Source organism: Chloroflexota bacterium (assembly GCA_034717495.1).
Taxonomy (GTDB): Bacteria; Chloroflexota; Anaerolineae; order JAAEKA01; family JAAEKA01; genus JAYELL01.
In genome coordinates this window covers 1-43,454 of sequence record JAYELL010000026.1, presented here as the reverse complement: position 1 = coordinate 43,454, position 43,454 = coordinate 1, and the positions used below count along the sequence as shown (strand labels likewise).

At 57.8% G+C, this 43,454-nt stretch carries 35 protein-coding genes and 1 pseudogene; 26 read left to right on the top strand and 10 right to left on the bottom strand.

Annotated features, from left to right (window positions below):
- The 12 genes from U9R25_05435 to U9R25_05380 all read left to right on the top strand — a co-directional run.
- Window positions 1-542 (top strand): LysM peptidoglycan-binding domain-containing protein (locus U9R25_05435; GenBank protein MEA3335331.1); only part of this gene is annotated, 542 nt, incomplete at its 5' end.
- A 139-nt stretch (window positions 543-681) separates the two neighbouring features.
- A complete protein-coding gene (locus tag U9R25_05430) occupies window positions 682-1,146 on the top strand; it encodes a dTDP-4-dehydrorhamnose 3,5-epimerase family protein (protein ID MEA3335330.1) in 465 nt (154 codons plus the stop codon).
- 383 nt (window positions 1,147-1,529) lie between these two features.
- Window positions 1,530-2,144: a 4Fe-4S dicluster domain-containing protein gene (locus U9R25_05425; protein ID MEA3335329.1), complete on the top strand. Its 615-nt coding sequence runs from the start codon at window positions 1,530-1,532 to the stop codon at window positions 2,142-2,144.
- Entirely contained in the window at window positions 2,141-3,115 is a 975-nt protein-coding gene (locus U9R25_05420; protein ID MEA3335328.1) for a CoB--CoM heterodisulfide reductase iron-sulfur subunit B family protein, read from the top strand. Before U9R25_05425 ends, U9R25_05420 begins: the two co-directional genes overlap by 4 nt.
- A gap of 3 nt (window positions 3,116-3,118) precedes the next feature.
- Entirely contained in the window at window positions 3,119-5,155 is a 2,037-nt protein-coding gene (locus tag U9R25_05415) for a CoB--CoM heterodisulfide reductase iron-sulfur subunit A family protein (GenBank protein MEA3335327.1), read from the top strand.
- 14 nt (window positions 5,156-5,169) lie between these two features.
- Window positions 5,170-5,652 carry a hydrogenase iron-sulfur subunit gene (locus U9R25_05410; protein MEA3335326.1) on the top strand — a complete coding sequence of 161 codons (483 nt, stop codon included), beginning with the start codon at window positions 5,170-5,172 and terminating at the stop codon, window positions 5,650-5,652.
- On the top strand, window positions 5,649-6,674 hold the full coding sequence (locus tag U9R25_05405; GenBank protein MEA3335325.1) for an oxidoreductase: 1,026 nt from the start codon (window positions 5,649-5,651) through the stop codon (window positions 6,672-6,674). Before U9R25_05410 ends, U9R25_05405 begins: the two co-directional genes overlap by 4 nt.
- The gene (locus U9R25_05400) at window positions 6,671-8,164 is read left to right on the top strand and encodes a Ni/Fe hydrogenase subunit alpha (protein ID MEA3335324.1); all 1,494 of its coding nucleotides are present in this window, start codon (window positions 6,671-6,673) and stop codon (window positions 8,162-8,164) included. Before U9R25_05405 ends, U9R25_05400 begins: the two co-directional genes overlap by 4 nt.
- Window positions 8,165-8,173: 9 nt before the next feature.
- Window positions 8,174-8,677 (top strand): hydrogenase maturation protease, encoded by a 504-nt coding sequence (locus U9R25_05395; protein MEA3335323.1) that lies wholly within the window; start codon window positions 8,174-8,176, stop codon window positions 8,675-8,677.
- 68 nt (window positions 8,678-8,745) lie between these two features.
- Complete coding sequence (locus U9R25_05390) at window positions 8,746-9,246, top strand: Crp/Fnr family transcriptional regulator (GenBank protein MEA3335322.1); 501 nt, start codon at window positions 8,746-8,748, stop codon at window positions 9,244-9,246.
- A 662-nt stretch (window positions 9,247-9,908) separates the two neighbouring features.
- The gene (locus U9R25_05385) at window positions 9,909-11,672 is read left to right on the top strand and encodes an SdrD B-like domain-containing protein (protein MEA3335321.1); all 1,764 of its coding nucleotides are present in this window, start codon (window positions 9,909-9,911) and stop codon (window positions 11,670-11,672) included.
- Between the two features lie 358 nt (window positions 11,673-12,030).
- Complete coding sequence (locus U9R25_05380) at window positions 12,031-13,200, top strand: DUF5050 domain-containing protein (GenBank protein MEA3335320.1); 1,170 nt, start codon at window positions 12,031-12,033, stop codon at window positions 13,198-13,200.
- A gap of 22 nt (window positions 13,201-13,222) precedes the next feature.
- On the opposite strand, the gene U9R25_05375 is transcribed toward U9R25_05380, so the two are convergent.
- The 3 genes and pseudogenes from U9R25_05375 to U9R25_05365 all read right to left on the bottom strand — a co-directional run bounded on the left by U9R25_05375 (window position 13,223) and on the right by U9R25_05365 (window position 15,435).
- Complete coding sequence (locus U9R25_05375; GenBank protein MEA3335319.1) at window positions 13,223-14,221, bottom strand: lysylphosphatidylglycerol synthase transmembrane domain-containing protein; 999 nt, start codon at window positions 14,219-14,221, stop codon at window positions 13,223-13,225.
- Window positions 14,222-14,237: 16 nt separating this feature from the next.
- The gene (locus U9R25_05370; protein ID MEA3335318.1) at window positions 14,238-15,287 is read right to left on the bottom strand and encodes a glycosyltransferase; all 1,050 of its coding nucleotides are present in this window, start codon (window positions 15,285-15,287) and stop codon (window positions 14,238-14,240) included.
- A pseudogene (locus tag U9R25_05365) lies at window positions 15,241-15,435 on the bottom strand (Rdx family protein). The gene U9R25_05370 and the pseudogene U9R25_05365 overlap by 47 nt, the downstream one beginning before the upstream one ends.
- A gap of 316 nt (window positions 15,436-15,751) precedes the next feature.
- On the opposite strand from U9R25_05365, the gene U9R25_05360 reads away from it, so the two are divergent.
- The 5 genes from U9R25_05360 to U9R25_05340 all read left to right on the top strand — a co-directional run bounded on the left by U9R25_05360 (window position 15,752) and on the right by U9R25_05340 (window position 20,587).
- Window positions 15,752-17,719, top strand: a complete 1,968-nt coding sequence (locus U9R25_05360) for a DUF2207 domain-containing protein (protein MEA3335317.1) — start codon at window positions 15,752-15,754, stop codon at window positions 17,717-17,719.
- Window positions 17,720-17,905: 186 nt separating this feature from the next.
- The gene (locus tag U9R25_05355; protein MEA3335316.1) at window positions 17,906-18,433 is read left to right on the top strand and encodes a hypothetical protein; all 528 of its coding nucleotides are present in this window, start codon (window positions 17,906-17,908) and stop codon (window positions 18,431-18,433) included.
- Window positions 18,434-18,464: 31 nt separating this feature from the next.
- Window positions 18,465-18,998: a hypothetical protein gene (locus tag U9R25_05350; GenBank protein ID MEA3335315.1), complete on the top strand. Its 534-nt coding sequence runs from the start codon at window positions 18,465-18,467 to the stop codon at window positions 18,996-18,998.
- Window positions 18,999-19,099: 101 nt separating this feature from the next.
- Window positions 19,100-20,140, top strand: a complete 1,041-nt coding sequence (locus tag U9R25_05345) for an SPFH domain-containing protein (protein MEA3335314.1) — start codon at window positions 19,100-19,102, stop codon at window positions 20,138-20,140.
- A gap of 168 nt (window positions 20,141-20,308) precedes the next feature.
- Window positions 20,309-20,587, top strand: a complete 279-nt coding sequence (locus tag U9R25_05340; GenBank protein MEA3335313.1) for a bacterial transcriptional activator domain-containing protein — start codon at window positions 20,309-20,311, stop codon at window positions 20,585-20,587.
- On the opposite strand, the gene U9R25_05335 is transcribed toward U9R25_05340, so the two are convergent.
- From U9R25_05335 to U9R25_05315, 5 genes are all read right to left on the bottom strand, one after another.
- The gene (locus U9R25_05335; GenBank protein MEA3335312.1) at window positions 20,561-22,507 is read right to left on the bottom strand and encodes a sugar phosphate nucleotidyltransferase; all 1,947 of its coding nucleotides are present in this window, start codon (window positions 22,505-22,507) and stop codon (window positions 20,561-20,563) included. The genes U9R25_05340 and U9R25_05335 overlap by 27 nt on opposite strands.
- 38 nt (window positions 22,508-22,545) lie before the next feature.
- Entirely contained in the window at window positions 22,546-23,451 is a 906-nt protein-coding gene (locus tag U9R25_05330; GenBank protein ID MEA3335311.1) for an SPASM domain-containing protein, read from the bottom strand.
- A 103-nt stretch (window positions 23,452-23,554) separates the two neighbouring features.
- On the bottom strand, window positions 23,555-24,265 hold the full coding sequence (locus U9R25_05325; GenBank protein ID MEA3335310.1) for a hypothetical protein: 711 nt from the start codon (window positions 24,263-24,265) through the stop codon (window positions 23,555-23,557).
- A gap of 797 nt (window positions 24,266-25,062) precedes the next feature.
- The gene (gene thrS, locus U9R25_05320; protein MEA3335309.1) at window positions 25,063-26,877 is read right to left on the bottom strand and encodes a threonine--tRNA ligase; all 1,815 of its coding nucleotides are present in this window, start codon (window positions 26,875-26,877) and stop codon (window positions 25,063-25,065) included.
- Between the two features lie 81 nt (window positions 26,878-26,958).
- The gene (locus U9R25_05315) at window positions 26,959-27,168 is read right to left on the bottom strand and encodes a His/Gly/Thr/Pro-type tRNA ligase C-terminal domain-containing protein (GenBank protein MEA3335308.1); all 210 of its coding nucleotides are present in this window, start codon (window positions 27,166-27,168) and stop codon (window positions 26,959-26,961) included.
- Window positions 27,169-27,635: 467 nt separating this feature from the next.
- Here U9R25_05315 and U9R25_05310 point away from each other — a divergent pair, with 467 nt between their 5' ends.
- The 7 genes from U9R25_05310 (at window position 27,636) to U9R25_05280 (ending at window position 39,305) form a co-directional block, all read left to right on the top strand.
- On the top strand, window positions 27,636-28,484 hold the full coding sequence (locus U9R25_05310) for a dihydrofolate reductase family protein (protein MEA3335307.1): 849 nt from the start codon (window positions 27,636-27,638) through the stop codon (window positions 28,482-28,484).
- Between the two features lie 122 nt (window positions 28,485-28,606).
- On the top strand, window positions 28,607-30,016 hold the full coding sequence (locus tag U9R25_05305; protein ID MEA3335306.1) for a LysM peptidoglycan-binding domain-containing protein: 1,410 nt from the start codon (window positions 28,607-28,609) through the stop codon (window positions 30,014-30,016).
- A 55-nt stretch (window positions 30,017-30,071) separates the two neighbouring features.
- Window positions 30,072-31,427, top strand: a complete 1,356-nt coding sequence (mgtE, locus tag U9R25_05300; protein ID MEA3335305.1) for a magnesium transporter — start codon at window positions 30,072-30,074, stop codon at window positions 31,425-31,427.
- 310 nt (window positions 31,428-31,737) lie between these two features.
- A complete protein-coding gene (locus U9R25_05295; GenBank protein MEA3335304.1) occupies window positions 31,738-34,164 on the top strand; it encodes a PA14 domain-containing protein in 2,427 nt (808 codons plus the stop codon).
- A gap of 263 nt (window positions 34,165-34,427) precedes the next feature.
- Window positions 34,428-35,243 (top strand): YbaY family lipoprotein, encoded by an 816-nt coding sequence (locus U9R25_05290; protein ID MEA3335303.1) that lies wholly within the window; start codon window positions 34,428-34,430, stop codon window positions 35,241-35,243.
- Between the two features lie 4 nt (window positions 35,244-35,247).
- Window positions 35,248-35,769 carry a DUF6141 family protein gene (locus U9R25_05285; protein MEA3335302.1) on the top strand — a complete coding sequence of 174 codons (522 nt, stop codon included), beginning with the start codon at window positions 35,248-35,250 and terminating at the stop codon, window positions 35,767-35,769.
- A 488-nt stretch (window positions 35,770-36,257) separates the two neighbouring features.
- Window positions 36,258-39,305 (top strand): META domain-containing protein, encoded by a 3,048-nt coding sequence (locus U9R25_05280; GenBank protein MEA3335301.1) that lies wholly within the window; start codon window positions 36,258-36,260, stop codon window positions 39,303-39,305.
- A 167-nt stretch (window positions 39,306-39,472) separates the two neighbouring features.
- Here U9R25_05280 and U9R25_05275 read toward each other — a convergent pair whose 3' ends face one another.
- Window positions 39,473-39,724 (bottom strand): hypothetical protein, encoded by a 252-nt coding sequence (locus U9R25_05275; protein MEA3335300.1) that lies wholly within the window; start codon window positions 39,722-39,724, stop codon window positions 39,473-39,475.
- Between U9R25_05275 and U9R25_05270 the strand changes: the two genes are divergently transcribed.
- Together U9R25_05270 and rplI are read left to right on the top strand one after the other, a co-directional pair.
- Window positions 39,708-40,394: a hypothetical protein gene (locus tag U9R25_05270; protein ID MEA3335299.1), complete on the top strand. Its 687-nt coding sequence runs from the start codon at window positions 39,708-39,710 to the stop codon at window positions 40,392-40,394. The genes U9R25_05275 and U9R25_05270 overlap by 17 nt on opposite strands.
- A gap of 355 nt (window positions 40,395-40,749) precedes the next feature.
- Complete coding sequence (rplI, locus tag U9R25_05265; GenBank protein ID MEA3335298.1) at window positions 40,750-41,325, top strand: 50S ribosomal protein L9; 576 nt, start codon at window positions 40,750-40,752, stop codon at window positions 41,323-41,325.
- A gap of 59 nt (window positions 41,326-41,384) precedes the next feature.
- On the opposite strand, the gene U9R25_05260 is transcribed toward rplI, so the two are convergent.
- Complete coding sequence (locus U9R25_05260) at window positions 41,385-43,322, bottom strand: DUF2723 domain-containing protein (GenBank protein ID MEA3335297.1); 1,938 nt, start codon at window positions 43,320-43,322, stop codon at window positions 41,385-41,387.
- Window positions 43,323-43,454: the final 132 nt, after the last annotated feature.

Genomic DNA, 43,454 nt, shown 5'->3' with positions numbered 1-43,454 from the left:
CCAATCCGTCCCATATCCATCCCTACAACTGGTTGTATATTGGCCATACGCTGTGGATTCCATGTGGCCAGCCATATCCGCCCCATCCGCCGCCGCCGCCCCATCCGCCGCAGCCACCCCATCCGCCCCATCCGCCATCAGGCTGTGGATACTGGTACACGGTGCAGTACGGTGATTCGTGGAGCAAGCTCGCTGCCAGGACTGGTATATCCATGTACACCCTGAAGGGCGCCAATCCGGCTCATATCCATCCCTACAACTGGCTGTATGCGGGTCACAGGTTGTGGATTCCGTGCGCTCAGCCTTATCCGCCGCATCCGCAGCCGCCTCATCCACCGCATCCGCAGCCGCCCCATCCACCTCAGCCGCCGATGTGCCAGTACTATTACACCGTGCTGCCTGGCGACTCCTGGTACTCGGTCTGCAACAAGACCGGCGTCTCGGTCTCTGCTTTGCAGAACGCCAATCCGAGCAAGGTGCGCCCACCCAACTACTGGCTCTATGCGGGCGAGACACTCTGTATCCCCGGATACGCCTACTAGGTCTGGCCTGTCGGTAGTCAGCGGTCAATTCAGGAAGCCCTGTCGAGTGCAGGGCTTCTTCTTTTTGCCCAGCGGCCTTTCGGTGTTATGATTGCCAGGAACGACAACCTGGAGGCCTGGAGAAAGGGATCGAGGACAAATGACACAACTTCACGGTGTTGAGATCAAAAAGCTGACGACCCACCCCGACGAGCGGGGCTTCTTCCGCGAGGTGATTCGTGCAAGCGATGATTTTTTCGGCGAAGGCTTTGGGCAGTGGAGTCATACGGCGTCCTATCAAGGCGTGGTCAAAGCATGGCACGTCCATCGGAAGCAGGTGGATTGGTGGTATGTAGCGAGTGGGCGGGTAAAGGTTGCCTTGTACGATACACGGGACCGTTCGCCGACATCGGGACAGCTTCAGGAAATCCTGCTTGGCGATGGCCTGGAGCCCTGTGTGTTGAAAGTTCCTCCTGGCGTGGCCCACGGCTATCGGGTGCTCAGTCCCGAGGCCCATCTCTTCTACATCACCAGTCGCACCTATGATCCCGATGACGAGGGCCGCATTTCCCACGACGATCCGCAGATTGGCTATGATTGGACCGCTGGCCCTGCCATCACGTAATTAACGGCCTTCGCAAGCCAGATTTTCGCTGTTCCAGCGCATATTCAATAGGTACGCCCATCGGGTATCGTCTCGATGGGTGTTTTTGTTTGATGATTTTCGAAAATTGCTGTCCAAGTATGACCTAGATCATACAACGGCCTGCAAAATGATGGTAAGCTAGTACCGGTGCCAAGGATTGTGCGTTGGTAAGGATGCTTTTCACAACACTATTTTTAAGTATTGGGTTTTTCGCCTTGATGTCTTTTTTGAATCAAACGCGATGTTCTCGCTTCTGTCTTTACCGGCACGATGCCGGTGGCGGGCGTCAGATACTTTTATATTGTTCCATCGGCGAAGCCTCTGGCCATCGCCCCATAAACCCATCCACAAGGAGTGACGATATGTCAGCAACGACCGCGACCCGGGCATCACCTCCCACGTTCATGCAGGAGGTGATCGCGGCCACCCCGGGAGGTGACCCTAATCTGGCGCTGTGCATCCAGTGTGGCACCTGTGGGGGCTCGTGCCCTTCCGGGCCAGACATGGACCACACGCCTCGCAAGCTCTTCGCCATGATCGAAGCGGGAATGAGGGAAGATGTCCTGCGAAGCAACGCGCCGTGGTACTGCGTGTCCTGCTACTTCTGCACGACCCGGTGCCCCCAGGAGATCCACATCACCGATATCATGTATACGCTGAAGCGCATGGCTATTCAGGAGGGCTATTATCGGGAATCTTCGGCGTCGCTTGCGCCAGATTTCTCGGAGACCTTCATTGACTTTGTGGAGGACTACGGCCGCAGCTTCGAACTGGGCCTTGCCACCCGCTACCACCTTCGCCATCGCCCACTGAATGCTGTAAAATTGGCGACAGGGATGGGACTGAGTATGTTCCTCAAAGGGCGCATGGACTTGACTCCCAACCGCATCGAGAATCTTGATCAGCTCAAGGCAATCCTGGCCAAGGCAAAGGAATTGGGTGCCGCCGAGAAGAATGGTCAGGGAGGTGTATCGTGAAATATGGCTACTATCCCGGTTGCTCTCTGGAAAAGAATGCTGCTGCCTACCACGTCTCTGCCATGGCGGTTGCTGACGCAGTCGGCGTCGACTTTGTCGAGGTGAATGACTGGAACTGCTGCGGCGCTACCGAGTATATGTCGATCGATCTGATACCAGCCTTCGCGTTGATCAGCCGCAATCTGGCCCTGGCTGCTCAATTGGACCTGGAAACCAATGGCGATGGCAAACAGCTGGTAGCTCCCTGCAGCGCCTGTTTTCTGAATCTGAGCAAGGCGGACGAATATCTGGGCAACGATCCACCCCTGGCTGATAAGACCAATCAGGCCCTGGCTGCCGGTGGGCTCTCGTACGAGCCGGGCAGCGTGCTGGTGCGGCATCTGTTGGAGATCTTTGTCAACGACGTCGGCTATGAGGCCATTGCCGAAAAAGTAACCAAGCCACTGTACGACCTGCGAATCGCACCTTACTACGGTTGTCTGATCGTGCGTCCTGGTTTCCACGGCGGTTTCGACGATCCCGAGTATCCGACCACGTTAGATGACTTGATGGTGGCGCTGGGCGCAACGGTGGTCGACTTTCCGGTCAAAGCGCATTGCTGCGGCGGGCATATGACCCAGATCAGCGAGCCTATCGCGCTGGACATCATCAGGCGCCTTCTTAAAAACGCGGCCGACTATGGCGCAGATGCTATTGTCACCCTGTGTCCCATGTGTCAGCTCAATCTGGACGGCTATCAAGACGCTGTCAACAAGGCATTCGGAACCGACTACAAGATTCCCATCCTCTACTTCACGCAGTTGATGGGACTGGCCTTTGGCTTGCCCACGGCCAATCTGGGTTTCGGCAAGGAGATCGTGGATGCGGGTCCCGCGTTGGCGAAAATCGGTGCCGAACCGCCGCCCAAACCGAAGAAAAAGCGCCGGTCGAAGGATGCTCTCCCGCTGCCAAATTCGTTGGAGGAGGGATAAGTCATGAGTGAGGAACGTATCGGTGTATATGTGTGTCACTGTGGCTCGAACATTTCTGACATGGTGGACGTGGAACACGTTTCCGCCTGGGCCGGAGAGGATCTGGCGGAAGATGGCGTGGTCGTTTCACGGGACTACCAGTTCATGTGTTCCAGCCTGGGGCAGGAACTGATCGAGGATGATATCAAGGAGAAGGGATTGAATCGGGTGGTGGTTGCGGCCTGCTCCCCTCACCTTCACGAGGAAACTTTCCGGGGTGCCTGCGACCGAGCCGGTCTCAACCCTTTCCTCTGCGAAATGGTTTCGATCCGGGAGCAGGTCTCCTGGGTTCACACCGACAGAGATATCGCCACAGCCAAGGCTAAGGCCATGATCGCCGGCGGCGTCGAGCGTGTTATCCTGCACGAGCCCCTGGAGCCTCTGATCGTACCAATCCATCCTGCGACGTTGGTCGTTGGTGCTGGTATCGCTGGGATCCAGGCCGCCCTGGAGATTGCCGATAGTGGGCACCATGTCTATCTGGTGGAGCGAGACTCCTCCATCGGCGGACACATGGCCCAGTTCGACAAGACCTTTCCCACCCTGGACTGTTCGGCCTGTATTCTGACCCCAAAGATGGTATCGGCCGGCAACCATGCAAACATCACACTCATGACATGGAGCGAGGTGGAGCAGGTGGACGGTTACGTGGGCAACTTCACAGTAACGGTGAGAAAGCGGGCCCGCTACATCAACGAGGATGTCTGTACAGGCTGCGGCATCTGCATCGAAAAGTGTCCCAAAAGCATTGTGGACGATGAATTCGAGGCAGGTCTTGGCTTCCGTAAGGCAATCTACCGCTCCTTCCCACAGGCGGTACCCAAATATCCGGTCATCGACACGGAAAACTGCATCTACTTCCAGCGAGGTAAGTGCAAGGCGTGTCAGATATTCTGTCCTACCCAGCCCAACTCTATCGATTTCGAACAGCAGGACGAGGTTGTCCAGTTCGAGGTAGGAAATATCATTCTGGCCACCGGCTTCGATCTTTTCGATTGTCGCCGTATTCCCCAGTATGGCTATGGCCGGCTGGCCAATGTCTTCACCAGTATGGAGTTCGAGCGACTGTGCAACGCCGCTGGACCGACAGAAGGCAAAGTGGTTATGCGAGATGGGGTGACGCCGCCCAAATCGGTTGGCATCATCCACTGTGTGGGCAGCCGCGACAAACACTACAACGAACACTGCTCTGTTATCTGTTGCATGCAAAGCCTCAAGTTCGCTCATCTGGTGAAGGAACGTACCGGGGCTGAGGTGTACAACTTCTACATCGACATGCGCACCGCGTTCAAGGATTACGACGAGTTCTACCAAAAGATTCTGGGGGAAGGTGTTCATTTCGTGCGCGGCAAGGTTGCCGAAGTTACCGATGCTGCCCGTCTTCCTGGTGAAGATGACAAGCTGATCGTGCAGGTGGAGGATACTTTCATTGGCAATCAACGCCGTATTCTCCTGGACATGGTTGTGCTATCGGCGGGCCTGGAACCACGCCACGATTCTGCCGAGACCGGCCATACGTTCGGTATCTCTTGCAGTTCCAATGGCTGGTTCATCGAAAAGCACCCCAAGCTCGATCCGGTGTCCACAATGACGGAAGGTGTCTTCATTGCCGGCGCCTGCCAGGGGCCGAAGGACATTCCTGCCAGTGTAGTCCAGGGTGCTGCGGCTTCTGCCCGTGTGTTGGCGCGCATCAACCAGGGGCAGCTGGCACTGGAACCGGTGCGGGCCAGCGTAATCGAGGAACTGTGTTCGGGGTGCCGCATCTGCAACACCATGTGCCCGTACAACGCCATCCTGTTCCTTGAGGACCGAATGGTAACCGAGATCAATCCGGCGCTCTGTCAGGGCTGCGGCACCTGTGTGGCCGCTTGCCCGTCTGGCGCCATCACAGGTACCCAGTTTAGCAACGAGCAGGTCATGGCCCAAATCGAAGGCCTATTGATGCTGGACTTTGAGGGTACTCCAGTGGTCAGGCTTGAGCCTGAGCTGGTACCGGCGTAGGGAGGATATGAACCATGGCTGAACAAAACGGCTTCGAGCCGGTCATCGTTGGCTTCACCTGTAACTGGTGCAGCTACCGGGCGGCTGATCTGGCGGGCATGTCGCGCACCAAATATCCGCCCAATATCCGCCTTATGCGGTTGATGTGCTCCGGAAGATTGGACCCAATCTTTGTTCTGAAGGCATTCACCAGTGGCGCCGATGGCGTACTGATCACGGGGTGCCATCCTGGCGAGTGTCATTACCTGGAACAGAACTACAAAGCCCTTCGACGCTATCACCTGATGGTTAACATGTTGGCACAATTCGGCATCGAGCCTGAGCGGGTGAAGCTGGTGTGGGCAAGCGCGGCCGAAGGTATTCAATTTGCTGAGGAGGTCTCAAAAATGGTTGAGCAAGTGCGGGCCCTTGGGCCGCTCAACTGGCCCGAGGTGATGGCCGACGAGACCAACGGCAGGGTGTCCGCCACGGCAGCAGTCGAGGAGGTGGCAGCATGACCGGGAATGGAAAAAAACCCCAGCTGGCGATGTACTGGGGCGCTGGCTGTGGTGGCTGCGAAATCTCAGTGCTTAACATCGGCGAGCATATCCTGACCGTGGATGCGGTCTTTGACATCGCCTTCTTCCCCTGCATTGCCGACTTCAAGATCGCTGATGTAGAGGGCTATCCCGATGGGTTTATCGATGTTTGCCTCTTCAACGGCGCCATTCGCAACTCGGAAAACGAGGAGATGGCAAGGTTGCTACGCAAAAAGAGCAAGGTGATGGTTGCCTTCGGGTCCTGCGCCTATGAGGGCTGCATCCCGGCGCTCTCCAACCTGACGTCGCGCCGGGCAACGATGGAGACTGTGTATCTGGATAACCCATCCATCGACAATCCCGATGGCATCATCCCTCAACTGCTCACTGAGGTGGGGGAGGGTGAGCTGGAGATTCCCAGTTTCTACAACACGGTGAAATCCCTGGACCAGGTGGTAGATGTGGACTACTTCCTTCCTGGTTGTCCCCCTGAGCCCCATCAGATATGGGCCGTCCTGCAGGTGGTGGTCGCTGCTCTGACTGAAGGCGCACCATTGCCGCCGGCCGGATCGGTGGTGGGAGCCGGCACCCTTGCTGTCTGCGAGGAATGCCCGCTGGAAAAGGATGTGAAGACCATTGCTCGTTTCTACCGGCCCTATGAAATCACACCAGAGCCAAGCCTGTGTCTGCTGGAACAGGGTCTGATGTGCATGGGACCTGCTACCCGCAGCGGCTGTGGTGCCCTGTGCCCCCAGGTGGGCATGGGCTGTCGGGGTTGCTACGGACCGATCGAGGGTGTCGAGGATCAGGGCGCTCGCATGCTGACCGCCATTGCCTCGGTACTCGAAGTGAGCGGCAAACCTGGCGATGACGAGGCCGAGCTGGACCGCAGGGTACAGGAGGCAGTGAACACCATCGTCGATCCGGCCGGTACCTTCTACCGCTTCAGCATGGCCAAATCGATGCTGCGCCGCGTACGAATCAACGGAGGTGGGTCATGACCAAGCGTATCACAATTGACCCCATTACACGACTTGAAGGCCATGGCAAGATCGAGATCTTCCTTGATGAGGCAGGTGACGTCGAGAATGCCTATCTTCAGATCCCCGAGCTGCGCGGTTTCGAGCAGTTCTGTGTCGGTCGCCCGGCGGAGGAGATGCCGCGCATCACCAACCGCATCTGTGGCGTTTGCCCTGAAGCGCACCATATGGCTGCGACCAAGGCCCTGGATGCCTTGTTTGACGTGGAACCCAGCTCCGCAGTGAAAAAGCTGCGGGAGATGTTCTATATGGCCTTCTACGTCACCGACCATACGACCCATTTCTATGCCCTGGGTGGCCCTGACTTCATTCTCGGGCCCGACGCACCGCCTGCGGAGCGCAATATCCTGGGCGTGATCCACAAAGTGGGCGTGGATGTGGGCATGCAGGTCATCAACTGTCGCATGAGAAACCATCATGTCATCAAGATGCTTGGTGGCCGCGGCATACATCCGGTGGCAGGCATGCCGGGTGGTTGGTCGAAATCTATCAACGAGGAGGAACGTGCGGAGATCGAGGAGATCGCTCGCCAGAACGTCGAATTCGCCCTCTTCAGTCTCAAGGCGTTCGACGATCTGGTTTTGGCTAACCAGGATTACGTGGATCTGATCGTTTCCGACGCGTTCACCCATGAGACCTATTACATGGGTACCGTTGACGAGAAGAACCTGGTCAATTTCTACGATGGCTTGATCCGCGTGACCGGTCCTGACGGCAAGGAATTCATCAAGTATCCGGCCAAGGACTACGTTCAGCATATCGCCGAGCGGGTTGAACCCTGGACCTATCTTAAGTTCCCCTATCTCAAGGATGTGGGCTGGAAGGGATTCGTCGATGGCACCGACAGTGGTGTCTACTGCGCAACACCTCTTTCCCGCCTCAATGCATCCAACGGCATGGCAACTTCCCAGGCCCAGGAAGCCTTCGAGCGCTTCTATGAGACACTGGGAAGCAAAAAGACGAAGGGGCGTTATCAGCCCGTTCATTTTCGCCTGGCAACCCATTGGGCTCGCCTGGTGGAACTGCTGTATGCCGCCGAACGCATGTTGGAACTGAGTCAGGATCCGGAGATCACCGATCCGAATATGCGTGTCAACGTCAGCAGCACGCCGACCGAGGGTATTGGTTCTGTTGAGGCGCCGCGCGGTACGTTGACCCATCACTATCAGACCGACGAAAAGGGCATTCTAACCAAGGTGAACCTGATCGTGGGCACCACAAACAACTACGCCCCGATCGCCATGTCGGTCAAGAAGGCGGCGCAGTCGCTGATTACCAGGGGCACAGTGGTGACGGAGGGCATGTTGAACCGGGTGGAGATGGCGTTCCGCAACTACGACCCGTGCATGTCGTGCGCGACCCATTCGCTGCCCGGCCAGATGCCACTGGAGATAACTATTCGGCAGGCCGATGGTGAGGTAGTCGAGCGGGTGAGCCAGTATACGGACTGAAACCCGCCTATGAAAACGTTGATAGTCGGCCTTGGCAATCCCATTCTCACCGACGATGGTGTCGGTGTGAAGGTTGCCTACCGTTTGCAGGAGTGCCTGGCAGGCAGGGTTCCTAACGGCCTTTCCATCGTGGAGGCCTGTGTGGGCGGCCTTCGTCTCATGGAGTTGATGATCGGCTACGATCGGGTCATCCTGATCGACGCCATGACCCATGGCGACGTTGCGCCAGGCACCGTGCAAAGGCTCACACTGGACGACTTGCGCGCCATCAGTCCGACGCAACATAGCGCGTCGGCGCACGATACTACACTCATCACGGCCCTTGCTGCTGGCAGGCAAATGGGGCTTTCACTGCCAGATGAGGTGGTCATCTACGGCGTTGCCGTCGAAAACGTGATCGACTTCGGCGATCAACCTACGCCGGCGGTGGACAAAGTCATTCCGGAGGTGACTCAGGCTGTGCTCGCCGAGATAGCCGTAATGGAAACAGAAGGACTATCGATCAAGGGATGATCGATAGTCCTGACCGGGACTCGGTGTAAACGCCGCGTGGTCCTGGTAAGTCAAGCAAGGAGACCCTTATGATCTCACCTGAAATTATCCGGCGATATCCCATTTTCGCAGGGTTCAGCCATGAACAGATCGTCATTCTGGCCGATTCCGGAGCCATACAGTCTGTCGAAGAAGGCTATCGCTTTTTCGAGGAGGGGGACAAGCTGGATACCGTCTATCTTGTCCAGGAAGGGGAGGTTGCCATCGTGATGGCGTTGCCGGATGCCAGTGCTTCTCAACCGGTTGCGGGCCAACTCACCGGTGAGATAGTCACCCGGGACGCCGTGATGAGCACCGATGGACCGGGAACGATGTTTGGCTGGTCGGGCTTCGTTCCGCCTTTCGACGCCTCAGCCGGCGCCGTAGCGATGAGCCCGTCAACCGTGATTGTCTTCGACGCTGCCCGGCTGCGCCAGGCTTTCGAGGAGGATTGCGCGTTTGGTTTTGCGATGATGGAAAAGCTGGTCCAGATCGCCAAAAATCGGCTCATGGACATTCACATGGAGACCCTGGCCTTCATCTCCGATTGAAACTTTGGTTGCGGAGTCGCCAGTTCTTCTCGTGAGCGTTGTCGGTTTTTCAGAAGCCAAATCTGGCGCGAATTGCACGAATCTGCAGCAATTTCTGGCCTGAATTCGTGGTAATACGTGTCGTTCGTGGCTGAAAAACCGGGCAATGCTTTGCTACTCAGGCGCGACGCAACTGGTCCCCAAAATCAAGCCGCTTTGAATAAGAGTCTGGTCCAACGACTACCTGGAGCCGGATAAGCAAGTGCATTGCACCTTGTGCCTGAGCAGTTACGAAACGGGTAGGATTCTCTGCAACGTGCTTGCTGGATGACCTTCCGGCAGGCACGTTTTTCGTGGGGAATGTCAGAGCATGATGGAGGCTTTTCTTAGAAAACCTTACAATATGGGTGGTCCCGTCCAGAATTTCGCCACAATGTCGTATAATATAGCAAGGAAGTATTGCGCTACTCCCTTGTTTTGTGACGTCCCAATCACATCCGGTTGAAGGCTTGACGAGGAGGAAAAGCGAAATCCCGACCTCTGCCCGTTTCCCCGGCAGAAAGTGAGAAGTTTATTTTGCCCTTACCACCTTTTTTCATGGTTCTGGGCGTCGATTTTCTTTGGTCCCCTGAAAGGAGCCCATGATGTTAGACAGGTCTCGTTCGAAAAGAATCGGCACAAAAATGTCGCGCGGGCCGCGCCTTGTTGTGGCGACCCTGTTGGCCTTGACTTTGATCGTTGCTGCCTTGCCTTCGCTGGCGGCCACTCCGCCGGAGCCAACCTACTGGATTGCTGTTGTAGACGGTGACCCTGGGGAGTGGGACCTTGATGATGATTTTTTCGCAGACATGCATAAAGCCGGCAATCCCGACAAGCCAGTACTCTCAAAGCTCTATGTGCGCTACGATTGTGCCACGGAGACGGGCTACGTGCTGGTACTGCCCGAGCCTGGTATCGCTATCGAGGCCTATCACACTGGCGGCGAACACTACGTGAAGGTGGATGGCAACCAGCTGGTGAGCAACCTGGACGGCAACGATGGCACCCCGCCCGATTTCGCCTATATCGGTTATTTTGATCCTACACCCACTAACCCCCCGTATGAACCACCTGATGCGACCGCAGATGGCTGGGAAGCATCATTCGTTCTGGCACCTGGCAACTACAACACTCTCAATGTCCATACCCAGGTAGACGATGGGTCGCCCAATCAGACCTCCGCAGTGGAGGGCCGGTCCATCAATTTGGTGATGGGTTGTGAGCTGGGTTCCATCGGTGACTATGTCTGGCACGACGACAATCGCGACATGGAGGAGGATATCGGTACCGAGGATCCCATTCCCGGCGTCGAGGTCCGTCTCCTTATGGATCTGGGCAGCAACAACTACCAGGTGATCAAAACCGATGTCACCGATGTCAACGGATACTACCTCTTCAGTTACCTGGAAGCAGGCGACTACATTGTGGATGTCAACGAGCAGGATCTGTATCCCTACTTCGGCGGGCCGTTTGTGCTGACGACTGCCAACGAGCCATACCCCTATTCGTTGGCTGCAGGCGAGCATCATCGGGAGGCTGATTTCGGCTACGACGATGACGAGGGTGTCGTGGAGGTGGGGGACTGGGTCTGGTATGACATCAATTCCAACGGTGCACAAGACGACGGTGATCCGGACGAGGTGGGAATCCGCTGTGTCTCCGTGTGGCTGTACGATGAAGGTGGGTCCTTCATGGAAGCGACCAATACGGACAGCTTTGGCAACTACTACTTCAAGAGCCTGGATCCCAATTCGGCTGATAAGCATTACACAACACTTGTCTACGCTGACGATCCTGACATCGAAGGATTCATCAGTGCCTACAACGGTAGTGGGTTCCCGACCTGCTCAATCGATGATGGCACGCCGCCGGCCTCCTTAACGAGAGTCTACTCGACAGGCCCCACCCGTCAGGACGCTGTCGAACTTGCTGCGGGTGGGCTTGACTACACCCTGGACTTTCCGTTCTCAGATGCGCCGCTGGCGGTAGCGATGGCTCAGTTCGAAGCTGTGGCTGAGGGCAATGTAGTGTCGGTGAGCTGGGAAACGGTGAGCGAGGTGGACAACGTCGGTTTCAACCTTTACCGCAGCGACGCGGCCGGCGCACCGTCTGAGCTGTTGGCGTTCGTGCCTTCGGCCGCTCCGGGTGGACAGGGCGCCTTCTACCGGTGGCAGGACGCCGGGGTAAGCGCCGGCAATAGCTACTACTACTGGCTGGAGGATGTGGATGTTACCGGGGCTACAGGTTTGCACGGGCCGGTGAGCGTGGATCTGATGGCGCCGACGGCGGTGGCATTGAGCGGGCTCGATGCCAGTCCGGCCGCGGTGCCTGCGGCCGCGGTGCCTGCGACGGCGGCAGGTCTTGTACTACTGGCCGGCGCCCTTGCCGCCTGGCGCCGGCGCAGGTAGACAAACTTTGGCCCCGGGCATTGGATTGATACATTGCCCGGCAAATCAAGCATGGTGTGGCTGCTCCCGGTTGGCATTGGCTGGCCGGGAGCGGGGACGCGGGGACGCGGGGACGCGGGGACGCGGCGACACGGGGACGCGGGGACGCGGGGACGCGGGGACGCGGGGACACGGGGACGCGGCGACACGGGGACGCGGGGACATGGGGACACGGGGACACGGGGACGCGGGGGCCATTCGTGAAATCGCGACCCTATTGGTAGATGCCCTCTGCAACCATTGACAGGAGCCTGGGCGGGGAGTATAATCGGCCTGAGCAAACCGGGGAACCGATTTTCTGGTTGGCAAGGAGACTGTTGTGCAAGCATTCACTCTGTATACCACTGCCGCCGTGCTGTTCGTGCTCGGCCTGATGGCCATTGGCGGGGCAACGTTCGGGCGGGATAAAAACCGTCGTATCCTCTTGGCCGTGTTGGGTTTGATCTGTTGGGGGCTTACCCTGCTGTTGTACGGCATGGCCGCAGCCCAACCTGTCGTAACCGAAACCCCGACACCGGCTGTGGCCGAGGTGGCTGCGACACCTACGCCTCTGCCGGCGGCCTCACCCGAGGCCGTCGTCGAGCCGAGCGAAGAGGTCGGGCAGGAAAAAGCAACGCCTGAGCCACTGCCTGACTTTCCGGGGCGGATCGTCTTTCATTCGGACCGCACCGGGCGGCTGGAGATCTGGGCGATGAACGCCGATGGCAGCGATCTGCAGCAGCTGACCGATTCCCCGGGACGAGATTTGGAACCTGATTGGTCGCCCGACGGCCAGACTATCCTGTTTTCGTCGGGCCGCGATGATGCGGACAACGTCCAGCTCTATGTGATGGACGCCGACGGCAGCAACCAGCGTCGTCTGATGAGCTTGATGCCATCCGACCAGCTGGGTGCCCGCTGGTCACCGAACGGAGAATGGCTGCTCTTTTACAGCAATATGCTGGTGGAAGGCTCTCCCCGTTTCGAAGTGTACAAGGTCCGCAAGGATGGCAGCGAGCTCGAAAATATCAGCAATCATCCCGGCAACAATCTGCGGCCAGATTGGTCACCCGACGGCGAACGAATCCTCTTTTTTTCGGAGCGCGATGGCAATCCGGAGCTCTACGTCATGAACGCGGATGGTAGCAATCAGGTCCGCCTGACCGACAATCCTGCCGATGACAAACGTCCCCGTTGGTCTCCTGATGGAGAGACAATTCTCTTTGAGAGTAACCGGGATGGCAACAAGAATCTCTATGTGATGGATGCACCCAGCGTGGCCGTCGCTGGTCCCATGGAGGAGAGCGTTCGCCTGCTCACTTTCCCCGCCGTCAACGACGAAGCGGCAAACTGGGCCATGGATGGCGACATGATTGTGATGAGTTCTGATCGGGATAGCGATGTAATGGTCAACTGGGATATCTATCTGTTGAGCGCCGACGGCTCCGAGGTTTACCGGTTAACCAACGACGGGGAGTCGGATCGTTACCCGGACTGGACCGCGGATTAATTGTCAATTGCCAATGGGGAAATCAACCTGACGGCTGGCTGGCTGTGACCGTGGGACTGTCGGAACTGTCGCTGCTGGCGCCACGATTGCGCCACCAAAGCACGCCCCCGGGCAGGCTGCCCATGATGATGATAAAGGACATGAGCACGCTGACCGCCACGGCCTGTATTTCGGGGACACCTACCAGCCCATAGAAGAAGGGGTAAGCTCCCTGGATGACGCCGTGACCGCCCACGCTGATCGGCACCAGAAGCACCAGGGCAATCAGGGGATTGAACAATAGCACGTAGAGGAAGGGTACCCCGCCGCCGGTCGCCTGGAAGAGCAGCCAGTTGACGATATTGGCCGACATCAGGCCAGTCAGGGCGATACCGAAGGCCAGCACCAGCGATCCGGAGTGGGTGCGGTAGGCGTCGAACGCGTCCGAGACACCCTGGTAGAGCGGGGCAAAAGGTGCCAGCAAAGGGAACTGGAAGAGACGACCAACCTGTGTTCGAAGGCGACGACTCAGCAAGACTGCCAGAGCGGCAGCGATTGCTATCAGGGCGACGATTGCCAGGTAAAACAGCCAGCGGAGATTGGAATAGCCCATCACAGTGACGATTATCACCGCCATAACGGCAGCGGTACTCATATAGGCAATCAAGCCGATAATTCGATCAACCACCACCGACACGGCAGCTTCGGCAGTGCGATCGGTGTAGCGGGCCATGCCATAGCCTCGCATTACGTCACCACCGATATTGGCGGGAAAGACGTTGTTGAAGAAGACCCCTACCCACATATATTGAAGGACCGCTCTGAATGGGACCATCACTTCCTGGGCCCGGAGCAGTACATACCACTTGACGCCGTTGATTGCGATTGCGATCAGATAAAAGAGCAGCGCCAGCAAAACCAGCCAGGGGTTGGCGTGCAGCAGGCTGGTCGCAACGGCCTGTAGATCAACCTTTGAGAAAACATACGCGATCAACCCGAAGGTGATCGCGATCTTAGCGATGGTGAAGACTCGGTCTCTCAAAGCGCTTCAGCTCCAATCAACCGTTTGTCTGTTGCTGCTGTTGTGTTGTCGTAAGCACTATGGGACGTTCTTCCCCATTGCCATTGCCATTCCCGTCAGCGTCCTTACGCAACTCCTGAACGTTCTGTTTTTGTGAATAGGCCATATCCCAGACCACGTGACGTTCGCGTTTAATCGCGAAGTCGTACCAGCCAAGAAAGCGGCTAAACCCCTCCAGGATCCCCAACAATCCGATGCTATAAACGAGCTGAACAGCTCCCCAGACTTCCCGGAAAGCAATCCTGGCGACCCGTTTATTCTGCAGGCTGGACACCTGGTGTCCATACTTGTCCTGGAGAAAGAGATGCCCGGCATGGTTTCGCCGGCGTTGACGGACAAAATCGCTGATCGTGTCGGGGCCTGTGTTGTAGACCACTGCATCGGGCGAATAAATGACACGCAATCCATTCTTGACGACGATCGCTTCCACAAAGGCTTCGTCCATCGCAACGTCGGGAGGAATGTGGTCCAGGACGCGACGGAAAGCGATCATCTCTCCGAGGCGGGGAATATCCATGCACAGTTCGTGCTCCATTCGCAGTCTCAGGTGCGTGAACAGTCCCACCAGGTGATCGGGTGTGTTGACGGGAATCTTATGTGCGCCGGTCATTCCCACGGTCGGATCCTCGAAGACGCGTACCAGGTTTTCGACAGCATATTCCTGCGGAAGGGTATCGCCGCTTTCCAGCACCAGAATGTCCTGGCTGGCGGCTTCCAGGAAAAGGTTGATCGCCGAAGTCTTTCCCCGCCGTTCAGGTTGTTCGATCAGCCTGATACGCGGATCTTTTTTCTGGTAGGACTTGATGATCGGGACCGTGTTATCGGTGCAACCACTTGCAACGATGATGATCTCCGAAATCGTCACCTGATGCAAATGCTGATCAATCATGGCCTCCAGAAGGGGGCCAATATTATCCTGTTCGTTGTATGCCGTAATTCCTACGCTGCAGCACAAGTTCGGCGGTTGACTGCTCAAATGGTTACCTCGATACAAGGTTTTTTCGCACTTCCGCTGCCACTTCAGCATATTCGGCGTGGCGGCCTGTACGTTTTTTCGAGTAAATCAGCTTGTCGTCCAGCATGACCTCGAACTTCCCTCCATCACTGGGAACGATGGCAAGCTCGGTGATCTGGAATTCGAAGTCCCTCAACAGTTCTTCCGCCATCCTGGCGACTTTTGAGGTATAGTGTCAGACTGCGCAGTATTCTATTTCAATTCGCAAGGTCACAGCCTCCTCGAAAATGCCTTCTCTGTAATTGTCAGATTATGCCACAGTTGACGCGGAAAGACCAAAATAGAGCAAATCGGCAATGGTGACCCCCTTGTTGTCGGAGGAATGTCGGACAATCGTCGGATAGCGCCGTGCAACGTATGCTAGAATCAGAGCAAGAGAAAGAAGCGGTTTTCCTTTTCGCTGAAATGTGATAAGATGGGGTGGCCGGAACTCCTTCATCCGCCTCCACTCCGTCCCCTACGCAGGAGGACCAACAATGCGCATCGTTCGCGTGATAAGCCTATTCATAGCCATTTTGTTGTTTCTGGGCGTATTCGTGGCGCCAACCGGGGCCCAGGACAAGCGCCTTTATTGGGATGCCTACGACGTCGATATCACCATTTCGCCCGATGGTACGTTTCGGGTTGTCGAGACACAGGATCTGAGGTTCACCGAAGGCACCTTCCAGTTCGGTGTACGTACTATTCCCACCGACTATGTGACCAGCATCACCGACGTGTCTGTAAGTGAGCTTGACGGCCCGGTTTATAGCGAGTCGAACAGTGGCGATCCCTATACCTACAGCGTTGAGCAGAACAGCGACGAGATCAATATCCGTTATAACTTCCCCCCAAACGATGTTGGCAAGGTAATGGTGGTCGAATACACCGTCGACGGCGGACTGCTCTACTACGAGGGCGGCGACCAACTGGTCTGGAAGGGGGTGCCATCAAACGCTACAATCCCAATTGAGAACGCATCGGTGACCGTCCACCTGCCGCCAGGCGCGACGTTGGACAATTGGGATGCCACCGGTCCTCCAGGTATTGCCGAGGTCTCCGATGATGGGCGCAGCGTTTATTTTGAGACAACCTCCAGTATGAGAGGTGGTCCTGACTTCGCGGTCCGGTTGCAGTGGCCTCATGGGGTTGTCGAGGGGGCGCCGCCGCCATGGCAGGAAGCCATAGACCGGCAGGAAGCGTACCTGGACCAGCAGGAGAAGATTGCGGATATCGTGGGGATCGGTGTTCTCGCACTAAGTGCCATGATTTTGATCGGCGGCCTGCTGGGGTTATATCTGCTCTGGTACACGGCTGGCCGCGATGCACCTGTCAAACTGCCGGCGGAGTGGATCCCCGAACCTCCCGGCGACCTGCCGGCCGGCATGGTTGGTACCCTGGTCGACGAGCAGGCCGAAACGAAAGACATAATCGCAACCCTGGTCGACCTGGCACGGCGGGGGGTGCTGGCAATCGAAGAGGTCAAGGAACCGGGCACCCTGGGAATAGGCGAGAAAAGAGATTTCATCTACCACCTGGAAGACCGCTCGTTGCCCATGCGTGAATACGAGTTCAGGCTCGTCAGCAAACTCTTCGGCAAGGAGACGGAAAAGAAGCTATCCGATCTCAAAAACAAGTTCTACACGAGCATGCCGGGACTTCAAAAGGACCTCTACGAAGCTACCGTCGAAGAAGGGCACTTCGCCTCAAGTCCGGAAAAGGTCCGCAGTAGCTATGCAGGCCTGGGAATAGCCGCGCTGGTTCTGGCAGGGATTGCCGGATGCGTCTCGATGACTCTCTTGAGTCAATTTACAGGGTTCACCTTTTGTCTGCCTCTGGCCCTGGGTATTCCGGCCATTGGCCTGATCATTCTTGCCCGTTATATGCCGCGGAAAACCGAAGAGGGTTCTGAAGAGGCTGCCAAATGGCTGGCCTTCAGACGTTACATGGAGGATATCGAGAAGTACACTGATCTTGCGGAAGCCAAAGAGATCTTCGATCGCTACCTGCCCTATGCCATTGTTTTCGATCTCGAGGATAGCTGGATGCGCAAGTTCGCCAAAGTTGAGACAGCGCCTCCTCCCTGGTACTATCCGGGACCCTATGTGGGCCCGAGGCCACGCGATTATGACTGGTGGATGCCCACTACTACCTCGTCCGGTGGCGGAAAGCCCCCTGGCAGCGGTGCTCCGGTGCCCACTGGCGGCGCCATGAGTCCTCCCAGCATGGGAGACCTCTCTCGCGGGATGGGCAGCTCGCTGTCCGGCTTGAGTGCCGGGCTCGGCTCCATGCTTTCCACAGCTTCAAGCACCCTTACCAGCCGTCCGGCGCCCAAATCGTCGGGACGGGGTAGCTGGAGCAGCAGTGGTGGTGGCTGGAGTGGCGGCGGCGGCTTCGGCGGCGGCGGCTTCAGCGGCGGTGGCGGCTTCAGCGGCGGTGGTGGTGGCGGAAGCTCCTTCGGTTAGGTGATCGGTATTCGGTATTCGGTTATCAGTTGCGATTGGGCGCTCTTCCGATATCGGATTACTGATTACTGGTCAAGGATAACTGCTTCGGCGGTCTGGATAACGGCAGAAGATCGGCCTTCTGCGCAATATCGGTTAATTAACTTGATGGCAGGATCGTTTGCCTGCAATAGTCAGGAGGTGTGTATGGGCGGATCAGGCCGCATTGTCGGCATTGTTCTGATGGTCATCGGTCTGGCGGTGATCCTGATTGCGGGCGTTCTTATGATTGCTCAGGTCGGTGGCGAAGAGAACACGGTGAGCGGCGCTGTCCTGGGGATGGCGATTGCAATCCTGTGTATCGCAGCGCCCCTGATCGGCGTTGGCATCTATCTTTTCATGAAGGGCACTCAGGAGCAAACTGAGCTGGCCGAAGTTGAAAAGGAACGAGAGCTGCTCAACATTGTGCTTGCGCGAGGAGAGGTGACTATCGCCGACCTGGTGTTCGAGCTGAAAAGCAGTCGCTCTGAGGTCAAGGCCATGATCCACGATCTGGTGGGCAAGGGCTTGTTCAGCGGTTATATCAACTGGGAGGAAGGTGTTCTTTATTCCAAGCAGGCGGGGGACATGCGGGAAACGCAGAAGTGTCCCAACTGTGGCGGCGAACAGGCATATGCCGGCAAAGGGGTCATCGTCTGCCCATACTGTGGAAGTGAACTCTTCCTGGCAACTTGAGAAGTTTGAACTGAAAGGAGAAAACTAGGAGATGGACGAACTGGTAGACAAAGCCAAGAGCCAGATGGATCTGGTGGAGGATGTGGTAAGCGGTGTTCCCGGTATCAAGGGCTACAAGGAGAAGGAATTGCGCCGCGAGAGCGACTATGAGGTGCGCAAGCTCCTGGCCAGGCGGCTGGATGAACAGAAGGGTCGCCTTGATGGTATCATGGTTGAGCTGACCAATAGCGGCCAGCTCCTGGTGCTTGGCGATCTGGATCGGGCGGGGAAAAAGCTTCAGCTTCTGACAGACCGCATCCGAACCGCCAGCTATGGCTACGCTCCCCTCTTCGACTCGGTGAGAGTCAAGGAGGCCCAACTCGATGCCCTGGCCGAATTTGATGACAATCTCTTCCAGGATGTGGATCGCGTTGCCAAGATCATCGACAATCTGACAACCCTGTCGGGCCGACCCGACCCGGAGTGGAAGGAAGCCAGTTGGGCGCTCAGTTCTGTGCTCGATAACATGAACATTGCCTACAACCGTCGCGACGAGGTGATCTTGCAGTCTATCGATAGCGAATGACCCACCCCAACCGCGACTACGATATCCGCCGGGAAAAGAGATCGTCGGGCCGAAACCCCGATGCCAGAGGTGTAGGTGTAGAGGTATAAGGAGAAAACCCAATGCCAAGGATAATTGACGTAATCGAAGCCCCCGATCAGGGGCCGAACGAGATGGTCGTGCGCATTCCCGAGTATGGTTCGGGGGACTTTCGCATGGGCTCGCAGGTAATCGTGCGTGAGAGCCAGACGGCCGTCTTCTATCGTGATGGCAAGGCACTGGACATGTTTGATCCAGGCAGACACACGATCACTACCGCAAATCTACCGCTCGTGTCCTCGCTGCTTGGGCTGGCCACCAGCGGTGCTACGATTTTCACAGCCGAAGTCTATTTTGTCAACCGGCGCGACTTTCTTGATCTAAAATGGGGTACTCCGGAACCGATAGCGCTACGGGACCCTGATCTTGGTCTCGCGCGGCTGCGGGCATTCGGCACCTACTCCATCGCGATCAAAGATCCTCAACTCTTTGTCAACAAGATTGTGGGCACCCAGGGGATATATCAGACAAACCAGATTCAGAATTTCCTTCGCAGCATCATCATAGCGGCCCTGACAGATGTCCTGGGTGAGCTGGGAAAGGGCCTGTTCGATCTGCCCGCGCTGTTCGATGAGATCTCGGCCGCTGTGCGGGTGAAGGTTGAAGATGATTTCAATCTGCTGGGCATCCAGATGAAGCAGTTCTTCATCCAGTCCATCAGTCCCACCAAGGAGACCCAGGAGGCCATCGATAAGCGCGCTGCCATGGGTGCGGTTGGCGCTCAGAGTTTCATCGAGTATCAGACCGGTTTGGCTATCGAGGCGTTGGGAATGGCCGAGGGCGGTGGCGAAGGTGGCGGTGCTGCCAGCGCCGGCCTTGGCCTGGGTGCCGGCGTCGGCGTGGGTGCCGGCATGGCAGGGGCTATCGCCGAGGCCATGAGGGCTTCATCACAGCCACAGCAGGCGGCCCCCGCAGCTGCGCCTGCCAGTCCGCAGACAGTGGAGGAAGTTCAGGCCCTGCTGGATAGCCTGGACTTGCGCCTGGCCAATGGTGAAATCAGCGAGGGTCTATATGACAAGCTGACTGCCAAATGGCAGCAGCGGCTCGACGACACGAACGGGTAAAGTACCGCCCGACGACCCACTATCAGATTAAGAAGCGGGCAGCCCCATGGCTGCCCGCTTTTTTGGAGAACAATCGCAGGCAGACTATTGGAGAAGTCTGAAAGATTTTGAAGGTTCCGAAAAGTTCGGAATCCAGGCAATTCCACCAAGAGAATTACTAAGGAGCAGTTGCGTTTCCGCTATATAGAAATCCTGGACGATCTGATCGATGCCCTACTGGATCTGCGCCAGATCGACAGTGCGCTGGGCCGGGCTAAACAACTGCTGGACCACGATCCGCTGCACGAAGCGGCCTATCGTCGACTCATGAAGGTGTACGCCGTGCAGGGCAATCGCCCGGCAGCGGTGCGGGTCTACCATGCCTGCGCCTCGATCCTGCAGAAGGAGTTGGGCGTTGAACCCTCGCCAAACACAGGTGGTTCAAACAGCACCCCTCCCCGTTGGTGACGGCGCAGCATAGGTCGCCAGGGTTTCCAGATAATGGTATGGCAATCCTATGTCAAAACGTCGCCCATCCATGATCAAGCCAAGGAAACCATCTTCCTGGCGCAGCCTGTCCAGCGTCGACGTCAGCTGAAACTCTCCCCGCTCACGGACGTTGTGGGCTACGTGCTCCTCCAGATAATCAAATATCTTGGGCTTGATGATATATTGGCCAAAAACCGTCAGGTACTCATCGTCGGGCAAGCCCGGGACTCTCAGATACTGGCGCGCGTAGTCCAGGTTGGGTTTTTCGGCAAATTCGGTGACGCTGAGCAGGCGGTTATCTTCCAGCCAGACACCTGCCACGGTGCCAAAGCTGGCAATATCCTTTTCAGGTGTACGGCGAAGCCCCAGAATGCTCGTACCATGTTGCTGGTAGGCATCCATCAACTGGCGGGCGCAAGAGGCTTTACCCTGGGAACGGTAAATGTGGTCACCGAGCATCAGGAGGAAGGGTTCATCGCCGATGGCCTCGCGGGCACAATAGACGGCGTGGCCAAAACCCTGTTGGGTAGTCTGAACGGCGAAGGTTACCCTGCGACCGATATCGAGAATCCGGCGAGCATAATCCTGAAAGTGACTCGGCAACTTGTTGAAGTTCTCGATGGACACCTGTTGGTTGAAAAAGTCTTCGAATTCCGGCAGGTCGTCCTCCTGGACGATAATGATGACCTCTTCAATGCCTGCCTCCAACGCTTCTTCGACGATCAGCAGGATAGCCGGTTTGGCGATACCATCCTCGTCGATGATCGGGAACAGTTCCTTTTTGGCTGCCTTCGTAGCTGGAAAGAGGCGAGTACCGAAGCCGGCTGCCGGGATCAGCGCCTTGCGCACCTGTTGCCCTGGTTTGAGTGTCAGAGGCAGGGCTTCCATGGCCAGGTCGCTCTTGAGAATCTCGATGACTGCCTGCTGATCGGCCTTGCTTCGCGCCATGAATTGAGCGGTGCCATCCCCCTGCGACCCAACTCCTTTGCCACCCCAGATGTGGGGCTTGAGGGGCTCATATGCCAGAACCTTGTGCAATACCGGGGCAGTCAGTTCTTCCGGGCAGGCGGGGGTGGCATAACGGTCGAAGAATGCCTGGCTCTCGACCATCAGCTCTCCCAGGTGTTGGGCATCTGAATTGACCAGTCGGTCCATGGCCTGTTGGACTATCCGTTTGTTGATGGGACCAAGCAACTCCTGGACCCCTTTTTCGACATCGTTTTCAGCAAAGGGATAACAGCGGTTCAGGCGATTGAGGATTTCCATGGTGTCCTTGGCTGCGTCGAGGTCGACGATGACGAAATGCAGATCGTCGTCTACCAGGAGTTCCTTGGTTTCCAACCGGTCTCCATCAAATACCATCAGAACGGGACGATTGCCGAAGGCACAGCCCTGATCCATTCGTCCGCAACGGGATGGCGTGGTGATCTCACCCAGATAGGCCATCTCCATCTCCCCCCGCACTGTCAGCTTCAGATCGTACACCCGGTTGAAGGCGCGGGCAGCCATCACACAGATCGCTGCGCTGGAGGAGAGCCCCTTTTTCATCGGAAGATCGGTCTTGTAGTTGTCGATCGCGAGGCCGCGTACGTGGTAATGGGTTAACATCTGGTAGGCAACGCCAGCAATGTAGCTCCAGAAGCCGCCTGCCTGGGCCTCTTCCAGCAAGGCCTGGGACTCCATGGGAATTTCGTACGGCCCGACTCGCTGGCCATCGGGCTGGGTAGCTGACAAGACCAGGGAGGTTGGATGGGACTCTGCCTCAGCGTAGATTCCCTGGTCGGTGCCTGCAATGAGGGTGAAGCCTTGTTCGATATCGGCGTTGATGCGCCGGTAGCCACCAGCCCAATCAGAATGCTCGCCGAACATGCAGATGCGTCCTGGTACAAAAAGTTTCATTGCGGGTGTTTCCTCAGTCTCCTCGGGAGTGTGGAATGCTATTCCACAAGGGGGATAGGCTGGTTGTGGGTCTGGAAGGCATAGAGCTTATCACAGCGGTTGCACAAGGCGTTCTCATCCTTCATCATCCTGACGATGACTTCTGTGTGCTGCGGGCCCATCCAGATATCTGCGAGGGGGCGATCGCTAGTATTACCCAGGATTACCTCATGTCCATAGTCTGCGCAACAGAGCACAACATCTCCGCCGGCGGTGATGCACATCGTGAAAAAGGGCTTGGGACAGATTCGTTCCTGGCGTTGCAAACGCTCCAGTTGGTAGTCGTTCTGCGCTGGCAAGTTGCCTGCCCGATTCCAGGCGGGGCTGACGTGAACGATGGCGCCGAGATCCTGCCAATACTCTGTGAACTGCTGAACCTCCTGCGTATTGTACTGCATCTCTACCATGCTTACAACGATGCTTAATCGTCGCCCGCGATTGCCCTCAAGCAGTTTCTGAGTACCAGCCACAATGCGGTCGAAATCAAGACTGCTCTCCAGAAGATCAAAGCTGTTGGCTGTCCGTGCGTTGACGCTGATCTGGATGATGTCGAGCCTGGATGCCAGAATCCGCTCGACGCGTGCATCGGTCAGCAACGACCCATTGGTGACCATGTAAAGGCGCGTGAGGGGCAATCGTCCTTTGGCCGAATCGACCAGGTCCAGCAACCGGCGGTCGAGCAGTGGTTCGTTGAAGAGGGAAACAAGCAGCGTATCCAGCGGCCTGTCCCAGGAGGAGCACTCATCGATGATCTTTTGCCAAAGCTCAAGCGGCATCAAGTGCCGGATTTTGCGATCCTCGGAAACGCCTGTTGGGCACATGACACAGGTTGCGTTGCAACCGGTAACCGTTTGGATCTGCAATGCCCGGGGATATGAGGCGGAAAAACCGAGACCGATTCCCATGGATACTCCTGAGATGTCAGAATGTCGGAATAGCAGAATAGCAGAATGTCGGAATGTCAAAACCTGAACCGTGACATATTGACATAATGAATAACATAATCCACTAACCGGAGGTGTTCGCTGGCGGCAGGTGAATGGCGATCGTGCATAGGTCGTCCCCCTGCAATACGCTGCTCAAGATATCGACCTTCACCGGTTGCTGGAGAATGTCCTCCCAGATGCCCTGATAGAAACCTGCGCCGCAGTAACAGTAGGTGACAGGCAACATCTCGCCCATAGCAACCCCATCTCTGACGCGGGGGCAATGGCAATAGAGCTGTCGCCGTTTTTCGGGGTCCGGCTCGTTGAAGTAGTCTTCCAGAAATCCACTCTTGGGGATCTTGGTAGCGACAATCGTGTCGCCGTCTTTATTACCTGCCAATCCCCACCCGCGTTCGACCACCGTCTGGATCAGGCTCTCATCCAACTGCAATGTGTTTCGAAGGAACAGCTCGAACTTGTCCTGAAGCATCTGATGCACCCTGTCGATCTCCCCTGTCCTGGCGTAGACTTCCCGCTCAGCCTGTAGATCTGCGGTGGGATAGCGACAGGCACAGCTGGCCATGATGGTCTGGGCAACTCCAGGATCCAGCAGGGCGTCGAGTTTCTCCATAGCCTGGCGAGACCAGTCGATAACCTCTTCGCGGTTTGAATCCCTGGTGAGTTCCTGGCAGCCCTGCATGACGCGGACACGGATTGCCCGGCCGGCCTCCCTGTCGAGGGAAGCGGACAGTTTTTTCTGCCAATTCTGTTCAAAATCAAATGTCTCAGCCATGTTAGAGTTCCCAGCGTAGCGAATGTTTCGGATCTCGGTGTATTATATCACAAGGGCCAGGTCCCGGTGGTTCGGCGAGGATGGATCCATTTTCACATGATCAATACCTCTCGAGTCAGATTCTTGCACACTGGGCAAGGAAATCATCCGCGAACCTAACAAGGATGTACCGCAGCAATGTCCCGAGCCTGTCGAGGGGCACTGTCCTGCCCACTCCGCTGACGCTCCGGGGTGGTTCCCCAAGGGCACCTCCTCACGGAGCGCTTGCTACCTAGCTCACACCTCTCGGTGGCCTTACCTAGCTAGCTCACGCACCGTCTGCTGACGTCTCGCACCGCTTGCTAGCGTCACGGTACGCCTAGCTCACGCACCGCCTGCTACCTCACGGTACGCCTGCTGGCGTGGCGTGCTGGCGTGCTAGGCCGCATCGTCTAGCTCACGCATCGTCTAGCTCACGCATCGTCTAGCTCACGCATCGTCTAGCTCACGCATCGTCTAGCTCACGCATCGTCTGCTGACGTGCTGACGTGCTGACGTGCTGCCGTAGCGTGACGGTGAGCGTAGCCGAAGGGTGGACGCAGATCAATCCAAACAAGATCAGAGAGAATCTGCGCCGGAGGCCTGCGAAAATCTGCGGAGAAATCAGAGAAAAATCATAACCGCTGATCAGATATCAGAAAAGATCAGCGGGAATCTTCGACGTAGGACTGCGAAAATCAGCGTTCCTCTGGCTTGTCCAGGTCAGAGAGACCATCCAACCGAAACGGGGTAGCCTCCTGCAGTGATTCTGCAGAGGGCTAGATGAGTGCCTTCGTCTCAACTGCAGCACTGGCTAATCCCAGGAACTCAGCAACCGAAAGGCTGCCCCTGCGCTCGCCGGTCCTCAACCGAAGATTGACCTGACCCGCTTCCTGCTCCCTGTCGCCGATGACCAGCATGTAGGGGATCTTCTGAAGCTGGGCATCGCGCACCTTGGCGTTCATGCGGTCGTTGCTGTCAAAGACCTGAACCCGCAGTCTGGCCTCGCGCAGGGTTTCGGCAACTTCGTGGCTGAATTCGTTGTTGCGATCGGTGATGGGGATTACTGCGACCTGGACAGGCTGCAGCCAAACAGGGAAAGCGCCGCCGTAGTGCTCGATCAACACGGCGAAAAAGCGCTCCATGCTGCCCAGCAGGGCCCGATGGATCATATAGGGGCGGTGCCGTTCGCCGTCCTCGCCGATGAAGTGAAGGTCGAAGCGCTCCGGCAGGTTGAAATCAAACTGAATGGTGCTGAGTTGCCATTCCCGGCCCAGCGCATCCAGCATTTTCAGGTCAATCTTGGGCCCGTAGAATACACCCTCGCCGGGATCGATCTGGTAATCGATATTGGCCCGTTGAAGGGCGGCCTCCAGGGCGGCCTCGGCTAGGTCCCAGGTCTCTACCGCCCCCACGGCCTTTTCCGGCCTGGTGCTCAGATAGGCATTGAACTCGGTGAAGCCAAAGCTGCGCAGAATGTGCAGGCAGAAGTTGAGTACCCGATCGATCTCTTCGGGCATCTGGTCGGGGCGGCAGAAGATATGGGCATCGTCCTGGGTGAAGCCTCGCACACGGGCCAGGCCATGCAGTACGCCGCTGCGCTCAAAGCGGTATACCGTACCCCATTCGGCCATGCGGACAGGCAAGTCGCGATAGCTGCGCACGCCGCTGTCGAAGATGTTGACGTGGAAGGGGCAGTTCATCGGTTTCAGGTAATAGGCCTGGCCCTCGATCTCAATGGGCGCGTACATGTTCTCGGCGTAAAAGTCCAGGTGTCCGCTGGTCTCCCAAAGCTTGGCCTTGCCAATATGCGGCGTGTTGACAAAGACGTAGCCGTTGTCCAGGTGTTCCTTTTTGACGAAGTCCTCAGCGATGTGGCGCATCAGCGCGCCATTGGGATGCCAGAGGATCAGACCGCCGCCAACGTCGTCGGAGTCGGTGCTAAACAGGTCGAGTTGTTTGCCAACGCGGCGATGGTCGCGCTTTTTGGCCTCCTCCAGACGGTTCAGGTAAGCTTTCAGTTGCTTCTTGTTCTTCCAGGCGGTGCCGTAGATGCGCTGGAGCATGGGCCGATTCTCGTCACCCCGCCAGTACGCACCTGCCACGTTCATCAGCTTGAATCCATCAGCCGGGATCTGACCGCTGTGTTCCAGATGGGGTCCGCGGCAAAGATCCTCGAAGGTGTCTTGTTTGTAGGTGCTGATGACCGGGGCCTCGTCGAGCGGCTCGCCGTACTCGTCGAGTCCTCCCGCTTCCAGCCCCTCGATCAGTTCGATCTTGTAGGGCTGGTCCGCAAACAGATCCCTGGCCTCGTCTGCGGTCACCTCGCGGTAGGCGAATTCGTGTCGGCCGCCGATGATCTGGCGCATGCGTTTTTCGATCCACTGGAGATCGTCGGGCGTGAAGGTGCGGGTCGAACCATCGGCATCCTGCCCCAGATCGAAGTCGTAGTAGAAGCCATTCTCGATGGGCGGGCCGATGGCGACCTTGGCCTCGGGATAGCGGTCCAGCACGGCCTCGGCCATGACGTGGGCCGCGCTGTGCCTGAGCCTGTAAAGCTCGTCCTGTTGCAGATCGTTTGGTTTTTTAGCCATGATACCTTGCTCCGATTGACATAGAATCCGACGGATACCACCAGTTTTCCAAGTGCAACACACCGCCGGGGTGCATTGCACTCATAGCTTGCCTGAGCGAGTGGTGATGCGCTCTGTCACCAGTTCGATGAACTCGGCCACCGCCATGTTGTTTTGACGGCTGCCGTCCCGTTTGCAAAGAGATAGGGTCCCGGCTTGCATTTCCCGGTCGCCGACCACCAACATGTAGGGTACCTTGAAAAGCTGCGCGTTACGAATCTTAGCATTCATGCGATCATTCTTCTGCGGCATGACAGAAGCTCCTGGAGTCAAAAATCCCCTCGCTGTTGGGGCGAGGGGTCATCGCGGTTCCACCCAACTTTGGTACGGCCGTACCATCTCAGGAAGCCGTTAACGAGGCCAACCGGGCTGGCATATTGGGCACGGGGCCGTTCCGCCAGTCGCTCTCGGGTGGTTTTCGACGGGGCTTGACGATGGAGGCTCTCAGCCGGTGGCCTCCAATTGCTGGCGCTTCACCGTTCGTCTACTCGTCCCGATCAACGCGTTAATCGATGTCGAATGTAGCTGAAATTATAACACCGGTTCCATGGCTTGTCAAGGGGAAAGTTGGCAGAGTCGCACGCCAGCGGGCGTACTGTGAGCTAAGATCGCAGGGGCGCGGCCCTATTGCGGAAGCTCAGTGCCTTGTGTGAGCTGCCGGTGGCTGCTATAATGCTGTTGTTCGTTGGCTTGATCTCTTGGGATCGGAGGATGGCGTCATGAAACCTGTTTTGGAACTCTTTCCCGGCTGCGGACGGGAACACTCGCTGGAGGGGCTATATCTGGCGCACGATGTACGCCAATATGCCGAAGAGAACACGACTCCATTCGTTTACAGCAACTTTGTGACCAGTCTTGACGGCCGCATTGCCATCCCCGGACCGACAGGATCCGGGCTTGTGGTGCCGGAGCAGATAGCGAACCCACGCGACTGGCGGCTCTTCCAGGAATTGGCCGTGCAGGCAGATGTCATCATCAGCAGCGGACGGTATCTGCGGGATTACGCCCAGGGCAATGCCCAGGATATCCTGCGCGTGCACGAAGATCCGCGGTTCGCGGACCTGGCAGCCTGGCGCGCCGGTCGAGGACTCTCTCCCCAGCCCGATCTGGCGGTCATCAGCGGCAGCCTGGATTTTCCGATTCCGGCTGAGTTGACTGTAAGCGGCCGGCGGGTCGTGGTCTTTACCAGCTCCCAGGTCGATCCGGATCGGGTAAGTGCAATAGAATCTCAAACTGGCCAGGTCGTGGTGGCCGGCGATAAGAAAGTGACCGGTACCGGGTTGGTCGCTGCCATGGGGGCGCTCGGTTATCAAACAGTCTACTCGGCATCGGGACCCAAAGTATTGCATCTCTTATTGGAGAGCGATGTTCTGGATCGGCTGTATCTCACGCTGGCAAACCGGATCCTGGGCGGAGATCCATTCGCGACGATTGTGGCAGGTGACCTGCTGCAGCCTGCCGTCGATATGTCCTTTTTCAGCATCTACCTGGATCCCCAGGCGTTCGACGGCCTGGGACAGCTGCTGTTGGGCTACGAGCGAAAACGCGAGGCTACGTCGCGGGGTTAGAGCAAACATTGTCCGAATCATGGGCAGGTGATAAAATAGTTGACGGTGTTGATCGCCAAACCGGTGGCGTTTCGAAATCGCGTCCCATTCCTTACTTTTTACATGGTCCTGTGGAGGTAGCTATGAAACGACTAGCCGTTGCACTCATCGTCGTCATGCTGTTGGCCATGCTGCCAGGCGGATCTGCCATGGCCTATTCCGGGCATGGAACGCGCCATGTCGTGCAGCCAGGGGAATCTGTCTACAGTATTGCCCGTCAGTACTGTACATCCTGGCAGGAGGTGTACTACAAGAACCGGCAGATCATTGGACCCTATCCAGAGGTACTGAAATCGGGCACCGTGCTACACGTGGTGAACCGTTGCGGCGGTACTTCACCTCCCCCTGGATCGGGCGGTGTCTACGACAGGGGCCCCAGTCACCATGCCCAGGGCACGGTGGTTGGCAACACCTATTTCGTGGCGCCCGGCGATACGATGTTTTCGATTGCCAACCGCTTTGGCCTGACCGTCGGCCAGATGGCATCGGCCAACGGCATTGCGAACCCTTATCTCATTTACGCGGGGCAGCGACTGGTTATCCCTGGTTTCGGCTACCCGACGCCTTACCCGACGGTCTATCCGACCCCCTATCCCACGCCACACCCCACGCCGCAGGCGGCATTCATTACGATCCTGCATCCCGTTCCCGGCGCCACCCTGCCAGCGACCTTCACCGTCAGTGGCGAGGGCGCTGGTTTGTACGAGGGCAATGTGGTGGTGGAAGCATGGACCAATACGGGTCAGCTGTTGATGCAGCAGGCTACCACATTGCAGGGCTCGAATGTGGGCACCGGAGGGCGAGGCACCTACTCCATTAATCTTACCGTCAGCGTCGCAAACGCGACGGCCGGCTACATCCAGGCATCGTCGCCAGGATCCCCAGTGGCGCCCGCGCGTGTTTCAGTGACCTACGGGGGTTCGCAGCCCACACAGGCCTTCGTGACCATCAGCAGCCCTGGACCGGGCAGCGTGCTACCGGCAACCTTCACAGTCAGCGGCGAGGGGGGTGGTCTGGTTGAGGGAAATGTGGTGGTGGAAGCATGGACTAACTACGGCCAGCTATTGCTCAGGAAGGCGACGACATTGCAGGGCTCCAGCGTTGGCACCGGAGGACGGGGCGTTTATTCTGTCAGCCTCACGGTCAACGCTGCGCCGGGCACGCCGGGCACGATTCGTTCGTATTCACCAGAGACGACAGCTTCGACGACCGTTGGTGTGACGTATGGGGGGCAACCTCCGGGGCCAACCTACAAGGATTTCCACCCTGGCGAGTGCCGGATCAGTGGTCAGCCTGGTGCGCCGCTATACGCCTATCCGGATGGGCCTGTGACAGGTTCGTTCGGATCAAATGCCCTGTTTGATGCCTTTCGCGGTGCGCGGATCAACGGTGTTTACTGGTATATGTTCAACCCCGAGGCCAGTATGGGAAACCCGCCGTCGTGGGCTCCCCAGAGCTCTCTCGCGGGTACCCAGGGCAACTGTACGTGGTAATCACGACGCGTCCATTGGATAGTCGGTGGCCGCGCGCTATCATAAGGATAGGAACATGCCTGTCGCGGTGATACCCAGCGCCGAGGAAGTTCATGAACTGATAAAGCAAGACCGGTTGGGTGAGCTGCAGCAGCTCCTGGCAACCAGCCATCCCGCCGACATTGCCGATCTGCTCGACGAACTGCCCTCCCGGGAAGCTGTGGTGGTTTTTGGCCGGCTTCCCCTGGTCACAGCCAGCGAGGTGTTGGACGAAACAGGCAGCCTGATTCGTACTGAGCTGGTCAGGGAAGTCGACGACGAACACCTGGCGGACATCCTGGATGAGTTGCCCATGGATGACGCGGCAGAGATTCTCGATGAGCTGCCGGACGATGTCTCCTACCGGTTGCTGGACCTGATGGAGCCGGAGGAGGCCGAGGACGTCCGCACGCTGCTGCGTTTCGACGAGGGCACGGCCGGCCGGCTGATGACCACCGAGATCGCTTCCCTGAGACGGCAGTGGACAGCGGCAGAGGCGATCGAACGTCTGCATTCTCTGGATGAGGTCGAGACCCTGGTGTATCTCTATGTCGTCGATCAGGAAAATCGTTTGATCGGGGTGGTGCCGATTCGCTCTTTGTTACTGGCGCAACCGGACGAAAAGGTCGAAGATCTCATGCTGTCCCCAGCCATCTCGGTACAGGCTACAGCGGATCAGGAGGAGCTTGCCGAGGAGATGGCCAAGTACGACTACACCGCTATGCCGGTCGTAGATCAATTCAATCGGCTGCTTGGCGTTGTGACGGTTGACGACGTCCTGGATGTGCTGGAAGAGGAAGCCACCGAGGACTTCCAGCGATTTGGTGGCTCGTTGCCATTGGAGCAGCCCTACTTTTCTGTCTCACCTACCAGCGTGTTCAAAAAAAGGATCGGTTGGTTGCTGCTTCTCTTCGGAGCGGGCGCACTGACCGGCCTTGTTACCCAAAAATTTGAGGTCGTTTGGGGTCAATACCTGGTGCTGGCAGCCTTTGTGCCTCTTATCATCGGCACGGGAGGAAATGCTGGATCGCAGACCATTGCTACCATCATCCGGGCAATCACAGTGGGCGAGGTTCGTTTTTCCACTCTGCTTCGCGCGTGGCGGCGGGAGATTTCCGTGGGTCTGCTGCTTGGACTGGTGATGGGGATACTGGGTTTTGTGCTGGCCCAGATCCTCTGGCAAGCAGGATGGCAGGTTGCCCTTGCTGTTGCACTGACCTTGCCTCTGGTCGTCATGTGGTCCACTACGGTGGGGACCATTGTTCCCATTGTGGCCGATCGAATTGGCATTGATCCGGCGGTGATCAGCGGCCCGATGATTTCAACCGTGGTAGATGTTTCAGGCCTGATCATCTACTATTCGTTGGCGGGCTTGATCCTGGGTGTCCTCTAGCCGGCCCGTTGTGCATCCCCCACGCTGCGGATTGTGCCCCGCAGGATATTGCTTGCCTCAACGAGAGTCTGTCATCGGAAGCTGCCATCTGAGCGCAGTCACCTCTTTCTTGTGAGGGATGTAAGCGGTGATTCGGACTAAGGTAAAGTCTTTCCGGATCGCTTGCAGCTGGTGTCGAAACACTTTCTGATTTCGGTCAGGACAGGTCAACCGGGTGTTGTATCCCAAACTCTTTGCATTCCGCAGGTGAAACAGGCCTTTTCGGAACAATTGGACAGGATTCGAAGGAAGGAACCTCATGTTGCGCCAGATGAAGAAACCCCTAACCATTGTCGGGCTGGTCGCGTTGTGTTTTGTGGTGATTCTGGGTGTCTTTCCTGCGCTGACCCAAGCTCAGGCGGGTGGCAGTCGCAACGACGCCTGGTCAGGGGAGTATTTCACCAATCGATACCTGTCCGGGGCACCCGCGTTGGTCCGCTACGACGCTGCGATTGATTTCGACTGGGGCTATGGGTCACCTGCAGTCGGGTTTCCCGGAGATAACTTCTCTGTGCGCTGGAACCGGGACATTCATCTGACCGACGGGACGTATCGTGTCACCGCCCGGGCGGATGACGGGGTTCGGGTCTACGTCGACGGGAATCTGATCATCGATCAGTGGCACATCTCCTCGCCATCCGACCACAGCGCGGAGATCATTCTGGGCGAAGGGTGGCATCCATTCAGGGTGGAATACTTCGAGGCCACGCAGCGCGCCGAGGTAAAGGTGACCTGGGAACAGCTGGAGTTTCCCGCGCCGCCCCCAAATGCAGGATGGCAAGGGTCCTACTATGCCAACCGCAACCTGACAGGATCTCCCGTTGCGGTGCGCCAGGATCCATCCATCGATTTCGATTGGGGAACTGGGGCGCCGGCACCAGGAATGCCCAAGGACGAATTCTCCGTTCGTTGGCTCGGCGACTGGTATTTTGACGGTGGCACCTATGAGTTTACTGCGGAGACTGATGATGGTGTTCGGCTTTACGTAAATCGACAGTTGCTGTTGGATCGTTGGCGCCACCAGTCGGCGACCCCGCGCAAAACCAAGGTTGCTCTTCCTTCTGGCGTCCATCAACTCCGCATGGATTACTTCGAGGGGGGTGGGGAAGCCAGCGCAAAACTGACCTGGAAGAAGATCGGCGTTGGCCCAACGCCACCAACGCCATCTGTATCCTGGCTGGGTGAGTATTTCGCCAACCGCAATCTCCAGGGGCCACCTGTGCTCACCCGTATCGACCCGGCCATCGATTTTGACTGGGGTACCGGTTCGCCGGCACCGGAGGTACCACCGGACAATTTTTCGGTCCGGTGGTCTGGCAGTGTGCCGTTGGATACGGGAAAGTATCGGATTCGAGTCAATACTGATGACGGGGCGCGTGTGTATATCGGCAACCGGCTGGTCATCGATCGCTGGCAGACTGGCGCTGCCGAGGTAGTCGTCGATCTGGACGTCAACAGGGAAACCTATCAGGTTCGTGTAGAGTACTTCGAGGCCACTGGGCGGGCCCTGGCAAAATTCTCCTGGGAAAAGATCGACGAGTATGTACCGGTTGAGCCCAAGGGCTGGCTGGGTGAGTATTTTGACAACCGCGATCTGGAGGGCTTACCGGTGATCACCCGCGACGATCCGGAGATCGACTTCGATTGGGGCAAGGGGTCGCCGGCCCCGGCGATTCCGACCGGCTTCTTCTCTGCCCGGTGGACACAGACGATCGATCTCGATGGCGGCACCTATGAGTTTCGTACAGAAACCGACGATGGCGTTCGACTCTATATCGACAATCAGTTGCTGATCGATCGCTGGAAGACTCAAGGGCTGACCCCTTACGCCAAGGAAATTAACATAACGCCGGGGCCCCATGATATCCGCATGGAATACTTCGAGGATGGTGGCGACGCGGTTGCCAAACTGACGTGGCGGCGAATCGGCAGCTCCGGTGGTTCGGATGGCGGCTCTGGTGGTGGCAGCGGAGGCGGTGGTGGTGGCCAGGATACTGTCTGGTTGGGCGAGTATTTCAATAATACCGGCCTCAGTGGGAAACCGACAATGAACCGTCGGGATTACTTCGTGAATTTCGATTGGGGCTCGGGATCGCCTGCACCGACCATTTCCGACGACAAGTTTTCAGTCCGCTGGACGCGGCGCATGTTCTTGCCCCAGGGACGTTATCGCTTCACCACTGAAACGGATGACGGCGTACGACTCTGGATCGATGGGCAGCGACTCATCAACCAGTGGCACCCGATGTCCCGGACCCGTTTTGTGACCGATGTATCGTTACTTGAGGGATACCACGACATCCGTATGGAGTATTTCGAGGACACGGCGCTGGCGTCGGCGAACCTGACCTGGGAGAAGATCAAGGATGAAATCACCCCGTCGGCAGGCAATATCGTAACCTGTGTCGCCCCGCCGCCAGCCAGCTCGTGGATCAAGGTCTACCAACTGATCGGCGACAACCAGTGGCGGGATGTGAAGCCCAGTGGTTGGGGTGCGATGGATAAGGCCGGAAATGTCAGGATCGACGGTTTAGCGGTTCATCTTGAAACCTTCGGCAATGTGGGCCATCCCTATCGCGTGGAACAGTGGGTAGCCGGCACGTTGATCAATTCGGTTGGCAACATTTACAGTGGTGAGCCCGAATTCCGGGTGAAGGGGGGTGTTGACAACTACCCGCCCTGGAAATGTCCCTATTAAGAACTGGTGTTACGCAGACCGTCTGGAATATCGAGAACCAGTTTCTCTGGAGGACATTACCTGGGTGTTGCAGGGGTTGCCTAACGCCGATTGCATGGGGGTGGTGATTCCGGAGGTCGAGGTCACGAAACAACTTTGCGATGGCAAGATCGGGTTTGTGTGAACATTTCATTTGAGCGGACCGTGCAATCAGTTGCCTGCCCGAAACAGGGAAGTCCTTCTCGGGCGGCCAGCAAAAACTGCTAATAACATAGGAGAGAAACATGTACCGATTATTCTTCACAACTGTCCTATTGATCCTCGCGCTTGGCCTGGCGGGCTGCGTCATGCCGCCACCGATAGTTGGCCAACCGGTGGACACGCGCGCGCCAGAAGTTGATGCTTCTGCTGATACGCCACCCGAGGGTGTGATCGAAACCTCGCCCGCCAACGTCAGCAGCGTCACGATCGAAGAAGAGGATGGCGAGCAGGTTGCTGTCGTCCAGGGTGATCATCCCAATTCATGTACCAAGACCGGGGACTCTCAGCAGGAGGTTGTGGAAAACACCATCGAGATATCTTTGGTCGCGGGCCAGCCTGCCGATCTCATGTGCAGCCAGATGATGACGCCCTATTCGGACGCCATCGTAATCGACACCGCCGGCCTGGAACCTGGGGAGTACACCGTCGAGGTCAATGGGGTCGCTGCCGACGAAACGATCACGGTCGGAGAGATGGAGGAGGCTGCGCGGGGAACCGACGGGCAGGCCAGCGTCACCGGTGGGGTCAACTACCAGGTGCGGATTGCCTTGCCCGACGACGCCATTGTTCAGGTGCAATTGCAGGACATTTCCCGGGCCGACGCACCAGCCATCATTCTGGGCGAAGAGACCTTCACAATTCCGGGCCAGATGCCCATGCCCTATGAGGTTATCTACGATCCGGCAGACGTCGTGCCCAACCATAGCTATGGCATGGCGGCCAGGATTACCTCGGCTGACGGCAAGCTGTTGATGATCAACGACACCATCGTGCCGGTGATCACGCGGGGCAATCCCAGCGAAAACGTTGAGATCATGGTGGTACCTGTCGGCGGCTAGATCCATGGCCCCTTACGACTTCGAGGTGTCATATCATGAGGACCAGAAGTTCACCCAGTGGTGGATATGGCTTCTGGTCTACGGTATCTCGGCCCTGATGTGGTGGGGCTTCGTCGAACAGATCATCCTGGGAAAACCCTGGGGCTCCAAGCCTGCTCCCGATTGGATGATGTGGTTGCTTTGGCTTTTTATCGGCATTGGGCTTCCCCTGTTATTCCACAGGCTGAAACTGGTCACGGAGGTTTCCGAGAATTCGTTGCACATCCGTTATCCTCCCATTACCAGCCGTGACATCCCGCTGGCCGACATCCAGAGCTTTGAGGCCCGTTCCTACGATCCGATTCGAGAATATGGCGGGTGGGGGATCCGGGGCTGGCGCGGCAGCGGGGTTGCTTACACTACCTCCGGTAACCAGGGGGTTGAGTTGACTCTCCAGGATGGCAAGAGCGTCATGGTGGGTTCCCAACGAGCGGAGGAATTGGCGGCTGCTCTGGAGACCAGGATTCCGGGAGCCAGAAAAGCATGACACTGGCACCGTCGCTCCTGCGGGGCCCCTTCGGGGTGCACGCAAAGGCGGGAGCCCAGTGGATTTGTTCCTTTGGATCCTGGATGACAGCCGGGAATGAATCGATGGTTCCCCGCGTGCGCGGGGATGACGAACAACGCCGGTGGTACATAGACGCCCATGACCCTGGTTCCCCGCGTGCGCGGGGATGACATCATTGAAAGTAGAGGATGCCGGTGCGTTTCCTACCCGAATCGCCGAAGATATGTTATCATCGGTGACAGTTGACTCCAGTGGGATCCCATCGGCGTGAACTGCTGATATCCATGTCGCTGCGGATAATCGTAGGCAGCGGCGTTTTTTGCGCGAGTCAATCGATATTTTCCGCGGCAATCTGTGAACACTTCTGCCCAATATGGCGTGAAATCGAAGGGAAAGCGCCGGCGTTGGCTGTAGGCCTTTCCAATTCTAAACATGCCAGGACAAACAAAATGGAGGAGAGAACTCTCATGAACCGAATCTTGAAGCGAAGAGCACTGTTGCTGGTTACCCTGCTGGTCCTCGTCAGCATCTTTGTGGTAGCCTGCGGTGACAAGGAAACACCAACCCCGGCGGTGCCCGAAGAGGCACAGCAGGAACGGGCCGTCGATGCCGACAAAGACGAGACCCACGAAGCAGCTGATACGGACGCGGTGGCCCAGGAAGAGGCGGTAGAGAAAGAGGCAGTTGAGCAACCTGCCACCGAAGAGCAAGTTGCCGAGGCCGAAGAACCTTCGACTGAAGAAACGGTTGCCCAGGCGGCCCCTGAAGAGCAGGATGCCGTGGATCAGGGCGAAGAGATTACCATGTTCGTCGGTCCCGTGAAGGCGGACTGCGTGGGCGAGGGGCTCACGAAGTGTCTGCTGGTCAAGGAGAATGTCGATGACCAGTATAGCCTCTTCTATAACGCAATCGCTGGCTTCGAATACGAACCTGGCTACGAGTACGAGTTGCTGGTCCGCGTCGATCCTGTCGAGAATCCCCCGGCTGGCGGCTCTTCGCTCGAGTACACCATGATCGAGGAAATCGATAAGCAGGAGTTTGGCACGGCGGAGGCGGAAGTGCCCCTGGAGGGTACCTATTGGAAGCTGCAAGCCTATTCCAATGCCGATGGCCACCTGGTCCTGACGCTGCCTGGCTCGGAGGCAACAGCTCTCTTCGAGGATGGCAAGGTTAGTGGCAGCACGGGTTGCAATAACTACTTTGGCTCCTATGAAGCGGACGGTGAGAACCTCACCATTCAAGAACCTATGGGAAGTACCATGATGGCTTGCCCGGAGCCTTTGATGGTCCAGGAACAGGATTTCACAACGATTCTTCCGACGGCCGCCACCTATACGATCACGGGCGATCAGTTGCTGATTCGCAATGCCGGCGGCGATACGGTGTTGGCCTTCAAGGCTGTGGTACCGCCATCGCTGACTGGCACGCCCTGGCAGGCAACCCGTTACAACAACGGCAAGGGTGGCTTCAGCTCCCTCGCGCAAGGCACCGAGATCACGGCTTTCTTCACAGAGGATGGCCTGATGACCGGCAATGCCGGCTGCAACGACTACCAGGCCGGTTACGAGGCTGACGATTCCACTATCAAGATCGGGCCTGCTCTTACGACTCGCAAGATGTGCCCCGAGCCAGTGATGGAACAGGAGAACGCCTACCTGGCATCGCTGGAAAGGGCTGCCACTTACACGATCGTGGATGACGTGCTCGAGATGCGTTCAGCCGAAGGCTCGGCCATAGCCGCTTACCAGGCTGTCGAAGTGGAAGCAGAAGCTGTTGAGCCTGAGCCGGAAGCCGAGACGAAGGCAGTTGAACCTGAAGCCGAAGCAGCGGTGCCGGAAAAGGTGATGACTGCGTTGGGAAACATGGAATACCAGTCGCAGTACAGCCAATCCGGTACGGCCACCCTGGTCGATGGTGAATTCAGCGAGGAGGTGGCACCCGATTCCGCCTCCAGGATCCATACGGTTCTGACCGACTTTGTTGCGATCGGGGAACTGGCCGACGGGACCCCGGCAGCTGCGGTGGTGCTGGTCACCATCACAGGCGGCAGTGGCGTCTTCTATGACCTGCATCTGGTTGTCGAGCAGGAGGGCCAGCTGGTGGACGCCGGTTCGGTCTTCCTGGGCGATCGGGTGAGCATCAACGAACTCACCTTCGAGGATGGCCAGATCGTCGTCGATATGATCAGCCAGGGGCCCGAAGATCCCATGTGCTGCCCGACGCAGCATGTGGTGGAGACCTATGCGCTGAACGATGCGGGTGAACTGGAGCAGACCTCCAGCGAGGTCGTCGGCACCGTTGAAGCTGAGACGGGCGAGGAAGCGGCCGAGGCGGAGAAGGACCTGGTGGGCACCGTTTGGAAGTGGCAGCGGACCCAGTATAACAACGACACGATCACCGAGGTTGAAGACCCTGAGCGTTACACGGTTCAGTTCATGGACGACGGAGCTGTCAGCGTCAAAGCTGACTGCAACCAGGCTTCGGGAACCTATGAGACCGAGGGTAGCTCCCTGACGATCCAGCTTGGCCCCTCCACCATGGCAATGTGCCCGCCCGACTCTCAGGTTGATGAATTCCTGCAGGGGCTGGCCGGTGCCGCCAGCTATGTCTGGGACGGCGAGGGCAACCTGGTCATCAACATCAAGTATGACACTGGCAACATGATTTTCGCCGGTGAGGCAAGCGAGCCGGCCGGGGAAGAAGAGGTGGCTGGAGCCACTGAGCTGGCCGGCGCTATCTGGATGTGGCAGAAGACCGAGTATGGCAACGATACGGTGACCGAGGTTGCCGATCCAGGCCGCTACCTGGCGCAGTTTGCCGACGATGGCCGGGTTGCCATCAAGGCGGACTGCAACCAGGTGATAGGTGCTTACGAGGCCGACGGCAGCTCCCTGACGATCCAGCTCGGTCCCTCCACGATGGCCATGTGCCCGCCCGATTCGCAGGCGGACGAGTTCCTACAGGGCCTGGCGGCAGCCGGCACCTATGTCATCGAGGATGGTGGACTGGTCATCAACATGGTATCCGATGTTGGCAACATGTTCCTGGTGGCTGAGCAGGGTGACAGGGCCGCGGATGCGGGTGGTGCCGAGGGTGCTGCGGTGACCGAGGAAGCTCCTGTGACCGAGGAAGCCCCGGCGCCTGTGGCAGCCCCTGGTGCTGCGCCCGTGGATGCTTCGGCCATCCAGAAGACTGTCTGGAAGTGGCAGTCCATCAGTGATCCCGCTGTGGGACCGGCTGAGATCGCGAATCCGGATGCCTACACCCTGCAACTGCTGCCCAGCGGTATTGCCAAGGTCCAGACCGACTGCAACCGGGGTGGCGGACCCTACACCATCGACGGCAGTTCCATCGAGATCAAGGCGAAAGCATTGACCCGGGCGATCTGTGGACCCGACTCGCTCAGCGACAAGTACCTGAAGAGTCTGGACGCTGCCCGCATCTGGTTCGTGAAGGATGGCAAGCTGTTCCTGGATCTCTTCGCCGACGGCGGCACGATGATGTTCGGCGAGTAATACCGGATTTGATGCGTCCGGTAAACCAATTGGCCCGGTGCGTAGCAGGTTACGCGCCGGGCTTTTTCTGTGGGAGCGCGTCGGTATTCGGTCATCCGTAACCCGTGATCCGAATACCGAACACCGGTTACGGATGATCGATCATCGCCTGCAACAAACGAGCAAAATCAGTCGTCAGCAGTGGGCCAGTTCTGGGGGCTGTGGACAGGGTAGACCAGTTGCTGTCCCTCCGTGCCGGCATCGATGGCGAGGGCGCTGCCCTGGTGTGCGACTGCCAGGCCGCTCTCCGAGATCGACCACAGGTTGGTACCGCTGCCGCTGTAGATCACGAAGGCGCTGTTGGTGTCGTCCTCGTCCAGGTGGATGTGGAAATTGTCGTAGCTGTACATAAGGATGTCGCTGTTGCTCAGGTACGCCATAATTCTGGGCGTTACCCACCTCCAGGCCATTGTCGTCGAAGGACGCGGTGCAGGTGTTGTTGCCGCCAGTACCGCAGACGGAGAACCCGTCATCGCCGGCCGAGCTGATGGATACGCCGTGATCCCCCGCCTCGTTGACGCTCAGGCCATCGTGGTTGGCGAACCAGACATTCAGTCCGTTGGAATCTGCGCTGGATATGAATACGCCATCATCGCCGGCGTGTTGTACCCGTACACCGGCATTTTCTGCCCTGCCGACCTCCAGCCCATTGTTCTGAAGCGATGGGGTGGAGGTCGTTTCGCTGCCTGTGGTGCAGACGAAAAAGCCGTTGTTGCCCGCCGAGTTCACATGCACGTCATCGTGATTGACCGAGTCTACTCGCAAGCCATCTCCCTGGGTGGCTGTGTTGCCCAGCACCGGTGGTGCTTGATAGGATCCGGCCGTGCCGTCGAAGTTGCCCTCGATAGTCAGGCCGACACGCGAATGGCTCCAGGTCTGGTTCAGGTGCTCGTGGTCGTTATCGCTGGTCCAGGTGCCTGCCTGGTTCCAGTGGCCGGCGGTGAGCAGGATGTCGCCGACGTCGATGCGGCCGTCGTGGTTGACGTCGCAGGCGGGGTCGTAGGGCTCGCCGGGCAGGCAGGGACCAGCGGCTGGGGCCGCCACCGTTGATGCCCCGACCGTGACACTCAGTAACGCCAAAACGGAAAACACCAGAAAATCGTAAGAAGCCGCGTCACCTTCATGGTTGCACCTCCCAATGGTTGGCCAATCCCACATCCGGGAATCGGCAGGTGATGTGATGATTGTACCATCTGGTGCAAGGGGAGGTCAACGAGCTCGAACATGAGGTCTTCTCATTGGGGATCTTAGGAACTCATTGGAGCCGCCACGAGATCCCATGATCATACGCTGCCGCGCCTCTGCACAAACTTGTGATTTCGTCGGAGTTAATGTAATATACGTGGTTGTGAATATGCCGCCTGAGCTGGGCGGCCAAGTTTTTGCAGGAGAAGAGAAAGCACCGATGAAAATATTATTGAAGCAGGACGTTGTAGGGGTAGGCATGGCTGGCGATATCAAAGAGGTTGCCAATGGCTACGCAAGGAATTATCTGATCCCGGAGGGTCTGGCGATTCCCGCCAACAAGGGCGCGGAGAAACAGGCCGCCCAGATCAAGGAAACTGCCGACCGGCAGCGGGACCGCGAGCGACAGGCCGCGATGTCGGTGGCCGACAAGCTTGCCGAGTTGAGCCTGAACTTCAGCGCTCGAGCCGCGGAGACCGATCGACTGTTTGGTTCGATCACCGCTTCCGATATCGCTATCGCGGTGGAACAAGCCTCGGGCGAAGAGATCGACAAGCGCCAGATCATGCTGGACCAACCGCTGCGCCAATTGGGCACCCACCAGGTGCCGATTCGGCTAATGGCCGATGTGATCCCCGAGGTCACCGTGATCGTCGAGCGCGAAGGTGGTGAGATCGAAACTGGCGAGTACGAAGAGGCTGAAGAGATACCCCCGCTGATCGAAGCCGCTGTCGAGGTGGTTGAAGAGCTGGAAGAACAGCGAGAAGAACAGATCGAGGTTGAACCAGAAGCCTGAGCCGAAGCATCCCGATCGACTGTGAAATCGACAACCCTTCTCCAGCGGAGAGGGGTTGTTCATTTCAGGGGGATCTCCAAAACAGTCAGGTTTTCGAAGGTGCCATCCTCCAGGGGGCGGTAGACAAACACCTGAATGCCGTCCACCTGCTGTCCTGGTGGAATGGGAATCAGATAGTCGTCGGCCACGACTTCACCTGGCAGCCAGCGGCTCATGGGATAGGTGCCGTGGACGGGGTGAAGCAAGTCCATCTGCAGCGGCGATCCATCGGGGGTGGTGATGGGATGGCCCGATCCGGTAGGCCGCACGGAAACCCGCCAGTCCTCGGCCACCGGCGCCCGGGCCTGCCAAAATAGCCGCACCGAAAGAGATTGATGGCCGTCCTCTATCGGGTTGCCCAACTGAGTCTCGATGCCGGCCAAAGAGAGGGCAGGACCTGCGGGCAGGCTCAACGGCCGGACATCGCCAGGCAATGCAGGAGCAGGTTCCTTGCTAAGGGCGATCAGTGTGTTTCCTGCCGATGAAAAATGGGCCGAAGGGCTTACTTCCTGCCAGACAAGGGGAGCGGCCGTTCTGGTCACGTACAGGGGGCGGTCGCCGGTCGCAAGGATGTCGCCGGCATCCTTGCTGCCTACAGCTTGCAGGTCGGGACGCAGGTTCCAGATGTCGCGAAGGTAGCGCAGGCTGACAGTCTCGGCGAAGTCAGCCAGAATGGCCGCGTTGGGCTGTGGATCGTCCGCCAGGATCGCCTGGCCGGCAGCCAGTGCGGTGTCCCTGGCGCGATTGCGCTGATTTGCCCGGGACCAGCTGGCGTCGAAACGAAATACAAGCAGCAGCAGCAGGCCTGACACCAGAGCAATCTGAAGCCCCCGCAGCATTGCGGTAGAGAGCCGACTCTTCGGAGATGCATCCTTCAATCGTGTCCACAAGCACTGCACGGCAACAGCAAAGCTCAAGACCAGCAACGCGTAGGCGGGCATGATCACCTGAAACCAGTTACCGAGCCGGTCGATGAAACTGAAGGCAAGATAGATCGCCAGAGTTGCGCCCAGAAAGAGGCCATGCCGCCGATTCATGAGAAAGAGTCCGGCCAGGCCACCAAAAAGAATGATCCAGGTTAGTTCCTGCCAGATCATGCTGGGAAACTCGTGGGTCCACAGGGGGGTCAAGGACCAGGTAAGTTCATCCTGTCCCTGCTGGGTGCTGACGAAATCCCAGAACCACGCTCCCGCGTTGGGCCACTGCCCTTCGCCTCGCCATTCCGGATGTTGGGCACCCCGAATATAGACGAAGAAATAGCTCAGGAGAGGAAGCAGTGCCGCCGCGATCGATGTCAGGATCAACCTTGGACGCCGTAAAAGCCCCGGTTGGCGACTCAGGATGAACCAGAGCAGCGGAGGAATGATGAATGCCACCGTGACCATGTGGGCCAGGATTACCCCTGAGAGGAAGGCCAGGAGCAGGATGTAGCGATCCGCCCTGGCTTCTTCTTTTTCCGACCTGCCAGGTTGCGAGCGATCGAGTGTATCCTCCCAATGGTAGGCAACCAGCACGATGGCCAGAGTCAAGGCCACGGCCGAGGTATACTGCTCGGTGCTGGTGGCATAATACCAGAAGAAATAGGTCACTGCGTAGAACGCGCCGAGCAGCAATCCCACCAGCCAGTTGCCGGTCTCGTGGAGAATGAGACGGTAGAGCAGCCAGAGAGCCAACAGCGCCCAAAGGGTGGAATAGGTGGAGAGAATCGCGGTTGGATTGGCTTCTGCAGCGAGGATGGAACGCCACCCATGGAACCAGAGCCAGCCACCCATGGTGTAGAGGGGATATCCGGGCGCATTGCTGGGCCGTCCCTGGACCTGCGCGTACTGGTGGGTGATCAGGTCGCCGCCCATCAGTTCCTCCGGACGCAGACCATTGTCCAACGTCCAGAGATAGAGGGCGAGCGCCGCCAGCACCAATACGATTCCGGCCCAGCGTTCGGGGCTTTTCCAATTCATCGAGCTACTATAGCCCAAGGGGTGAATGGTTGTCAAGGGGGGGATGGGGGGAGGGGGGACGCGGGGACACGGGGAGGGGGGACACGGGGAGGGGAGACACGGGGAGGGGGGACGCGGGGACACGGGGAGGGG

Coding starts and splice junctions, on each gene's coding strand:
- U9R25_05390 (MEA3335322.1), top strand. CDS start 8,746: ATGATCTCACCTGAAATTATCCGGCGATATCCCATTTTCGCAGGGTTC.
- mgtE (MEA3335305.1), top strand. CDS start 30,072: ATGCCTGTCGCGGTGATACCCAGCGCCGAGGAAGTTCATGAACTGATA.
- U9R25_05370 (MEA3335318.1), bottom strand. CDS start 15,287: ATGCTGAAGTGGCAGCGGAAGTGCGAAAAAACCTTGTATCGAGGTAAC.
- U9R25_05385 (MEA3335321.1), top strand. CDS start 9,909: ATGTCGCGCGGGCCGCGCCTTGTTGTGGCGACCCTGTTGGCCTTGACT.
- U9R25_05280 (MEA3335301.1), top strand. CDS start 36,258: ATGAACCGAATCTTGAAGCGAAGAGCACTGTTGCTGGTTACCCTGCTG.
- U9R25_05285 (MEA3335302.1), top strand. CDS start 35,248: ATGGCCCCTTACGACTTCGAGGTGTCATATCATGAGGACCAGAAGTTC.
- U9R25_05430 (MEA3335330.1), top strand. CDS start 682: ATGACACAACTTCACGGTGTTGAGATCAAAAAGCTGACGACCCACCCC.
- U9R25_05305 (MEA3335306.1), top strand. CDS start 28,607: ATGAAACGACTAGCCGTTGCACTCATCGTCGTCATGCTGTTGGCCATG.
- U9R25_05295 (MEA3335304.1), top strand. CDS start 31,738: ATGAAGAAACCCCTAACCATTGTCGGGCTGGTCGCGTTGTGTTTTGTG.
- U9R25_05415 (MEA3335327.1), top strand. CDS start 3,119: ATGAGTGAGGAACGTATCGGTGTATATGTGTGTCACTGTGGCTCGAAC.
- thrS (MEA3335309.1), bottom strand. CDS start 26,877: ATGGCTAAAAAACCAAACGATCTGCAACAGGACGAGCTTTACAGGCTC.
- U9R25_05335 (MEA3335312.1), bottom strand. CDS start 22,507: ATGAAACTTTTTGTACCAGGACGCATCTGCATGTTCGGCGAGCATTCT.
- U9R25_05360 (MEA3335317.1), top strand. CDS start 15,752: ATGCGCATCGTTCGCGTGATAAGCCTATTCATAGCCATTTTGTTGTTT.
- U9R25_05325 (MEA3335310.1), bottom strand. CDS start 24,265: ATGGCTGAGACATTTGATTTTGAACAGAATTGGCAGAAAAAACTGTCC.
- U9R25_05405 (MEA3335325.1), top strand. CDS start 5,649: ATGACCGGGAATGGAAAAAAACCCCAGCTGGCGATGTACTGGGGCGCT.
- U9R25_05275 (MEA3335300.1), bottom strand. CDS start 39,724: ATGGCGTACCTGAGCAACAGCGACATCCTTATGTACAGCTACGACAAT.
- U9R25_05355 (MEA3335316.1), top strand. CDS start 17,906: ATGGGCGGATCAGGCCGCATTGTCGGCATTGTTCTGATGGTCATCGGT.
- U9R25_05290 (MEA3335303.1), top strand. CDS start 34,428: ATGTACCGATTATTCTTCACAACTGTCCTATTGATCCTCGCGCTTGGC.
- U9R25_05310 (MEA3335307.1), top strand. CDS start 27,636: ATGAAACCTGTTTTGGAACTCTTTCCCGGCTGCGGACGGGAACACTCG.
- U9R25_05315 (MEA3335308.1), bottom strand. CDS start 27,168: ATGCCGCAGAAGAATGATCGCATGAATGCTAAGATTCGTAACGCGCAG.
- U9R25_05395 (MEA3335323.1), top strand. CDS start 8,174: ATGAAAACGTTGATAGTCGGCCTTGGCAATCCCATTCTCACCGACGAT.
- U9R25_05410 (MEA3335326.1), top strand. CDS start 5,170: ATGGCTGAACAAAACGGCTTCGAGCCGGTCATCGTTGGCTTCACCTGT.
- U9R25_05350 (MEA3335315.1), top strand. CDS start 18,465: ATGGACGAACTGGTAGACAAAGCCAAGAGCCAGATGGATCTGGTGGAG.
- U9R25_05260 (MEA3335297.1), bottom strand. CDS start 43,322: ATGAATTGGAAAAGCCCCGAACGCTGGGCCGGAATCGTATTGGTGCTG.
- U9R25_05330 (MEA3335311.1), bottom strand. CDS start 23,451: ATGGGAATCGGTCTCGGTTTTTCCGCCTCATATCCCCGGGCATTGCAG.
- U9R25_05425 (MEA3335329.1), top strand. CDS start 1,530: ATGTCAGCAACGACCGCGACCCGGGCATCACCTCCCACGTTCATGCAG.
- rplI (MEA3335298.1), top strand. CDS start 40,750: ATGAAAATATTATTGAAGCAGGACGTTGTAGGGGTAGGCATGGCTGGC.
- U9R25_05345 (MEA3335314.1), top strand. CDS start 19,100: ATGCCAAGGATAATTGACGTAATCGAAGCCCCCGATCAGGGGCCGAAC.
- U9R25_05400 (MEA3335324.1), top strand. CDS start 6,671: ATGACCAAGCGTATCACAATTGACCCCATTACACGACTTGAAGGCCAT.